This window comes from Streptomyces sp. NPDC023541 (assembly GCF_055559995.1).
The window spans coordinates 225,854-279,913 of sequence record NZ_JBVHJO010000003.1 but is presented as its reverse complement, the minus strand read 5'-3'; the positions used below and the strand labels follow the sequence as shown (position 1 = coordinate 279,913).

The window sequence follows — 54,060 nt, the reverse complement described above, 5'->3', positions numbered from 1 at the left end:
GCGGCTGGCGCGTCTCCCCGCTGCGGACGAGTTCGAGCGCCCAGAACGTGCCGAGGCCGCGGACCTCACCGACCGAGGGGTGGCGCTCGGCGAGCGCGCGCAGGCCGGGGCCGAGGAGTTCGGCGCCGGTGCGCGCGGACTGTTCGACGACGCCCTCCTCCTCCATGACGTTGATCGTGGCGACGGCGGCCGCGCAGGCCAGCACGTGCCCGGAGTACGTCAGCCCGCCCGGGTAGGGCCGGCGGGCGAAGGTCTCGGCGATGGCCGCCGAGATGGCCACGCCGCCGAGCGGCACGTAACCGCTGGTCACGCCCTTGGCGAAGCAGATCAGGTCGGGGGTGACGTCCCAGTGCTCGGAGGCGAACCACTTACCGGTGCGTCCGAAGCCGACCATGATCTCGTCGAGGACGAAGACGATGCCGTAGCGGTCGCAGAGCGCGCGCACCCCGGCCAGGTAGCCGTCGGGGTGCACGAGCACGCCGGGGGCGCCGCCGACGGTCTCCAGGATGATCGCGGCGATGGACTGCGGGCCCTCGAAGACGATGGTGTCCTCCAGGTGGCGCAGGGCCCGCTCGCACTCCTCGGCCTCCGTCGTCGCGTAGAAGGGCGAGCGGTAGGCGAAGGGCCCCCAGAAGTGCACGACGCCGGCGGTCGCGGAGTCGTTGCCGAAGCGGCGGGCGTCGCCGGTCAGGTTGATCGCGGTGGAGGTGGCGCCGTGGTACGACCGGTAGGCGGACAGCACCTTGGGGCGCCCGGTGTGCAGCCGGGCCATGCGGACGGCGTTCTCCACCGCCTCGGCGCCGGCGTTGGTGAAGAAAATCTTGTCGAGGTCGCCCGGGGTGCGCTCGGCGATCAGCCGGGCCGCCTCGGAACGCGCGTCGACGGCGAAGCCGGGCGCGACGGTGCACAGCTTGGCCGCCTGCTCCTGGATGGCCGCGGTGACCTTGGGGTGCTGATAGCCGATGTTGGTGTAGACGAGGGCGCTGGAGAAGTCGAGGTAGCGCTTGCCCTGGTAGTCCCAGAAGTACGAGCCCTCGGCGCCGGCCACGGCGAGCGGATCGATGAGCTCCTGCGCCGACCAGGAGTGGAAGACGTGCTTCCGGTCAGCGTCTTTCACGGTCGTGAGGGCGTCGGCTTCTGCGTTCATGAAACGAGCGTAGTCGTCCAGGATGTGGACACGGCGGGGGTCGCACCCGCACCCCTCCTCCTGCGGGATCAGCCCTCCGAGGCGACCCGCGCGAGCTCCCGTACGGCCTCCAGGGCATCGGCGGCGGACCCCGCGCACCGCTCGCGCTCCGCGGCCTCCGCGCCAGCGGGGCGAGCTCCACCAGCCGGACGCCGTCGGGGAACGTGCCGATGAGCGAGGAGACGTGGGAGAGGTCGTCGTCGCGTCCGACGGAACCAGCCAGTGGGGTCCGCAGGTTGGTGGGCTCGGCCGGGGCCGGCGGGACGTCATTGCGCCCAGATCCCGTCGATCAGCAGCTCGGAGGCGACCACGCGTCGGGTTCGAGCGCCAGCAGGATCAGCAGTGCCGCAGTCGGGTCCATGCGGCCATGGCGCGATGTGACCTTCGGATATTGCCATTTCGTTATGGCGGGGTGCCTGATAGGCCCGAAATGCGGCCAGTTGGTGATGATCTACTGGACGTCGCTTCGGCCTGGTGTGACCGATCAGGGTGAAGTGCACCCACTTTAGCGTCACTTTAGCGCGAGCCGCTTCGGGGACGCAATCGGCGGTGGGTGCATTCAAGCAAGTCGATACGACCCGGGGGAGAACATGTCTTTCGTTTCGAGTAAATCCGTCATGCGCGTGGCCGTGGCCGCGGCCGCGTTGGCGTCCTTCGCCCTGACGGCTCCGCAGGCCTCGGCCGTCGAGTCCGCGCCGGCGGCCAGCGGCGTCCGGATCTCCGCCGCGGCGGACGACGCCACGCGCGCCGTCGCGAAGGCCCAGCCGGCGGCGGCCGCCGCCACGGCGAACCTGTGCGGGGCAGGCTACGAGCTGACCTTCGCCGAGCAGCTCCCGGACTCCCGGCGCTTCGGCACGCTCTTCCTGTACCGCAAGGGCTCCTCGGCGTCCTGTGCCGTCTTCGACAACAACCTGGGCTCCGCCAAGTACATGAAGCTGAAGCTGTGCGAGACCAAGCCGCGTCCCGTGGGCACGCCGCGGGTCTGCAGCACGGACGAGGGCACCTTCAGCCAGTACGCGGGCCCGGTGCGCGTCAACGACGTCTGCGGCGAGGTCACGGCCATCCTGAAGCAGGACGGTGTAGCGATCATCGACCGCGTGCGCCTGGTGCCGCCCTGCAAGTAGCCGGCTGATCCGGGACGGCCTCCGCGCGGGTGCGCGGGGGCCGTCCGAGGTGTGCGGGCAGGGGTGGCGGCTACTTGTCGGAGTAGCTGAAGTCCCCGACGGTCCAGGCGCTGACGTTGTCGAGGGCGATTCGGTACATCCCGCCGGTCTCGGGGATGCCCACCGGGCCCTGGAGGATGCGCGCCACGTGGAAGTGCAGGTGCGAGGGCGGGCCGCCGGGCTGTCCGGCCGTGCTTTCGGGGGCGCTGAACACTTCGGCGAACGGGCCGAGCTGCTCGGAGTCCCGCAGGACCTCCGCCACCCGCTGGCGCCAGACGCGTTCGGGGGCGAGGCGGCCGGTGATGACGGCGCCGTTCACGACGACCGTCAGGGACATCTGATTGGTCTGTTCGGACTCGACCATGGCGGCGAGGTCGCGAAGCAGGTCGTCAGGGATCGACATGGGCAGGCACTCTAGCAAGTCGGCCCGGCCCCGGGCGGTGCTTCCGGTGCGGCGGCGGCCGATTCCCGACGTGCGGGGAAACGGGCCCGCGGCCCGCACGCAGGGGTGCGGGCCGCGGGCCCGTTCGCTTTCGCGTCGACGCCGGCACCCGGGCCGGCGTCGACGGAGGCGTCAGCTTCAGGCGGGAACGATGTTCTCGGCCTGCGGGCCCTTCTGGCCCTGCGTGACGTCGAAGGTGACCTTCTGGCCTTCCTGGAGCTCACGGAAGCCGGACGTGGCGATGTTCGAGTAGTGGGCGAAGACGTCCGCGCCGCCGCCCTCCTGCTCAATGAAGCCGAAACCCTTTTCCGCGTTGAACCACTTCACGGTGCCGGATGCCATGCGCGTTCTCCTTTGGGGCAGTGCCCGGGCCGCACTGTGCGGACCCGGCGTCGACGAGATGATTGCCCCGACCGGAAATCTGAACCGGAAATGAAAAGTGCACCCACCGGAAAATCGGGTGAGAGCACTTGTAAGCTTTTTGGGGACCACAACCGCAACTGGCGTCACCGTAGCACAGGGGAAACGTCTCGGCCGGAAAGTCTTTCCGTTCCGGTATTGCCGCGTCGCGGTATCGGATATCTGTTCCTTTAATCTTATGAACGGCCTCGGCCCCTCAGGCGCCGATGCGGAGCAGCGCGAGCGTGATGTTGTCCGGACCCCCCGCGTCGATCGCGGCCCTCCACAGCTCGAACGCCGCCCTGCCGTCGTCGTGCACCCGCAGCAGCTCCTCGATCGCGCCGTCCGGCACCGGATCGGTCAGTCCGTCGCTGCACACCAGGTAGCGGTCGCCCTCGGCCAGCGGGAAGGTCTCGATGTGCGGGGTGATCGCGCTGTGCCCGCGGCTGCCGCCGAGCACCTGCGTGACGGCGGAGGTGGTGCGGTGCCCGGGCGCCGGGGGCGGGCTGTCGTCCACGCTCACCTGGTGCAGGCCGTCGCGCGCCGCGTGGAAGACCTTGCTGTCGCCGACGTTGAAGGCCAGCAGCGACTCGGCCAGGACGAGGGCGCCCGCGACCGTGGTCCCCATGGCGGTCAGGTCCGGCCGGCCGTCGGCGGCCGAGTACACCGCGTCGTTGCAGAGGTCCAGCGCGCCGGCGACGGCCTCCGCGCAGTCCAGGGAGGGGCCGAGCGCGGACAGCTGGCGCACCACGAGTTCACTGGCCACCTCCCCGGCCGGCTGCCCGCCGAGCCCGTCGGCGACCGCGACGACGAGCGGTCTGCCGAAGGGGAACACCAGCGTCTGGGGGTTCTGGGTCACCGTCCCGCACAGGGTCCACGGCCCGATGACGAGGCTGTCCTCGTTGTGCTCGCGGACCAGCCCGACATGGCTCAGGGCGGTCACAGCTATGTACGTCACTTCGACGTCCCGCCTCTCCGCAACGGCACCGGCAGACGCGTACCTCGCCACCATTGTCGCGCCGCTCCGGCATGCGCGGCGCGGCCTGCCGGAGCACGCTGGTCGTGGAGCTGCCTGTCCCCCGACGGCGGCCCGGTCAGGAAGGACTGCCGTTGATGTTCGCGAGGCTGAGCACCTACCAGGGATCACCCGTCCCCGCGGAGGGAGACCTGGGCGCGCATTCGGAGGAGATCGTCCGGCAGGTGCAGGACGCGCCCGGCTTCCGGGGCGTCTTCTACCTGGTCGACCGGGCCACCGGGGAGGCGAAGTCGCTGACCCTGTGGGAGGACGAGCGGAGCATGCGGGACAGCGAGGAACTCGCGAACCGGATCCGCGAGGAGACCGCACGGCGGGAGGGCCAGCAGGTCGTCACGGTCGAGCACTTCGAGGTGGGCTTCAGCCATCTGGGGCCGTAGGAGCAGCGCCCGGCGCACGCGTCTCGGCGCGGCGTGAGAGCGGGGTACGAAGGACGAGGAGGGATGGTCATGGGCAAGCTCGCGATCGACCAGTTGCGGGAACGGGTGCGCGGGGCGGTCGTCGTCCCCGGCGACGCCGTCTACGAGGAGGCGCGCGCGGTCAACAACGCCATGATCGACCGGCGGCCGGCCGTCGTCGTGCGCTGTGCCAACGCCGGTGACGTCATGGCCGCGGTCGACTTCGCGCGGGAGAACGCTCTGGACCTCGCGGTCCGCGGCGGAGGCCACAGCGTGCCGGGCTTCGGCACCTGCGACGACGGCGTCGTCGCCGACCTGTCGGCGATGCGCGGGGTACGGGTCGACGCCGCACGGCGCACGGCGCGCGCGGAGGGCGGCGCCACCTGGGGCGATCTCAACGCGGCGACCTACGCCTACGGGCTGGCCACCACCGGCGGGATCATCTCCACCACCGGCATCGGCGGGCTCACCCTCGGCGGCGGCATCGGTTACCTGTGCCGCGGACTGGGCCTGAGCTGCGACAACCTGATCTCGGCCGATGTGGTGACGGCGGACGGCCGGCTCCTCGTGGCGAGCGAGGAGGAGAATCCTGACCTCTTCTGGGCCCTTCGCGGCGGCGGCGGGAATTTCGGCGCGGTGACCTCGTTCGAGTACCGGCTCAGCCCGGTCAAGGACATCTACGGCGGCCCGATGCTCTTCGAGCTGGACGACGCGGCCACCGTGCTGCGGTCCTTCGCCGACTACATCGCCGACGCCCCGGAGCAGCTCGGCGGGTTCCCGGCCTTCCAGCTGGCGCCGCCGCTCCCGTTCATCCCGGCGGACCGGCACGGCGATCCGTTCGCCCTGATCGTGGCGTGCTGGGCCGGGCCGCTCGATGAAGGCGAGAAGGCCCTCCAGGCCTTCCACGACTTCGCCCCGGTGGTCGCGGAGCACGTCGGCCCCATGCCGTACCCGGCGCTCAACAGCGCCTTCGACGCGCTCGTGCCGCCCGGTCTCCAGCACTACTGGAAGGCCAACTTCGTGACCGAGCTCAGCGACTCCGCCATCGAGGCGCACCTGGTGCACGGCCCGAAGCTGCCCGCCGTCAACTCGACGGTCCACATCTACCCGATCAACGGCGCCTGCCACCGCGTGGGACCGCAGGAGACGGCCTTCGCCTACCGCGACGCCTCCTTCGCCACCGTCATCGCCGGCATGTGGCCGGACCCCGCGGACAACGAGGCGAACATCGCCTGGGTCCGTGACTACTACGAGGCCACCGCACCGCATTCGGAGGAGGGCGGCTACATCAACTTCATGGCCGAGGACGACCAGAGCCGGATCAGGGCCAACTACAAGGGCAACTACGACCGTCTGGCCGAGGTCAAGCGGACGTACGACCCGGACAACCTCTTCCACCTGAACCAGAACATCCAGCCCGCCGCCTAGAGGGGTGCCCGGCCCGGGGGCCGGTCGCGGGGCGGATCGGCGCGGGTGCGGGATGTGTCCAGGCATGCATATTTTGTCGTAGTACCGGATTGTCCCGTCCGCCCGGTTTGCTCTGATCGAGGAAGGCCCCCTCCATGAAGCGTTTCCCGGTGATCGGTGTGCTCTGCCTGAGCGCGGTGTTCGGTCTCAGCGCGTGCTCCGACGACAGCTCCTCCCCCGCCGAGGAGGCCTCCGAGGCCTCGGCCGACCTGTGCACCGACCTGAACGCACTGAAGGCCGACAACGCCAAGCTGAAGGCCCTGAACCCCGCCGTCGCCACCAAGGACGAGATCAAGGACGCCTACGACGCCGTCCAGCAGGACTGGGAGGACGTCAAGGAGAACGCGAGCAAGCTGAAGGACGCGGAGCGCTCCGCGGTGCAGTCCGCCGCCGAGAACCTGAAGAAGGGGTACGAGGACCTGCCGGGCGACACGACCGGCAAGGACGCGCTCACCCAGCTCCAGCCCCAGATCCAGCAGCTGGACCAGGCCACGACGGCCGCCTCCTCCGGTCTCAAGTGCTGACCGGGTGACCGGTCCCACCCCCTCCCCCCGCTCCGCGCAGCAGACCCCGTCCGGCCCCCCGGGCGGGGTCTTCGCCGCTCAGGGGGCGTCGTCCTCGTCCGCGGACGGCAGCCCCCCGCCGCTCCGTCTGCGCATGGCGATCTTCATCGCGCCGAAGAGCGCCTTGGCGATGACGCCCACCACGACCAGGTCGGCGACCATCTGCACGGTGGTCAGCACGCGCCCGGTCCCGGTGACGGGGACGATGTCGCCGAAGCCCACGGTCGCGAACACGGTGACCGTGAAGTAGAGGGCGTCCGTGCGGTTCAGCGACTCGGAGAAGCTGCCGGGCACGCTCTCGGAGAGCATGTAGTAGGTCGCCGAGAAGACGATGAGGAACAGCGGTACGGCGGTCACCACCGCTTCGAGGGCGGACAGCCGCGGATACTCCGAACGGGCGATGGTGGAGACCTGCCAGGCTGTCAGCAGGCCGAAGGCCAGCAGCCCCAGCACGAGCGTCAGGACCGTCAGGATCCCGAAGCCGCCCTCCAGGGGCGCCACGTAGTACAGCGCCGTGAGCAGGCCCGCAGCGGCCGTGGCGCGCAGGCAGTGGCCCAGCAGGAAGCGCCGGCGGCGACGGGCTGCGTTGCGTTCCATGCCTTCAGGAGAACGGCCCGGACCGCATCCGGCGACCGGAGTGCTGCCGCACGACGCCCCCGTCAGTGCGTGAGGTCGTAGAGGCTCCTGCCGACCAGCCACAGGCCGAGGACGAGACAGGTGAAGACGATCGCCGGGTCCTTGTGGTCGGAGAGCCATGCCCGCATGCCCGTCAGCGCCCGCGCCGCCCGCTCGGGGGCGAACACCATGTACAGCTCCATCGCCAGGAGGGTGGAGGAGGCCAGGACGCAGAAGCCGAACAGGGCCAGGTAGGTGGCGCTGTCGGAGAGGTTCGCCTCAAGGACGGTGGCGGCGGCCGCACCGACCATGCCCCACGGCTGCAGGAGCACCGCGAGTCCGGCGGCGGACCACGCGGACGCCTGGTCCATGCGGGAGGTGAGGGGGTGCCGGTCGTCGGCGGCGGGGCCGGGCCCGAGTCCTTCGGGGTCCGGCGTGCCGTCGGCCCGGGGACGCCGCCGGCGCCGGTACTCGGCGTAGGCGACGAGCCCGATGCCGATGGCCAGCCGGAGCGCGAGGCCGGCGGTGGACGGCGGGGAGCGCGGCGGCGGGGGCTGACCCCCGGTGAGGAGCAGGACGACGGCGATCACGGCGACGAGGCAGCCGAGCCAGGCGAGAATGAAGGCGAGCCCCTTCCACAGACCGCCGGGTGCGGACACCACCAGCACGAAGGCCATGACGGGCAGCGGATAGAGCGTGATGATCAGCCCGATGACGATCAGGTCAAGCACCATCGGCTTTTCCCCGTCGGTGGAATCACCCTTCCCCCGTTACCGGGAAGGGAATGCTCATGCGTCCATGGTTGCCCCGCCCCCCGTACGGGTGCAAATGATCGGAGTCGGGCCTGGACGACTGTCCGAAGCCAGGCGGAATGACCGGGCCAGGCCAGGGCTCATTCGCGGTCCGGGCGGCGCGGGGCCGGACGATCGACCGGGCCGCCGGCGGCGCCCGCTGCGCCGGCGACGCGCCCGGCGGCCGCGAGCAGGGCCAGTACGGCGAGCACCACGAGCAGGATCAGCACCAGCAGCAGGACCGTCAGCACGGTCGGGTGGTTCCACAGCGCGAACACGAGCGCGATGACGAGCAGCACGCCCACGGTCAGCGCGTGCCGGTGGGCCTCCACCCACCGGCCCGCGCCGCCGGCGTGCACCCCGTGTCCGGCGCCCCAGCGGGCCGCGGAGTCGGCCGTACGGTCGGCCCGGCCGCGCACACCGCGCGGCAGCCGGCCGGCACCGGACAGGTAGGCGCCGAGCGCCACGACGATCCCGAGGACCATCGCGGTCCGCAGGCTGACCCGCAGGAACCGCACCAGCGTGTCGAAGACGGCCGCCGCCGCGGCCGGGGACTGGACCTCCGCGGGCAGGTGGTCGAGGTAGTAACGGCGGCCCACGACCAGGGCGATGGCGACCAGCAGGCAGGCGAACGCCGCGCACAGGGCGGTGGTCACCAGGGCCCGGCGCCGGCGCCGGGCCAGCAGCACGCCGGCCGCGCCGAGGAGGACCGTGAGCACGGGCAGCCAGTTGCCGAGGACGTCGAGCAGCCGCACCGCGCCCCTGATCTGCCCCAGCTTGTCGTTCTGGAAGAGCACCATCTGCTTGTCGACCTCGGGGATCTTCTCCGCCGGGGAGACCCCGGCGGAAACGAGCTCTTCCTTGACCTTGTCGACCGCCTCCCCGACGTCGAGGGTGACGGTGCCTCCGTCGACGCCGACCGCACCGCGGCCCTTGCCGGTGAGCGCGTGCACCACGGCGTTGTGGGCGGCGCGGTTGGCCACCGTCCACACCTTCTCGAACCGGTCGCTCTCCACGAACCGGGTCGCCACCTTGGAGACGACCTGGTCGGCGGCCGAGTCCAGCTGCGGACCCAGCGCCTTGACCGCGTTGCCCACGCGCGTCGGCAGCCCCTGCGACTCCAGCCACTCCGCCAGGTCGGCCGTGACCCGGGAGCCGTCCACGTGTACGTCGGCCGCCTTCGTGATGCGGTTCACGGCGGCCTCCTCGATCGCCGGGTTCGAGGCGAGCGGCTCGACCGTCGAGACGTACCGGTCGGTGTCCAGCACGATGTCGTGCACCCAGACGGTGAGCAGGGAGATCGGTACGAGGATGCACGTCAGCGTGATCAGCACCGCCGACACGGCGCTCTTCGCGATCCGCCCGCCCCGGGATCCGCCGCCCTGGCCGGCGGCGGTCGGTCGGGCGGGCGGCGCCGCGCCGGGCGGGCCGCCGGGTGACGGGGACGGCTCGCTCATGGCACTCCCGGGGACGACTGGGCACGACAGGGCGCGGCGGACAGCCGCGCCCTGCCATTGGACCCAGGCCGTCGCCGGACGCGCCTGTTCAGCTGGGCCCTACAGGTGACGCGGCCTCAGCGCCCGCTGCCCGCGGGGTCGCGCAGCGCGTTCTCCCGGGCGAGATGCCCGACGGCGCCGAAGCGGCCGGTCAGCCGCCCGCCGGCCGGATCACCGGGGCGGTGAGCGGCGGCGCCGGCACGGTCAGGGCGGCGACGAGGACACCGCAGGCGAGCATCGCGCCTGGAGGTTCCGGGCCGAGGCGTCCTGGAGCGCATCGCCTCGACCGGTGCGACCTTCGCCGCCTTGGGGGACGGCAAGGGCGGTGCGGCAAGTACCGGAGGTGGCCGACCGTCGCGTACGCGCCCGGGCCGACGAGGCCGACGCCGACCGGTTCCGCGACCGGGCGGAGGCGGACGTGACCATGCGGAGAGCTGATGGGCACGGCGCTGACCAGTGTCCATGCCGGACTGCGCGCCGACATGGGCCCTGGGGCCGATCTGCGCCTCTGCCGAGGGAGAGGGTGAGGGGGCGGAGGAGTAAAGGCAGAAGGATCAGGAGGCAGAAGGATCAGGAGGCAGCCGGATCAGAAGGGAACGGAATCGTCCGGCCCGACGATGCCGAACAGCGCGCCTTCGGGATCGCGCAGGGTGACCTCGTGCGGGCCCGGACCGGAGTCCGCCACGGAGACGGCGCTGCCGCCCAGGCCGGTCGCGGCCTTCACCGCCGTTTCGAGGTCGGGCACCCGGAAGTGGACCTGCCAGCGCGGCCGCAGCTCCGGGTCGGGAGACTGCGCGAGCGTCCCGCCGTGCAGGCGGGCCACCGTACGGCCGTCGTGGCGCAGCAGGATGCGGTTCTCCTCCTCGACGTAGGAGACCTCGCAGCAGCCCGCCTGGGAACAGGCCCATTCCAGGACCTCGCCGTAGAAGATGGCGGCGTCGAAGGCGTTCCTGGTGCGCAGTTCGAGCCAGGCCGGCGCGGCCTCGCCGCCCATACCCCAGTCGGGGATGGCATCGCCCTGCCAGATCCCGAAGACCGCGCCGTCGAGGTCGGAGGCGAGCGCCGCCCGTCCCGTACCGAAGGCGAGGGGGCCGACGGCGACGGTCCCGCTGCGTTCCAGGATGCGTGAGGCCGTCACGTCGGCGTCGTCCACGGCGAAGTACGGGGTCCAGGCGACCGGGACCGTGACGCCGGTGGGCATGGAACCGAGGCCGGCCACCGGGATCCCGTCGCTGAAGCCGACGGCGAATCCTCCGCCGAGGCGGTCGTTCCCGAAGCGCCAGCCGAGGACCGCGCTGTAGAAGGCCTGCGCCGCGCCGACGTCGCGCGCCATGAGGCTTACCCAGCAGGGTGCGCCGAATGTTTCGTGACTCGATGTCGACACGCCTGTCATCCCCATCCGCCGGTGCGGCCCCGGATGCCCCTCCCACGGTACTCGCGGGAGCTCCCGGGAAACGTCGGCCACATCCTCCTGGCGCCGCCGCCCGCGCCCACGCCGACACGGCGACCGGCACCCCGCCCGGCGGAACGTCTCGGCGGCGGCCCGCGAGGGAGGCGCCCGGGGGCCCGCGGTCGCCGGCCGGGTCGCCCCGCCGGGCCGCCCGCCGGTTCAGGCCGCGGCCCGGGCCCGAGCGCGGCTGCGGGTCTCCTGGAGTGCGACACGGCGGCGCCGGGTCGGCATGCCCATGGTCGGGTTGGCCACGCCCCAGGCCGCGCCCTTGCAGATCAGCTCCTTGTAGAAGGCGGCCGTGCGGCCCGTCAGGGCCTTCTCGACCGCCCGGTCGTCGGCGGTGACGAACTGGATCAGGCCCTCCTTGCGGCCGAGGGAGATGCACTGCTGGAAGTAGCGGATCGGGACCTGGGGGACCTTGGCGCCGGCGAGCCGGGCGGCTATGGCGTCGGCGGCCTGCCAGGCCATCGGGACGCCCGAGGCGCAGGACATGCGCAGCGGCTTGTCGCCGGGGCCGATCGCCATCGCCGCGTCGCCCACGGCGTACACGTCCGGGTGGGAGACCGAGCGCATCGTGGCGTCGACCAGGATCCGGCCGTGGTCGGTGACGTCGAGGGCCGTGGCCAGGGCGATGGGGTGGACGGCGAATCCGGTGGTCCAGACAGTGACGTCGGCGGGCAGGGTCCGGCCGTCGGCGGTCGTGACGCGGTCGGCCTGCACGGCGTCGACCGCCGAGTGTTCGTGGACCGTGATGCCGAGCCTGTCCACCGTCCTACGGAGGTGGGCGCGGCCCTTCTCCGAGAGCCAGTCGCCGAGGCCTCCGCGGGCGGCCAGACAGACGTCGAGGTCGGGGCGGGCCTCGGCGATCTCGGTCGCGGCCTCCAGTCCGGTCAGGCCGCCGCCGACGACGAGCACGGGCCGGCCGCCGTCCAGGGCGGCGAGGCGGTCGCGCAGGCGGAGGGCGCCGGGGCGGCTGGAGATCTCGTGGGCGTGTTCGGCGGTGCCGGGGACGCCTCCGTCGTTCCAGCCGCTGCCGAGGGCGTAGACCAGGGTGTCGTACTCCAGTTCCTCCGGCCCGGCGGCGTCCGCGGCGGTGACCGACACCGTCTTGCGGTCCACGTCCACGGCGGTGACCTCGGCGAGCTTCACCGCCACCCCCGTGCCCGCGAACATCCCGGCGAACGGCCGGGGCTTGAGGTCCTGGCCGGCCGCGAGCTGGTGCAGCCGGACGCGCTCGACGAAGTCGGGCTCGGGGTTGACGAGGGTGATGGTGACGTCCTCGCGGCGCAGCCGCTTGGCGAGACGGCCGGCGGCGACGGCACCGGTGTAGCCGGCTCCGAGGACGACGATGCGGTGCTGCATGTCCGTGCTCCTGTCTGGGCGGGGTCAGCCGTTGTCCGGCGTGGTTTCGCCTCTTGAACCGGGCAGCCCCGCATTTCCTGACAGCATTCGGATGTGACCTGCGTCACGTGGCCTCAGAGGGTGTGGAGCGGCCCCTCCGCGTGGTCCGAGGCGGCCCACCGCTGCGTCGCGCGGACGAGCTTGTCGGGGTTGACCTGGCTGCGGACCGCCACGATGCCGTCGGCGGTGACGTCCAGGCAGGTGATCCCGACGAGCCGGCCGTCGACGACGGCGACGACGGCGGGCCCGCCGTTGGCGGTCGTGGCGTAGATCTCGGGCGTGCCGCCGACGATGGCCCGCTTGGCCTTGCCGGGCTTGAACAGGCCGCGCAGGAACGTGGCGACCGCGACCGCTCCCTCGAACGCCTTCGCGCGGGCCGGAACCTTGCCGCCGCCGTCGCCGACCGAGACGGCGTCCTGCGTGAGCAGCCGGAGGAGGGGTTCGGTACGGCCGCTGGTCGCCGCGGCCAGGAACTCCTCGACGATGCGCCGGGCGGCGGCCGCGTCTATCTCGGTGCGCACCTTGCCGTCCGCGACGTGCTTCTTGGCCCGGTGGTAGATCTGCTGGCTGGCGGCTTCGCTGAGGTCCAGGATCTCGGCGATCTCCCGGTGCGGGTAGTCGAAGGCCTCCCGCAGCACGTACACCGCACGCTCGTTGGGCGACAGGCGCTCCAGCAGGACGAGGACGGCGTACGAGACCGACTCGCGCTGCGCGGCGGTGTCGGCGGGGCCGAGCATCGGGTCGCCGTCGAGCAACGGCTCGGGGAGCCAGCGCCCCACATACGTCTCGCGCCGCGCGCGTGCCGAAGTGAGCTGGTTGAGGCAGTAGTTGGTGAGGACCTTCGTCAACCAGGCCTCGGGCACCTCGATCCGCCGGACGTCGGCCGCCTGCCAGCGCAGGAACGTCTCCTGCACGGCGTCCTCCGCCTCGCCCGCCGAGCCGAGCAGCCGGTAGGCAATGGCCTCCAGCCGGGGCCTGGCCGCCTCGAACCGGTCCACGTCACTCATGAGCAGCGCCATGCCCGCGATCCTAGGGGGTGGCCCGGTCCTCGAACAGGCGCAGGAGGCCGGCCTGGCCGACCCGGACGCCGACGCGCGCACGGAGGCGATCACCCTGCTCGCGATGGCGGCGACGACGGGAACGAGCATCCTCGTGGGCCGGCGGAGCCCGGAGTCGGCGATCGCGGTGCTCCGCCACCACCTGTCCGGATCTTCACGACAGCCGCGCGCGCCCCGGCTCACGGCGGCCGATGATGGGAGTACGGCCGAACACGCGGAGCTGCTCATGACGGGTTGGCGCGTCAGGGACTACACCCAGGACGATCTCGAAGCGGTGATCCGCGTCGATGCGGAGAGCGGCACGGCCGAGGAGTCACCCCTCTTTCCGCTCTCGGACGCCGTGGCGGCCCTCCAGGCCCTCCACCCGGCGGTGGTGGCCACGGCGGACGAGGTGGTGGTCGGCGCCGTGGTGAGCAGGGTGGAGGGCGACCGGGCGTGGATCCTGCGCTTCAGCATGGCGCCTGCCTGGCGCCACCAGGGGCTGGGCAGTGACCTGATCACCGCCCTGGAGCACCGGCTGTTCGCCGGTGGGGTCCGCACGGTGCACGCGGTCCTGCCCGACGGTGATACCGGTGCCACCGCCCTGCACAACTGCGGCTTCGGCGCCCGTCCCGGCCTGGTCTTCTTCGAGAAGCGGGGGCGGGTGACCCCTCAGGCGGTCAGCATGCTCGCGTCACTGGGAGCGGAGCTGCCGCCCGGAGGACTGTGGCAGAAGGTCGCGGGCATGCACAGGGAGAAGGAGCTCATCGAGCGGCGCCTGGTCCTGCCCCTGGCCCACCCCGAAATGGCCGCCCAGCACGGGGTGGAGCTGCCGCGGGCGGTGATGCTGTTCGGTCCGCCCGGAACCGGGAAGAGCACCTTCGCGCACGCGATCGCCAGCCGTCTGGGATGGCCGTTCCTCGAACTGTTCCCCGCCCGGCTGGCCGCCGAGTACGGGCTGGCGAGCGGGCTGAACCGGCGGTTCGACGAGATAGCGCGGCTCGATCACGTCCTGGTCTTCATCGACGAGGTGGAGGAGATCGCGGGGACCCGGAGCGGCGCGGACGCGACCGCGGTCGGTGTCGTCAACGAGCTGCTCAAGGCGATCGTCCGGTTCCGGGGCCAGGACGGGCGGCTGCTCGTCTGCGCCACGAACGACGTGACCACGCTCGACTCCGCGTTCCTGCGGCACGGCCGTTTCGACTACGTGCTCCCGATCGGGCCGCCCGACGACCGCGCGAGGACCGCGCTGTGGGAGAGCTATCTGACCAGGGCGGGCGCGGAGGCCGACAGCACGTCGCTGGCGGCCGCCAGCGAGGGGTTCACACCTGCCGACATCGCCCACGTCGCGCGCACCGTCTCCCAGGTCCAGTTCGAGCGCACCTTCGACACCGGGGCCCGAGCCCGCCCCACCACGGACGACTACCTGCGCACGATCGCCGAGACCAGGCCCACGGTCGGCGCGGCCACGGCCCGGGAGTTCGCCCACCAGACCGAGGAGTTCGCGCGCATCTGAGGGGTGCAGCCCGTGACAAGACTGCGGCTCGCCCGCAGCGCCGGGTGTCACGGCCGTAGGCGCCGCGACGCCGCGAAGCGGCAGGGGTCATATGGAACGCGTCTCGTGATGCGAGACGGTTTGGCGCCCGCGAGGTGCACGGGGTGCGCCCATCGGCCTCCGGCCAGGGCAGCCACCGGAGTTGGGGCACGCGGAGGGCACGGCAGGGACAGCCCTTGGGCAACGCAGAAGGCCCAGGTCTGCGACCTGGGCCTTCTGCAAAGTGCGGATGACGGAAATCGAACCCGCGCCGGCCGAACCGGCGACGTGGAACTCGACCACTGGGTACCCACGTGCCGGGCCCTTCACGTGTGCAAGGGCATTCAGCCGTGCTCCTCCTCCTCGGATTCCATGTGTCGGATCCCCTGGTGGGTGAGGGTAACCATCGCCGGGGTGTTGCCGGGGTCCCAGTCGACGGTGATCAGCCCTTCGCCGGCCAGGTAGGTGCAGGCGGCGGCGAGGTCCTGTTCCGGTACGTGGAGGTCGCGCCGCAGCTGCGCTCCGGTGATGCCGAGGAGGCGGTTGCCTTCGACGGCTTCGTACAGGACCCGGAGCACCTGGTCGCGGTAGGTCTTGCGTTCGCGCAGTGTGGCCATGACCGCGTCCTCTCGTGTGCGGGAGTGTGTTTCGGGGCTCTCAGGTCTCGTCGGAGTGTGCGCCGGTGCCGATGGGAGTCCTGCTGGCGGCCAGCCACGAGCGGGCGGGGCCGGCGGATGTCGCCGTGTCCACGGTGAGGTGGAGGCGGGTGTTGCCGTCGAGGGCGGGGTAGCTGCGCTGTTCCGCGCCTGCGAAACAGCCGCGGAGCGCCTCCGCGACCGCGCGGGCGGCTTCGGGCGTGTGCGCGATGATCCGGACCTCGGCGTGCCCGAGCGACGGCAGTGTCTGGGTCTCGATGTACTTCACGTAGGCGTGTTCCCTTTCGGAGTGGGCGGGAAGCCGGCGGGTGGGGGCGCCGTGGCGCCCCGCCCGCTGCCCCCGGTCGGAAGAAGGTCGTCCGGCAGGCCGGGACGTAGCGGCAGGGGGTCGCTGAAGCGGTAGGCCCCGATCCGGGCGTCGTGCCGGACGTCGTGCCGGGCGTTGAGCAGGTGGATCCGGCGTATTCCGATGCCGCTCGCGACAATGATCACCGCGATGAGGACGATGGTCCCCACGGAGCTCACCTCCGGCCGTTTCCGGGCAGCGGCAGGGCGCTGCGATCCATCGGGCTCCCGAAGGGGGACATGCAGGCCCCGCCTTCGCTCTCCCAGCCGGCTTCCTGGCGCTGGGCGTCGCGGAGGCCGCGTCCAATGGCGGCGTCGCTGGTCATCAGCACGCCTGCGGTAAGGACGCTGCCCGGGATCGCGGCGGCGGCCATCAGGCGGGCCGCGGCGGCGGGCTCGGTCTCCGGCGGGATGACGAGGAGGTCCCAGCGCCCCACGGTGTAGGAGAGCAGGATGAGCTTGTCGGGGTCCTGTTCGGTGAACCAGCCCACGTGCAGCACGCGTCCGTCCACGGGCACGGTGTGCGGTACGACGGGCCAGCGGGTGGGGTTCACGGTGACGCGGGTGACGCGTCCCCAGGGTTCCTCCAGGGCGGCCGCGAGTGGCGGGAGCTCCGCTTCGAGATCGCGGGAGTGGGGCCACCAGGCCCCGTCCAGCCGGCCGGCGAGTGTGGTTCTCGGGGTGAGGGACAAGCGTGCCGGAAGCGCTGCGGCGAGGTCCCGGGGCGCGGTCCGGTCGAGGGTGGTGGTCATGATGCGGACCTGCCCCCGAACTGCCCGTCGGCAGTCCGGATTTTAGGCGATCGCCGGAAATGACACCTGCGTGAAAGCCGGTGCGCGAAGTACTTCCGGCCCTTTTAATGTACACCTGATCGATGGGTTATGGCCGCTTTGACCAGGCATTTTCCGGCGGAGGCGCTGTGGAGAGCGGTGGTGCGGACGGCGGGAGTACCGTGAATACGACGGCGGGCTCGCGTACGGCGCAGGTCGGCACCGGTGTCGACCTGCTTGAGGCACGGCCGCACTCCGTAGACGGGCGGACCCACATGACCGACTCCGACACCCCCCGCACACCCCCGCGGCTCCTGCCGAATGCGGTCCACCATGCGATCAAACCGGGCACGGCGCTGCTGCGGCTGGAGACCACGAGGTCCCGGGAGGGGCTCCTGGACGGTGCGTGGTGGCCGCGCACGCGCGACATCGAGACGGAGCTGCCCGCGCTGATCAGCGTGTTGACCGAGCACCTCGGGCCCATCACCCGGGTCGGCGTGGACGCATCCGCCTGGAACGCCCTCCCCACCCGCCTGGTCATCGACGACCAGATCGTGCACTTGGACTCCGACCCGGTCGGCGACGACACCGTCCTCATCACCCGCGGCCACAACGACCACTTCGCCCTGCTGGTGGTCCCCCCGGACACCACCGCCGACGCCGCCCGCGAAGCGATGGCCCGCGCCGTCCGCGCCGACAACATGACCCAGGCCGCTCAGATCCTCATCGCCACCACACCCGACGCAACAGACACGGGTCCTGGACCGGCAGCGACATCCAGCTGAAGGCGCACCGAGACGCACTGAACACCGCGCTTCTGCCGGGTGCTGCCCGTCATTTATTTATTGCAACCGAGAAATATGGTCAGCCGGGTGGGATGCAAAACGAAGTCCGGGTCGCTCTGCCGCCGGCGCGAATCACCGTGCACGACGTGGAGCCAAGGCGGATCCGGCAGCCCTGGCCGTTGAGCCCCGTGCGACAGGGCCCGTCCGGGTGACTGCGGACCGGCGGCCGGGCCCTGGAAGTGTGCGAGTGGGGTTGTGGTCAGAGGTGCTCGTCGTGCAGGTCCTCTTCGCGCAGCAGGTCGTCCTCGCGGCGGCGCGAGGTGTCCTTCTGGCTCTGCTTCCGGCCCTGCTCGCGGGATGACTTGCCCGGCTGGGGGTGAGCGGGGTCTCCGGAGCGATGGTGCTCCTGCGCCTCGCTGCCCTTGCCCGGTTCCTTGGGCTTGTCCTGCGTACCGCCCATGACGGTGACTCCTCTTGTTGCGTGGGGTGCGGATTCCTCTCGAACGACGCTGACATGCACCGTTACGGTCCGCATCATTTCCCCTGCGAAGCGAGGCAGGTGGGTGACGACCGCCCCCGATGGGCGGTGCCGGGATGCGGGCCGGCCGGTCGGTGCCGAGGATGGGCTCGATTCCCACCCGCTTCTGCTGTCGGGAGCGCGTTTCATGTGTGGTCCGCGTGGCTGCTCAGCTCTGCTCGGACGCGAGCCCGGCGGCCATCGTGGTGTCCTTCGGTGCAGGAACGGCTCGGTGCTTGGTGCCGGGTACGCGGGCCCTGGCCTGTGGAGGTACGGTGCCGGATCCCGCCGCTCGGCCGGGTGCCGGCCGGCGCATCCCTGTGCGCCGTGCTGCGCGTCGCCACAGGTGCGGCAGGAAGGCGTAGAAGCGGTCGGGAAGGAACACCGCGTCCGCAACGATCATCGCGCCGGAGAAGAGGGGCAGCCCCAGGAGCACTGCGATGCCGACGTGCATGCCCAGCAGCACGGTCAGAACGGGGTACTTGAGCCTGCCGAAGAGTACGAAGGGGAAGGCGACCTGCAGGAGCACGGTCACGTAGCCGGCGATCGCGATCACCATCGGGTACTCGTCCACGAGGTGGGAGAGTGCGGGCCAAGGCTGGAAGAGTTCGAGGTTCAGGGCGTAGTGGAGAGCGGTGCCGCCGCCCCAGGTGGGGCCTTGGATCTTGTAGAGGCCGGCTGATCCGTAGAGGAAGCACACCTGTGCCGCGATGACGAGGATGCCGCAGTTGTGCACCACCGTGGTCAAGGTGGTGCGCGCGGCCCGGAGTTGTTGGGCGTACAGGCTCCGCACGGGTGCCGGCGCGTGGCCCGCGCGGGCTGTCTTGAGCCGCTCTCGGCGTGCGTCCAGCGACCAGCGCCGACCGCACGCGGTGAGGACGAGGTAGAGGGCCATCAGCAGGATCAGGTTGTCACCCCCGTCCGTCATGAAGATCGACCTGGCATGGAAGGAGGTCACCACGACGGCGAAGAGAACGGACATGGCGCGGGTACGCCAGCCCAGCATGAAAAGCGCGGACGTGATGAGGGCCGTCACGTAGCAGAGCTCGAAGTAGGCGCGGCTGTCCGACAGGAGCAGGATGCTGTTCCAGCCCGTCTGGTCGAAGAGCTGTTGTGCCAGCGCGGGTGTCCAGGGGGAGCCGGGGCCCCAGATCTCGTCACGGTGCGGGAACTCGCGCAGCAGGAATACCAGGTAGAGCAGCCCGTAGCCGATGCGCAGAACCGACGCTGCGTACAGGGAGATCGGCCGGTCGGTGAGAAGCGCCCACAGATCGCCGATCCGGTCGAGGAGCCAGCGGTGGGCCGTGCCGGCCAACGGGGCCTCCTGGGCCGCGGGTCCGTGCGGCGTGGCTGCTGTGGAGGGGAACTGGGGAATCTGTTCATTTCCCATGGGAGGTCACCTTCCACCAGGGCAGGAGCCGGTCCTCGGTGGGTGCCGGCGGGCGATTGCCGGCCGGTGTGCCGGGCGCGGCGACGGGCAGTGTGACGACCCGGAGCTGAATGAAGTCGAAAGCGCCGCCGTCGTTGTGGGCGGCGAGGCGGTCCGCGGCGATGTTGCGCAGGTACGTCTGCAACATCACGGCCCGTTCCGAGCGTGCCGTGTCGCTTCCTCCGTGTGTCTCGACGTAGGAGGTCCAGGCGCGGCGCAAAAGGTTCTGGGACGTGTGGCTGGGAAATGCATTGTGGTCGACTGCGGAATGGTCCACGGCAGCCAGGTCGAACCAGGGGGTCACCTGCACCGATCCTCTGGAGTCGGTGTATGCGGTTCTCGACAGGATCTTTCGGTTGAAGGAGTCGGGGTCCGGGGCGAAGAGCCGCCAGTTCTGTTCGAAGAGCGGGAACACCCATCCGTTGACCTGCGAGCTGTACCGCTTCGATACGGGGTTGGAGGGGGCCACATGAAGGAACACCAGGACGACGTGGACCAGAGCCGTCACCAGGCAGAGGGCTACGGTGGTGTGCAGCCCTGCCTTCAGCGTACGAACGCCCATGGGTGGCTTGTCCGGTCTGACCGCTTCGTCATGACGCTGCGGGGGGACCGTATCGGAATCGGACTGATGGAGTTCCTTCACGTCCGCAGATTCAATTCCGCTCGACACCGCCCACCCGGTCTTTCTCATGTCTGCTGTTCGCCTGAGGTCTTTGCGACTCTCACCGGCGGCGCGCGGCGGATTCGATGAGGATTCCGCCGCGCGCCGTCGTTCGATGAACGGGCTTCGTGCAGCCTGCTGCCTAGCCCCTGTGGGCCGCGGGCTTGTTGCCGTAGCCGTAGTGGTCGCCGGGCTTTCCGTCGTGGCCGTGGTCGTGGCCCGGCTTACCGGGTCCCTCGTCCTGCCCGTTGTCCGGTCCGCCGTGCTCCGGCCCGTGGTGCTCCAGGCCGCCGTGGTCCGCACCGTCATGGCCCGGACCGTCATGGCCCAGTCCGCCGTGGTCCGGTCCGCCGGGCTGACCGCCGTGCCCGCCGGTGATGTTTCCGCCGGTGATCGTTCCGCCGGTCGTGTTGCCGCCCGTCGTGTTGCCACCGGTGCTGTTGCCGGCCGTGTTACCCGAAGTGTTTCCGGAGGTGTTGCCGGCGATGTTCCCCGAGGTGCCGCCCGACACGAGGTCGACGATCGGTCCGCCCAGGAGACCACCACCGATCAGACCCACGGTCGTGCCGGTCGTCGTACCGGCGGTCGGCGTTCCCGCCGTCGTGCCGGTGGTCGTACCGGCGGTCGGCGTTCCCGCCGTCGTGCCGGTGGTCGTGCCGGTGGTCGTTCCGGTCGTGGTGCCGGTGGTGGTGCCGGTAGTCGTTCCGCCGGTGGCGCAGCCGCCGAGGAAGATCCTGTTGTTGTTGAGGGTCACCTCGCCTTCACGAGCCAGCGCCCGGCCCTCGATGTTGGCCCCCTGATTCACGAAGATGGAGGTCAGAGCCATGATGGTGCCGACGAAGGTGGAGGTGGTGCCGAGGGTCGCCGAACTCCCGATCTGCCAGAACACGTTGCACGGCGAAGCGCCGTTCGTCAGGAGGATCCGGCTGCTGGATGCCGTGGTCAGGGCTTCGGGAATCTGGAACACCCAGACGGAGTTCGGGTTTCCTCCGGCATTCAGGACCAGGTCGCCGGTGAGTCCGACACCGGACGTGGCCCTGTGCACGCCGGGAAGCAGCTCCTGACCTCCGCCGATGCCTGCCGCAAGCGCGAAGTCAGGTGCCTGGCCGCCCAATTGGCCGGCCGCTTGGTTGTACGCCACGATCAGATCGCTCTTGGCCTGAGCAGCCGCAGCGTCCGCGGCGTGCACTGCGCCGAGCACCAGTCCTGGCGGGAACCCGGTGATCGCCGGGTTCGGGTGTGTTCCGAGGTCGTGGTCGAGCACCGAGGGTCCTGTGTTCGTGACTCCTTGACCTGCCAGGACGGAGTAGCTGGCAGTGGTGCCCAGCGGTACGGGTGTCGCGATGGCCATTGCCTGCGTCGGCAATCCGGCGACCATGACGGCGGCAACCGTGACGGCGACGGCCGAGGACAGCCAGCCGGACAGAGTGCGGCGCCGAGCCGCCTGGGTTTTCAGCTTCATCAAGAGGCCATTTCCTGTGGGGGCCGTGGCGTACCGGGCCCTACCGTTTGCCCGGGATGCCCTGGTGTGTCGCTGCCGCATATTACGCAGGAAATTTCGCGCACCAGCAATGAGTAAGGGGTGGAGGGGGGATTAATATAAGCGCATTGCGTAGCTTCAATTGCGCCGAAAATAATCAGACTCACATTGTCGATCATCCGACATTGCCCCCGAATGGGCAGAACTCGGTTAACTCATAAGAGGCAGCGCCGCACACCTGCCCAAATAGATCCAACCGGCGCACACGGAGGTGTACCGCCGGGCAGGTGAACTCGCGAACCCGCAGCGGCGGGCGTGGCGGCCGGTTCGTCGTCGATTCACTCGGCTCTGGCGGCGCTGTCGGGTGCCCTCGCTTCGGACTGGCCAAGACAACAAGAAGCGCCACCCCGGCCTGGTCCGACCCTGCTGGGGGCACTTACAGTTCAGCGGTTCTGACGGCGGCCTGGCACCTGTTCGTCCCCACTTCCCAGTCCACCTGTGCACACGCAGCGGCGTCCCGTCGGCCCGCAGTCATGGCTGTCGTGGGTGCGGGATCAGTCAGCGGCCCTGGCCGGCGCGGACGGCGCCGGGGCAAGCGGTGGCGTCGGCCTCCTTTTCCTGGCGGCTGCCGCCGGTGGCAGCCGCCAGGTAGCACAAAGGGCTCGTCCTCGGCTCCTCGGCTCCTCGGCTCCTCGGCGGCTGTGCCGTGTGGGTGAGTGCCAAGAGGCGTCAGACACCCGTCCATGCGTCGAAGAAGGCTTTCCGCTCGGCCGGATCGGCTGGCTTGTGGTCCGCGTGCAGGACGCGCCAGGCGGTGAGTTCGAGGTCGCGGAGCCACAGCTCCCCGATGACCTGCGTTTTCAGGTCGGGCAGGCGGTCGGATTCGGCGAGTGCCTGACCGATGACCTCGCCTGCTGCGACACGCTGGGACGGGGTCATCTCGTCGACAGCCGAGAGGATCTGCCCGGCCAGGCCGGTACCTTCGCCGGCGAGGGAACTCAGCACACACGCCTTGATGTTGGACGGCAGCAGATAGAGAGAACCCGAGGACCTCCAGAGGTCCGACCAGAAGCTCTCTCCGGCCGCGGTCGGAGCGGGGAGGGCGGCGAGCAGTCCGAGGAGGTGTGCGGTGGCCGCGTATCCGTCGGAGTGGGCCGATGCCACGACGGCGATGTCCGCGACACGCTCCACGTCGATTCGGCCGGCTTCGAGGCGCGGGTCCAACCCCAGTCGCTGTACCAGCTGATGGGAAAGGGGGGCGGATGCGTGGGAGTGGAACTCGGGAAGCATCGGCGGTCCTTGAACGTAGGAGAGCGGAGAGGCCCGTTCGGAAGCTCTGATCGTTCCCGTGGCCCACCGAAATACACGACTTCCCCGGCTCCATTTGCCGACACGCCTCCCCGGCCGGAACCATGAGGCGGCTGACCAGGCACGTCCGGCGACGCCGGGCCGACAGTCCGCGGCAGCCCTCCAGGAAGGCTGCGGGCAGGCTCCTAGCATGACCGCATGGTTGCGAGCGATGCCCAGCAGTCCGAGTCAGGATGGGAAGCAGTGTCCCGAGACGAAGTCGAATCCGGCGGTGCTTCCTCCACAGCGGCGGTTGGCGGACACGAGCGCCACCATCCGGTTGCCGACCTGGTCGAGCGGGCGGCCGATATGGTCGAGCCGATCAAGCCGAAGCTGCGAGGCTGGCTTCACGCAGGAATGGTCCCCGCTTCGCTGGCCGCCGGTATCGTCCTCATCTGCCTGGCCGGGACACCATCGGCCGTCCTGGCCTGCACCGTGTACTCCGTCTCCGCCTGGCTGCTGTTCGGTACGAGCGCCGTCTACCACCTCGGCACCTGGGGACCACTCGGTGAGGCCGTTCTGCGTCGCCTCGACCATGCGAACATCTTCCTGATCATCGCCGGGACCTGCACCCCGCTCGCCGTGCTCCTTCTTCCCCCCGGCCGGCGATCCGCCCTCCTGTGGATCGTGTGGACGGGCGCCCTCGCGGGCATCGCCTTCCGCGTCCTGTGGGTCGGAGCGCCCCGCTGGCTGTACACCCCCTGCTACCTGGCCCTGGGCTGGGCACCGGTGCGCTACCTGCCCGACTTCCTGCACAGCGGCGGGGCGGCCGTACTCGCCTTGGTCGTGACCGGCGGGCTCCTCTACAGCGCGGGCGCGGTCGTCTACGCCCTCCAGCGCCCGGACCCCTCACCGCGCTGGTTCGGTTACCACGAGGTCTTCCACGCCCTGACCGTGGCAGCGTTCACCGCTCACTACACCGCCATCTCCCTCGCCGCCTACTGACCACGACGTGGATCGGTGCGTACCAGCTCAACGGTGCCGGGCCGGCAATCGGCCCTTCGCGTCAGGGCGCGAGCGGGCGCCGAAGGGCGACGTAGTAGTCCCCGACCGCGGAGAGGTAATCGTCGTCGGCCGTCTCGCTGTCGGTGGTGAACCGAGGTGCTGCCTTGATCTCTTCCCGCGTGCTCGACACCTTCACCGTCCGCGCCTCGGGGTCGATGCCGGTGACGGCGCCGGCCGGGATCAGGACGCTCCTGCCGAACACCCACACGCCGGTGTCGACCACCAGGTGCTGCCTGCCGGGCTGGTCCTGCTGGCGGTCCACGTGCCCGATGGCACCGTCAGTGGCCTCCACGGTGAAACCCACCAGGGACTGCCGTGATGTGTAACCGCTGTCCTGCGCGTACGTCCACACACCGCCCACAGAGCCGTCTCCTCGTCCTCGGCAACCGCCCCGGGGCCTCGCGGGCACCCCGGCTCGTATCGTGCCCTTCGCATGCCCCGGCGCTTGCCGCGCAACCTCGCGCCCCGAAATGCCGGGAGGCCGAACCATGCCGTTGGCCGTGTGGCATCGAGCGAGGCCGAGCGGGCACGGGAGGCGTGCCTGCTGTTCGGGTGATGCCGGGGGCGTGCGGGCCGCCGATGCCGGCGGGCACTCTCAATCTGAGGCCGAGGACGGCGGCGCGGACGATTCGGCGGCGCGGCGGTATTCGGCGTTGATCCGCTGGGCTTCTTCGAGCTGGTCCTCGAGGATGATGATGCGGCAGGCCGCCTCGATCGGGGTGCCCTGGTCGACGAGTTCCCGGGCGCGGGCGGCGATGCGCAGCTGGTAGCGGGAGTAGCGGCGGTGTCCGCCCGCGGAGCGGAGCGGGGTGATGAGGCGGGCTTCGCCGATGGCCCGCAGGAAGCCCTGGGTCGTGCCGAGCAGCTCGGCGGCCCGGCCCATGGTGTAAGCGGGATAGTCGTCGTCTTCGAGACGGCCGAACGAGTCGTCTGCTGTCATGAAACCTCTCTCGTGGAACACGCGGAGGGGCCCTGGTGCCGTACGGCACCAGGGCCCCGAAGGAACTACTACACCATCTGTCGGCCCTGATACTGCGCCGACCCTGTGTTTCCGCCGACCCGGCCGACACGCTGCCGGGAGTGCGGGGATCGCGGTTGCTTGACCGGAGACCACCTCACTATCGATGTCCTGCGGTACCCGGGCTCAGACTTCCGCCCGGGCGATCCTGATGGCGCCAGGCTCCTCCGCTCTTCCCTCGGTTATCAGTTGCTTACTGCTGGTACTGCTCTACTGCGTACTGCTGATGGCCTGAACCAGCGCCACTCTTCGGCAGCCAGCCCCGTCGCCCATCGTGCGTCTGCTCTGGCTTAGAACCCCACTGCCGAACTTCCCGGCGCGCGCGTCCGCAGCCGACGCCTTCACCGAGGTGCTGCTCACTGACTTCACTGCTGGGTACTGCCACTGCGTCAACTGCGGTACTGCTGACGGCGGCCCCTGATCACTGCGGGCCACCCGGTCCGGTCGTCAGTCCCGTCGCCATCCTGCAACAACCCTGGCTTCGACACTCCACCACCGCACCGCCCTGCGGGTAATGCTGCCCGGCAGTTCGTCTCTGCCGGGCCCTGCTGTCTCTCTGGGCTACGAGAGAAACCATAACCACGCCAGCGCCCAATGTCTACTTCGGCCATCATAGATTTTCATGCTCGTCGGCGAGAGCTCCGGGGCGGCTGTTGCGAGCATCGAGGTGGCCGTCCACGACTCCAGCCCCACGCGGCGCGTATGCGCGCCCCCGGCCTGCACGGCGGCACCCGTGGATTCGGCCGGCCCATGGCCCACCGTCTCGCCCGAGCGGCTGCGGTCATCCGTCGGGCCTGCGGCGGGAAGACGGCCAGTGCTCCTCGACCGGTGTGCTACCGGTCGAACGGACGGGACGGCCGGTGCATAAAATCGGCTCTCATGTCGAAGCCTGACGAGCTGCTCGTTGACGTCGCCACCCTGGTGGAGTCCGGGCAGAGCAATCAGATGTCCCTGACCGTGGTCACCGGTGGCGCTGTCATCACCGGTCGGCTGGCTCCCGAAGCCGCGTGGAGGCAGCGGGTGTCGGAGGTCCTGACGGACTCGGCCCGTCTGGGCGAGTTCGCCGCCGTCTTCACCGCCACGACACCCCGGGAGGGGCCGCCCACCCATCTGCACTTCCACGTGGCCCGCATCCTGCAGGGCACGGTGGGGATCCCGGAGACGGGTGGGATGTACCGCGTCTCGATCGCGGATGTCAGCGCCTGGACCATGGGCGACTTCAGCTACTCCGACCACTGACCCGGCGTCCTGTAGGAAACCCCGGGTACGCGGGAGGGCCCGACCGGCGCGCTTGCCGGTCGGGCCCTCTTCGCTGTTCGGGTGTCGGCTCGCGCCGGCCCTGTCCGTCAGACGGCAACCGGGGTGCCGAGCATCGCGGAAGCCTGCTGGAGCGGGCTGAGGACATGCGTGGGTACGGCGGCCCGGGGGAGGCCGCGGCACGTGAACCCGAGCTGGGTCATGGCCCGGAGGACTTCACCGGCGCTGAAGTCACGCCGGTCCTGGCGGGTGATGACCTGGCCGACCTGTTTGACGGGGTAGGTACGGCGCCCGATGATCACGGACTCGCCGGTGACCTGCTCGGGCTTGACGCCCTTCATCGACTCCAGGACACCGCTTTTGGTCAGGTCGAACGGGAAACGGGCGATGACACAGCGCATGTTGCCTCACAGAAAGACGTAGGGGGGGACGGTCGTGCGGCGGTTCAGCGGGCAAGGGCGAGGACGCCCAGAGCGCTGCCCTGCTCGTCGACGACCGGCAGGGCATCGAGCCTGCGGCGGCGCATCGCGTGCTCGGCTTCGGCCATCGTGGTCAAGGGAGAGGTGACCGGCCCGCGGTCTCCCAGGAGGTCGCGGAGTCGGACCCGGTCCGTGTACGCCGCGCTGTCGCGGACGGTGGCGAGCCTGGCCAGGGTGACCAGCCCGGTGCACAGGCCGTCCTCGTCGCAGACGAGCAGATGACCCGCGCGGGCACTGGCCATGACAGCCAGGGCCACCTCGACCGTCATGTCGTCACAGACCTGCGGACCGGCCGCCTCCATCGCGTCGTCCTCCGTCCGGTGCACAGGGTTGGCGTTCGTCGAGCGGGACTGCATCCGGACCAGCGTCACAACGTGCCTCCTGCAGAGATGGGTCAGTGTCCTGATCACGTGGTGCTCAGGCCGCCGCATCGAAGGCGGACTGCCGCACGCTCACACGTCGGACCGTCGAAGCGGGCCGTCGCCTGCCGCGGGAGGCCGGGCTGCGCTTGGCGCGTTCGACGACCGGTGCGGTGATGACGACGGGGATGCCGGAGGGTGCCTGGGCGCCGGTGATGCGGTTCAGGGCCTCTTCGCCCGAGCGGACCTGGGTGGTCAGCGGGGTGATCCCGGCGGCCTGCATGAGGCGGGTCATGTCGCGGCGCTGGTTGGGGGTGACCAGGGTGACGACGCTGCCGGACTCGCCGGCGCGGGCGGTGCGGCCGCCCCGGTGGAGGTAGTCCTTGGGGTCGGTCGGCGGGTCGACGTTCACGACGAGGTCGAGGTTGTCGACGTGGATGCCGCGCGCCGCCACGTTCGTCGCGACCAGCACGGTCACGTGGCCGGTCTTGAACTGGGCGAGGGTGCGGGTGCGCTGCGGCTGCGACTTCCCGCCGTGCAGGGCGGCGGCACGGACACCGCTGTTCAGCAGGTCCTGGGTCAGCCGGTCGACGGCGTGCTTGGTGTCCAGGAACATCATCACGCGGCCCTCGCGCGCCGCGATCTCCGTCGTGGTGCGGTGCTTGTCGCCGCCGTGGACGTGCAGCACGTGGTGCTCCATCGTGGTGACCGCGCCCTGCGAGGGATCCACGGAGTGGACGACGGGGTCGGTCAGGTAGCGGCGGACCAGCAGGTCGACATTGCGGTCCAGGGTGGCGGAGAACAGCATCCGCTGGCCGCCGGGGCGGACCTGGTCCAGGAGGGCGGTGACCTGCGGCATGAAGCCCATGTCGGCCATCTGGTCGGCTTCGTCCAGGACGGTGATCGCGACCTGGTTCAGGTGGCAGTCGCCGCGGTCGATGAGGTCCTTCAACCGCCCGGGCGTGGCTACGACGACCTCCGTGCCTCCGCGCAGCGCTCCGGCCTGCTTGCCGATCGACATGCCGCCGACGACGGTGGTCAGGCGCAGCTTCACGGCGCGGGCGTACGGCGTGAGGGCGTCGGTCACCTGCTGCGCCAGCTCGCGGGTCGGGACGAGGACCAGGGCGAGCGGCTGGCGCGGCTCTGCGCGCTGCCCGGCGGTACGGGCCAACACGGCCAGGCCGAAGGCCAGGGTCTTGCCGGAGCCGGTACGTCCTCGGCCGAGCACGTCACGGCCCGCGAGGGAGTTGGGCAGGGTGGCGCCCTGGATCGGGAACGGCACGGTCACGCCCTGCGCGCCGAGGGCGGCCAACAGCTCGGCCGGCATGGCGAGATCGGCGAAGGCCTCGACGGCGGGCAGCGCGGGAGTGATGGTCTTCGGCAGGGCGAACTCGCCCTGAACCGCGGCGGGTCGGCGGCCGTAGCCGCCCGAGCGGCTCGGACCTCCGGAACGGCTCGGGGAGGACGATCCGAAGCGGCTGCCCCGTTCCGAACCGGCGGTAGCGCCGAATGCGGGGCCGCCGGTGCGGCTGCGGGCGCGGGAGGAACGGTCATTCGTACGAGTGCGGTTCATTCAGAACCTTCCTTGATGCGGCACGTATCAAGGAATTCCCGCAGCGGAAACGCAGCGCAGGGAATCACAAGAACGGGCCGAATGGAATGCGAAAGCGACTCTGGACTACAGAGATTCTGTACGGTCGCAGGTGCTGAGACGGGGTGGCGTCAGGTGGACGCGACATGCAGGAAAGGCGAGTGGGGTTGTAGCTCCGAGGAGGCTGTAACCCCGAGTGCTTCGTTCCGCAGGTGACACCACTGCGGGAAATGCGTGCAGCTGGGTCCCGCACCCCGAGGGATGCGGGCCCCAGCTACGAAATGCGCGTCAGCGTCAGGCGGGAACGATGTTCTCGGCCGTCGGGCCCTTCTGGCCCCGCGCGATGTCGAAGGTGACCTTCTGGCCTTCCAGCAGCTCGCGGAAGCCCTGGGCTGCGATGTTCGAGAAGTGGGCGAAGACATCGTCGCCGCCACCGTCCTGCTCGATGAAGCCGAAGCCCTTTGCAGCGTTGAACCACTTCACGGTGCCAGATGCCACGTAATATCTCCTTTGGGGCAGTACGCTGGCGTCCGCACTGTACGGACACCGTGTCGCCGCGATGATGCCCCGCCGGAAAATGACCGGAAATATGAAGCGCTCGGCCGTGGTGGAAGCCCACTGGGGCGCTTGAAGTTTTTGGGTACCAAAACTGCAACCGAGATCGACAGTAGCACGCCGCAGCTGTTTGTGTGCGTGAAATATCTCCATCGGGTGCGGCGCGGAAAACTCTCCCTGCGGGGTCCATTGAATTCTCTGACGGCGGGGACAGATATTGATTCCCCCCGAGCGCAGCGTTTCGGGAGCAAGGGTGTCCCCAAGTTGCGACGTGCAGTCCATCGGTACCGACGGTGGCGGCCGTCTCGGCGGGAAGGCGTGTGCCGGCTCTCCGAGCAGGCCACTCCCGTCAGTTGGGGCACGTGGAGGGCGCGGAGGAGTCGTACAGGCCTGGACAACGACGAAGGCCCAGGTCGCTGACCTGGGCCTTCGTGCAAGAGCGGATGACGGGAATCGAACCCGCGCTATAAGCTTGGGAAGCTCATGTTCTACCATTAAACTACATCCGCGCAGCGGGCCAGTCGCCTGGACCCCTACCGTTGGACACTCTACCCCATGATCGACCCCCGGTGTATTTGCCGCGGAGTCGTCGTTGTCTGTCGTGTGCACGGAGGCGTGTGGGTACGGGAGTTGGGGCGTACCGTGTCGTGCGGAGCGCGGCGGCTGGAGCGAGTGCGGATCATCCCCTAATGTGGCGATTCGTCGCAGATTGGCTCGTTGGGGAAAGGGACTCGATGGAGCACACCGTCGTCCGTTGTGCCGAAGGGCACGTTTTCAGTACTGCCTCCTTCCCGCTGCAGCACCTCGGTGCCGGCCGGATCGGACCAGGGCGGCTGCTGCGGTGTCCGCGGTGCGCGCGCCTGCGGCAGGCCGTGCCCGTTGGCGGTGCGCCCAAGCGCTGAGCGCCGGGTGTGAGACGTACGGCCGGGCGCGCGGGCGTTCCCTCTCGATTGGGGGTGGCCCGCGCGCTCTGCGTATCCTCGGCACGTGCTTCTCTCTGACAAAGACATCCGGGCCGAGCTCGACAGCGGACGGGTTCGCATCGACCCGTTCGACGAGGCGATGGTGCAGCCCTCCAGCATCGATGTGCGTCTCGACCGGTTCTTCCGGGTGTTCGAGAATCACCGCTACGCCCACATCGACCCCGCGGTCGAGCAGCCGGACCTGACGCGGATGGTCGAGCCCGAAGGGGACGAGGCGTTCATCCTGCATCCCGGTGAGTTCGTCCTCGCGTCGACCTACGAGGTCATCTCGCTGCCCGACGACATCGCCTCCCGGCTGGAGGGGAAGTCCAGCCTGGGCCGTCTCGGCCTCGTGACGCACTCGACCGCCGGGTTCATCGACCCCGGGTTCTCGGGTCACGTGACCCTCGAGCTGTCGAACCTGGCGACGCTGCCGATCAAGCTCTGGCCGGGCATGAAGATCGGGCAGCTGTGCATGTTCCGGCTCAGCTCGCCCGCGGAGTTCCCGTACGGCAGCGAACGGTACGGCTCCAGGTACCAGGGGCAGCGCGGGCCGACCGCCTCGCGCTCCTTCCAGAACTTCCACCGCACCCAGGTGAGGCACGAGGCATGAGCGACGCAGTACGCGAGAACCTGACCTACGAGGGCTTCGGCGCCGCCGTGCGCGAGCTGGCGCAGACCATCGCCGACGACGGCTACGAGCCCGACATCATCCTGAGCATCGCCCGCGGCGGCGTGTTCGTCGCCGGCGGCCTGGCCTACGCCCTGGACTGCAAGAACATCCACCTGGTGAACGTGGAGTTCTACACCGGCGTCGGCACCACGCTGGAGATGCCGGTCATGCTGGCGCCCGTGCCCGAGGCGATCGACTTCACCGACAAGAAGGTCCTCATCGCCGACGACGTCGCCGACACCGGCAAGACGCTCAAGCTGGTGCACGACTTCTGCCTGGGCCACGTCGCCGAGGTGCGCTCCGCCGTCATCTACGAGAAGTCCCACTCGCTCGTGAAGTGCGAGTACGTGTGGAAGAAGACCGACGAGTGGATCAACTTCCCCTGGTCGGTCGAGCCGCCGGTCGTCAAGCGTGAGGGCCAGGTCCTCGACGCCTGAGACGCCTGATCCGATCCACCGCGGTCCGACCGGACATGCGCGAGGGGCCCCCGGCCGTTGCCGGGGGCCCCTCGCGCATGGGCGTGCCTGCCGGATCTAGATGGTGCCCAGCTTGATGATCGACAGCAGGGCGATCAGCTGGATCGCGGAGGCGCCCAGCGCCTTCGGCCACGGCAGGTCGTGCGACTTGCTGACCAGCGAGGTGAAGAGCGCGCCCGCGGCGACCCAGGTGGCCCAGCCCAGTACCTGGACGATCATGTTGTCGCCGCCGAGGAACACGGCGAACAGCAGGCGCGGGGCGTCCGTGATGGACATGACCAGCATCGACAGGCCCACGGTGGGCTGCCAGCTGCCGTCGCCGCCCATCTGCCGGGCCAGGGTGTGCGTGACCGCGCCCAGCAGCAGACCGCAGATGACGAAGGCCGCGCCGGCGGACAGCACGATCGGGACGGCCTTCGACAGGGTCGCGTTGATCACGTCCTGGCGGGCGTCGTCGAGGCCGAAGACCGCCAGGAGACCGTAGAGGAAGGTCACGACCAGCGCCGGACCCCAGACGGGGTAGTCGCGCATCTGGAGGAAGGTCTGCCCCGGCCGCGTCACGATGCCGCGGAGCAGCTCCTTCCACGGCAGCCGCGGCCCGGACGGCGCCGCCGCGGCGCCCGCGTGGTAGGTCGCACCCTGGCTGTACGGGTCCTCGCCGACGGCGAAGACCTGCGTGTGCCCGGGGTTGTCGTTGTTGTAGTTGCCGCCGCCTCCGTGGCCGTACGGGGGCTGCTGCGCGTGTGGGTGCTGCTGCCCGTACGGGTCGAAGTACTCCGGCTCGCCGTGGCCCCCGGCGTTCGGCTGCGGCCACTGCTGCTGCGGTGGCGGCCCGCCGACGGGAGGGTAGGGCGGCTGGCCGTACGGCGGCGGTTGCTGCTGACCGTACGACTGCTGCTGCTGCGGGGGTTGTTGGGGAGCGCGGTTGTTGTCCCGGCCGCGTCCGATCCTGAATCCAGCCACGTGATCGAACGTACCTGGTCCGGCGGCCTCCGGTGGCCGGGCAGCCGGAACAGGCACCCTTTGCGGCTGACCTGTGACATCCCTTAGGGGATCCCCGGGGGGTTGGCCCTACCCCCGGAGAGCGCCGACCAGGTGTCTGGTTTACGCAGTTGCGTAGCGTTCTGCGGCTCTTCGTTGCTTTGTCGATGGAATACCCGCATACATGCGCAGCACCCGCCGAACCCCCCGCCGAACCACTCTCCGTACCGCCGCGGTCGTCGTCGGCGCGGCGACCGTCCTGGCGCTCCCGGGTCGGGTCCGCCGGCAGTGGCAGTGGCAGTGGCAGCGGTGTCGTGGCGTCGGCGGGTGCCGCGGGGCTCGGCTTCGCCGTTCTGACGGGCCGCGAGCCGGGTGGCGGCCGGGGCTGACCGGAACGCCGGAACGGCCGGTCCCCGAGCGGGGACCGGCCGTTCCGTTGCGTGCCCTGTGCCTGGCGGCTGCCTACTTGGCGTCCTCGGCCTTCGCGTCGCCCTGCGTCGGCGCCTCGGCTCCCGCCCGGGGCTCGGCCTCGGCCGTCGTGCCGCCCTGCGGCGCCGCCTCGGCTTCCGGCTTCGCCTCGGCTTCCGCCTTGCCCTTGGGCTCGGCTTCCGGCTTGGGCGCGGACTCCGGCTCGGTCTCGGCTTCTGCCTTCGGCTCAGTTTTCGCCGTGGGCTCGGCCGTGGCGTCGGCCTCCGGCGCCCCTTCCGACTTCGCGTCCGCCTCGGCCTTCGCATCGGCTTCGGCCTTGGCCTTCGCCTCCGCCTCCGCCTCCGCCTTGGCCTTCGCTTCGGCTTCGGCCTTTGCCTTGGCTTCCTCGGCCGCCTTCGCCTTGGCCGCCGCTTCCGCCTCCGCCGCAGCGGTCGCCGCTGCCGCTTCCGCCTCGGCCTCCGCCGCCAGGGCGGCCAGTTCCGCCTCCGTCGGGCCCGGGGCCTTGACCGACTCCAGCAGCAGCTGGGCCACGTCCAGGACCTGCACGGACTCCTTCGCCTGGCCGTCGTTCTTCTTGCCGTTGACCGAGTCGGTCAGCATGACCAGGCAGAACGGGCAGGCGGTCGAGACGATGTCGGGGTTGAGGGACAGGGCCTCGTCGACGCGCTCGTTGTTGATGCGCTTGCCGATCCGCTCCTCCATCCACATCCGCGCGCCACCGGCGCCGCAGCAGAAGCCCCGCTCCTTGTGGCGGTGCATCTCCTGCTGACGCAGACCCGGCACGGCCGACATGATCTCGCGCGGCGGCGTGTAGACCTTGTTGTGCCGGCCCAGGTAGCACGGGTCGTGGTATGTGATCAGACCGTCGACCGGCGTCACCGGCGTCAGCCGGCCCTCGTCGATCAGGTGCTGGAGCAGCTGCGTGTGGTGGATGACCTCGTACTCGCCGCCCAGCTGCGGGTACTCGTTCGCGATGGTGTTGAAGCAGTGCGGGCAGGTCGAGACGATCCGCTTCGCCGACTTCGGCTTCTTCGTCTCCGGGGCGTCGTCGTCCTCGCCGAAGGCCATGTTCAGCATGGCCACGTTCTCCTGGCCCAGCTGCTGGAACAGCGGCTCGTTGCCCAGGCGGCGCGGCGAGTCACCGGTGCACTTTTCGTCGCCGCCCATGATCGCGAACTTGACGCCCGCGATGTTCAGCAGCTCCGCGAAGGCCTTCGTGGTCTTCTTGGCCCGGTCCTCCAGGGCGCCGGCGCAGCCGACCCAGTAGAGGTAGTCGAACTCGGAGAGGTCCTCCGCGTCCTTGCCGATGATCGGGACCTCGAAGTCCACCTCCTTCGTCCACTCGACGCGCTGCTTCTTCGCCAGGCCCCAGGGGTTGCCCTTCTTCTCCAGGTTCTTGAGCATCGTGCCCGCCTCGGACGGGAACGCGGACTCGATCATCACCTGGTAGCGGCGCATGTCGACGATGTGGTCGATGTGCTCGATGTCGACCGGGCACTGCTCCACGCACGCACCGCAGGTCGTGCAGGACCACAGCACGTCCGGGTCGATGACGCCGTTCTCCTCGACCGTGCCGATCAGCGGGCGCTCGGCCTCGGCCAGCGCCGTGGCCGGGACACCGGCGAGCTGCTCCACCGTGGCCTTCTCGTTGCCCTCCATGTCCTTGCCGCCACCGGCCAGCAGGTACGGGGCCTTGGCGTGCGCGTGGTCGCGCAGCGACATGATCAGGAGCTTGGGGGAGAGCGGCTTGCCCGTGTTCCAGGCGGGGCACTGCGACTGGCAGCGGCCGCACTCGGTGCACGTGGAGAAGTCGAGGATGCCCTTCCAGGAGAACTGCTCGACCTGGGAGACGCCGAAGTTGTCGTCCTCGCCCGGGTCCTCGAAGTCGATCTCCTTGCCGCCGCTGGTCATCGGCTGGAGCGCGCCCAGCGCGGTCGCGCCGTCGGCGTTCCGCTTGAACCAGATGTTCGGGAAGCCGAGGAAGCGGTGCCAGGCGACACCCATGTTGGTGTTCAGGGAGACCACGATCATCCAGATCAGCGAGGTGCCGATCTTGATCATCGCGGTGAAGTAGATGGCGTTCTGCAGAGTGCTCGCCGACAGCCCGTCGAAGGCCATGACCAGCGGGTACGAGATGGCGTACGCCGGCTCCCAGCCGTCCACGTGGTGGATCGCGCCCTCGAGGCCGCGCAGGCACAGGATCGCGAGGCCGATGGTGAGGATGATGTACTCGACGAAGTACGCCTGCCAGGCCTTCGAGCCGGCGAAGCGAGACTTGCGGCCGGCCCGGGAGGGCAGGCTGAGCAGGCGGATCGCGATCAGGACCAGGATGCCGACGACCGTCATCAGGCCGATGAACTCGATGTAGAGCTCGAACGGCAGGAAGCCGCCCAGGACCGGAAGGGTCCAGTCGGCCTGGAAGAGCTGACCGTAGGCCTGGGCCAGGGTCGGCGGGAGCGTCAGGAAGCCGATCGCGACGAACCAGTGCGCGAAGCCGACGATGCCCCAGCGGTTCATGCGGCTGTGGCCGAGGAACTCCCGGACGAGGGTCAGCGTTCGGGCCTTCGGGTCGTCCGTGCGGCTGCCGGCCGGCACGGGCTGACCGATCTTCACGAAGCGGTAGATCTGCGCCACGGCTCGTGCGAGCAGCGCGACGCCGACCACGGTCAGGACCAGCGACACGATGATCGCGGCGAGTTGCATGGGAGGGCTCCTCGGGCGGCACTTACTAAGCGGTAACTTATGAAGTCAAGGCTTGAGGTTACCCATTCCCGACGCCGCAATGTAGCTGAGCGTGCGGTGATCTGTGTCGCTCAGGCGAGCCTTTGTCGGTAGGCCGCCCGCGGGGTTCGCGCCAGGATCGCCAGGTCCATCCCGAGCCAGTGGTTCTCCACATAATGCCGGTCGAGCAGCGTCATCTCCTCCCAGGGGAGGTCGGAGCGTGTGCTCACCTGCCACAAACCGGTCATTCCGGGGCGTACGAGGAGCCGGTCGGGGCGGTCCGTACGGGCCTCCGGGCGCGGGCCGACCAGCGACATCTCGCCGCGGATCACGTTGAGCAGCTGAGGGAGGCCGTCGAGGGCACACCGCTCCACGAGTGCGCCCGCCCGCCCCGCCGCGGCCGTGTCGAAGCGCCAGGTCCGCAGCGGCCGCCCGGCGAGGCCGGCGGCGGCCTCCCGTGCGAAGGGGTGCCCGCCGGTGGCCGCGTACAGCAGCGCGGCGACCGCGGCCAGGGCCGGCGCGAGCAGGACCAGCAGGATGGCCGCCCCGACGAGGTCGAGCACCCGCTTCGCCGGCGGGGCCGCGGGTACCCGCACCCGCCGGGGGGCGGTGGGTGTGAGGGGCATACCGGCACGCTGCCGTACGGGTGTCGCGGGCCCGGCGCGCCGCGCGGCGCAGGTCCCTCGTCCGGCGGCGCCGGCCCGGGGAAAACGCAGGGTTGCGCGTAAGCGGCAGCTAAAGGTTGAGTCGACTCGACTCAGTTCTGTTGACGCGGGCGCGGCGTTGCGGCATGGTTGAGCCTGTTCCACTCAAGTCAGCTGGAGGAATCGAAATGGCACGTGCGGTCGGCATCGACCTGGGCACCACTAACTCCGTCGTCAGCGTTCTGGAAGGCGGCGAGCCCACCGTCATCACCAACGCCGAGGGCGCCAGGACCACGCCGTCCGTCGTCGCCTTCGCCAAGAACGGCGAGGTCCTCGTCGGCGAGGTGGCCAAGCGCCAGGCGGTCACGAACGTTGACCGGACCATCCGCTCCGTCAAGCGCCACATGGGCACTGACTGGAAGATCAACCTGGATGGCAAGGACTTCAACCCGCAGCAGATGAGCGCCTTCATCCTGCAGAAGCTGAAGCGCGACGCCGAGGCGTACCTGGGCGAGAAGGTCACGGACGCGGTCATCACCGTCCCGGCCTACTTCAACGACTCCGAGCGCCAGGCGACCAAGGAGGCCGGTGAGATCGCGGGCCTCAACGTCCTGCGCATCGTCAACGAGCCGACGGCCGCCGCCCTGGCCTACGGTCTCGACAAGGACGACCAGACGATCCTCGTCTTCGACCTCGGTGGCGGCACCTTCGACGTGTCGCTCCTGGAGATCGGTGACGGTGTCGTCGAGGTCAAGGCCACCAACGGTGACAACCACCTCGGTGGTGACGACTGGGACCAGCGCGTCGTCGACTACCTGGTGAAGCAGTTCGCCAACGGCCACGGCGTCGACCTGTCCAAGGACAAGATGGCGCTCCAGCGTCTGCGCGAGGCCGCCGAGAAGGCGAAGATCGAGCTGTCCTCCTCCACGGAGACCACGATCAACCTGCCGTACATCACGGCGTCCGCCGAGGGCCCGCTGCACCTGGACGAGAAGCTCACGCGCGCCCAGTTCCAGCAGCTGACCGCGGACCTGCTCGACCGCTGCAAGACCCCGTTCCACAACGTCATCAAGGACGCCGGCATCCAGCTGTCCGAGATCGACCACGTGGTCCTGGTCGGCGGCTCCACCCGCATGCCGGCCGTCGCCGAGCTGGTGAAGGAGCTGACCGGCGGTCAGGACGCCAACAAGGGCGTCAACCCGGACGAGGTCGTCGCCATCGGCGCCACCCTCCAGGCCGGTGTCCTCAAGGGTGAGGTCAAGGACGTCCTGCTCCTCGACGTGACCCCGCTGTCCCTCGGCATCGAGACCAAGGGCGGCATCATGACCAAGCTCATCGAGCGCAACACCACGATCCCGACCAAGCGGTCCGAGATCTTCACGACGGCCGAGGACAACCAGCCGTCCGTGCAGATCCAGGTCTACCAGGGCGAGCGCGAGATCGCGGCGTACAACAAGAAGCTCGGCATGTTCGAGCTGACCGGCCTGCCCCCGGCCCCGCGTGGCGTCCCGCAGATCGAGGTCTCCTTCGACATCGACGCGAACGGCATCATGCACGTCACGGCCAAGGACCTCGGCACGGGCAAGGAGCAGAAGATGACCGTCACCGGCGGCTCCTCGCTCGGCAAGGACGAGGTCGACCGCATGCGCCAGGAGGCGGAGCAGTACGCGGACGAGGACCTGCGCCGCAAGGAGGCCGCCGAGTCCCGCAACCAGGGCGAGCAGCTCGTCTACCAGACGGAGAAGTTCGTCAAGGACAACGAGGACAAGGTCCCGGCCGAGGTCAAGACCGAGGTCGAGTCCGCCGTCGCCGAGCTGAAGGAGAAGCTCAAGGGCGAGGACACCGGCGAGATCCGCAGCGCGACCGAGAAGCTCGCCGCGGTCAGCCAGAAGCTCGGCCAGGCGATCTACGCCGACGCGCAGGCCGCCCAGGGCGCCGCAGGTGCCGCCGCCGGTGACGCGGGTCAGGCCAAGGCCGACGACGACGTCGTCGACGCCGAGATCGTCGACGACGAGAAGCCGAAGGGTGGCGCTGCCTGATGTCGGAGGAGACCCCGGGCTTCGACGAGAAGCCCGAAGTCCCCGCCGACGCCGCTCAGGACGACGCCGAGCCGAAGGCCGCCGACTCCGCCGACACGGCGGAGGGGGCGGCCCCGGCCGGGGACAGCGCACAGGATGTGGCCCTGCTGGCGCAGCTGGACCAGGCCCGTACCGCGCTCGGTGAGCGCACCGCGGACCTCCAGCGGCTCCAGGCGGAGTACCAGAACTACCGCCGCCGGGTGGAGCGGGACCGGATCACCGTCAAGGAGATCGCGGTCGCGTCCCTTCTGACGGAGCTCCTGCCGACGCTCGACGACATCGGCCGGGCGCGGGAGCACGGCGAGCTGGTCGGCGGCTTCAAGTCGGTGGCCGAATCGCTGGAGACGGTCGCCGCGAAGATGGGCCTGCAGCAGTTCGGCAAGGAGGGCGAGCCCTTCGACCCGACGGTCCACGAGGCCCTGATGCACTCGTACGCGCCGGACGTCACGGAGACGACCTGCGTGGCGATCCTGCAGCCGGGGTACCGGATCGGCGAGCGTACGATCCGTCCCGCACGGGTCGCGGTGGCCGAGCCCCAGCCGGGCGCGGCCCCCAAGTCCGAGTCCGCGGAGGGCGACCAGCCGTCCGGCGAGGACGCGGATGCAGCCGATCAGGGCTGACGCAGTACACGTAGAGGCACGGGAGGAGGGACACCGGGGATGAGCACGAAGGACTTCGTCGAGAAGGACTACTACAAGGTCCTCGGTGTCCCGAAGGACGCCACCGAGGCCGAGATCAAGAAGGCGTACCGGAAGCTCGCGCGCGAGTTCCACCCGGACGCCAACAAGGGCGACGCATCGGCCGAGGCGCGCTTCAAGGAGATCTCCGAGGCGAACGACATCCTCGGGGACGCCAAGAAGCGCAAGGAGTACGACGAGGCGCGCGCGCTGTTCGGCAACGGCGGCTTCCGCCCCGGGCCGGGCGGCGGCGGCTCGTTCAACTTCGACCTCGGCGACCTCTTCGGGGGCACCCAGCAGGGCGGTCAGGCCGGCGGCTTCGGCGGCGGCCTGGGCGACGTCTTCGGCGGCCTCTTCAACCGCGGCGCCGGCCCGGGGGCGGGCACCCGTACCCAGCCGCGCCGCGGCCAGGACATCGAGTCGGAGGTCACCCTCTCCTTCACGGAGGCGGTGGACGGGGCCACGGTCCCGCTCCGGATGTCCTCGCAGGCGCCCTGCAAGGCCTGTTCGGGCACCGGCGACAAGAACGGCACGCCCCGGGTGTGCCCGACCTGCGTCGGCACCGGCCAGGTCTCGCGGGGCAGCGGCGGCGGCTTCTCGCTGACCGACCCCTGCGCGGACTGCAAGGGCCGCGGTCTGATCGCCGAGACCCCCTGCGAGGTCTGCAAGGGCAGCGGTCGTGCCCGCAGCTCCCGCACCATGCAGGTCCGGATCCCGGCGGGCGTCTCCGACGGCCAGCGGATCCGGCTGCGCGGCAAGGGCGCCCCGGGCGAGCGGGGCGGCCCCGGCGGCGACCTCTACGTGGTGGTGCACGTCGGGACCCACCCGGTGTTCGGCCGCAAGGACGACAATCTGACAGTGACCGTTCCGGTGACGTTCGCGGAGGCGGCTCTGGGCGCCGACATCAAGGTCCCGACCCTGAACGGACCGTCGGTCACGCTGAAACTGCCCCCGGGCACCCCGAACGGGCGTACGATGCGGGCCCGCGGCAAGGGGGCGGTCCGCAAGGACGGCACCCGCGGGGACCTGCTGGTCACCGTGGAGGTCGCGGTTCCGACCGAGCTGTCCGACAAGGCACGCGAGGCGCTGGAGATGTACCGCGAGGCGACGGAGTCGCAGGACCCGCGCTCCGCGCTGTTCGAGTCCGCGAAGGGAGCATGACATGGACGGCCGCCGACGACAGTCCCGTCTGGGAAGCGGTGCCTACCAACTCACCGACGAGACCCCGGTCTACGTGATCTCGGTGGCCGCCCAGCTCTCGGGCCTGCATCCGCAGACCCTCCGCCAGTACGACCGTCTCGGCCTGGTCTCCCCGGACCGCACGGCGGGCCGAGGCCGGCGCTATTCGGCCCGGGACATCGAACTGCTCCGCACGGTGCAGGCACTGTCCCAGGACGAGGGCATCAACCTGGCGGGCATCAAGCGGATCATCGAGCTGGAGAACCAGGTGGCGGCGCTCCAGCAGCGCGTCGCCGAGCTCTCGGCGGCGGTGGACGGCGCGGCCGCCACGCTGCGGGCCCGGGAGGCCCAGGTGCACGCCTCGTACCGGCGCGACCTGGTCCCGTACCAGCCGCCGCAGCCGGGCAGCGCCCTGGTGGTCTGGCGGCCGAGCCCCAAGCGCCCGCTGGACTGACCGGCAGGCCGTCCCGGCCCCCGGAAGCACCCCCACCGGCTCCGCCCCTCCCAGGGCGGGGCCTGACGGCTTTCTAGACGCTTTCCCGGGTCGCGCCGTGGTCGCGCTCTCCACCGGGGCCCGGGTGTTCGCACTCCTCGTGGGCCGAAGGGCGGCCCAGGATGCCGGACTGGGCGATGAGGTAGCCGAGCTGGGCCCGGCTGCCGCTGCCCAGGGTGCTGGCGAGCTTGGCGATGTGGGCGCGGCAGGTCCGCACGTTCATGCCGAGGCGGCGGGCGATGGCCTCGTCCACGTGCCCTTCGATGAGGAGCTGGGCGATGGTGCGCTGCACGCCGGTGACGCCGCCGGGGGTGCTGCGGTACGTCACCTCCTCCGTGAGCGGTACGGCGCGGTGCCACAGCTGCTCGAACACCTTGATGAGGTAGTCGACGAGGCCGGGGTGGCGCAGCTCCAGCGCGACCCGGCGGTCGTCGCTCACCGGGATGAAGGCGACGGTGCGGTCGAAGATGATCAGGCGCTCTATCAGCTCTTCGAGCGTGCGGATCTCGACCTTGCCCATGGAGATGCGGTCCACGTAGGCGAGGGTGCCCTGGCTGTGCCGCGCGGTGTGCTGGTAGAGGGTCCGTATGCTGACCCCGCGGTCGATCAGCGGCTGGTCGCGCTCCAGGGCCTGTGTGAGGGCCTCGGAGGGCCGTGCGCCGCCCGGCTGGACCGTCAGCACCTCGGTGTGGCATTCGGCCGTCGCGAGGTTCAGTGCGGCGTTGATCCGCTCGAAACCCTCCAGCACCGTGATGGCGTGGGTGTTGGCCGGGCTCTGTGCGCTGATGGCCAGGAAAGGCTCGAAAGTGTCGGTGAGATCTACAGCGCTGCGTCGGCGATCCTGGATCTCGCGTTCAATCGGATGGAGCCGTTGAGCCAAAGCCACGGACGGGGGAACCGGGCGGAGCTGGTTGGCGTCATCCGGGTCGGGCTGTAGAAGGGCGAGTTCCAGCAGGCAGGGGGCGTTCTGGATCTCTCCCCGGGCTATCCGGCCGGTGCTCAGGGCAGCCGCGTAGAGCCGCGTTCCCTCGGCGCACATGGACGTGACGGGGTGGGGATGTGTCGCCTTTGTCTCATTTCGCGTCAAATCTCCACCCCCCAGGGTCCTGAACATGCAAGAACATGATGCATCGTCCCTGTGGCATTGACGTGCCTGAATGAGCCATCGTCTGACACGCGGGGGAGAGGATTCCATCAAGTGAGGACGAAGCCGACCATGTACAAGAGAATGCTTCGCTCGGTGCTTGCCATAGGTTTCTCCGCCGTTGCGGTTATTGGGGCAGTCAGCGCCGTCGAAAGTGACGCGGGGAGCGCTAGGGACGGTCAGGGCACGAGCCTGACGAGCACGGAGTTCGACACCGGCTGGACCACCGCGCCCGTGGGCAAGTACGCGGACACCGGCTGGACCGCCGCCGAGCTGGGCGGCAAGGACGACACGGGCTGGACCGAGGCTCCTGCGACGGTGTCCGCATGACCCCCGACGACCGCGGCTTCCGCCGCGAGATGGCGTCGGCCTACCGCTCGGGCTGGCAGTTCATCGACCTCGCCACGGCCATCCCCCACCCCGGCGACTCGTTGATGGTCACCCTGTTCGGCCAGCCCATCGTCATCGTGCGCGAGGAGGACGAGGACGTACGTGCCTACCGGTGCCTGCGCCGCCCGCGCGGCGCGCCGCAGCCCGTGCGCTGCGAGGTGCGCTACGGAATGGTCTTCGTCAATCTCGACCAGCGGGACCACCAGCTCTTCGAACCCGACATCACCACCGCCACCCCCCGCAGTGCCTGAAGCGATTCCCCCGTCGTTCCAGATCGCTCAGGTGCTACCCCCACACAACGGCGCCATCGTGGACCTGACCACGATGGCGCCGTTGTGATGCCCGCGTCCAGTGCGTGAACCGGACAGGACGAAGGATCAACGGCTCATGCGCGGCCCATGGCCCGGTCCAGAGTGATCTCCATGACCACGCGGTCCGGATTGGGCGACGGCGTCCGCCCGTACCGCTCCGCGTAGCGCGCCACGGCGTCGGCGACCGACGCCTCGTCCGTGCGGATCACCGCCCGGCCCTCCAGCGTGGCCCAGCGCCGCCCCGCCATCTGGCAGACCGCCACCCGGGCCCCGCCGCCCTGTACGCCCTGGGCGTCCTGCGCGTCCTGAGCGGCCAGGACGTTGCGGACCTTCTTGCTGTGCCTGTTGCTGATCACCCGCGCCAGGCCGGCCTCAGGGTCGTACGTCACGCCCACCGGCACCACGTGCGGGGTCCCGTCGGGGCGCGGGGTGGTCAGGGTGCAGACGTGCCGCTCCCGCCAGAAGGCGAGGTACTCGGGCGTCGGGTTGAGGACGTCATGGGACATGGGCCGAAGGGTACGGGCAAGCGGTCCCCTCAGTTGCCTTGAGTGGAATAGACTCAACTTTGCATACGCTGACTCTGTCAGAGCACGCCCGGACCCCGGGCAGGCCTGGTTGTGCATCTCTTGGAGAGGAGAAGGCGCTGTGGACGCCGAGCTGACCAACAAGAGCCGCGACGCGCTGAACGCGGCCACCGGCAGGGCCGTCAAGGACGGCCACGCGGACCTGACCCCCGCACACCTGTTGCTGGCCCTGCTCGCCGGCGAGGACAACGAGAACGTGATCGACCTGCTGATCGCCACGGACGCCGACCAGGCCGCCGTGCGCAGCGGCGCCGAACGCCTGCTCGCCGCGCTGCCCAGCGTCACCGGCTCCACGGTCGCGCCCCCGCAGCCCACCCGCGAGCTGCTCGCCGTGCTCGCCGAGGCCGACAGCGAGGCCGGCAAGCTCGGCGACGAGTACCTCTCCACCGAACACCTGCTCATCGCCGTCGCCGCCAAGGGCGGCGCGGCCGGTGAGGTCCTTTCCACGCAGGGCGCGACGGCGAAGAAGCTGCTGGACGCCTTCCAGAACGCACGAGGAGCACGGAGGGTGACCACTCCCGACCCCGAGGGCCAGTACAAGGCCCTGGAGAAGTTCGGCACCGACTTCACGGCGGCCGCCCGCGACGGCAAGCTGGACCCGGTCATCGGCCGCGACCACGAGATCCGGCGCGTCGTGCAGGTCCTGTCGCGCCGTACGAAGAACAATCCGGTGCTCATCGGCGAGCCCGGCGTCGGCAAGACGGCCGTCGTCGAGGGCCTGGCCCAGCGCATCGTCAAGGGCGACGTGCCCGAGTCCCTGAAGAACAAGCGGCTCGTCGCCCTCGACCTGGGCGCCATGGTCGCCGGCGCCAAGTACCGCGGCGAGTTCGAGGAGCGGCTGAAGACCGTCCTCGCGGAGATCAAGTCCAGCGAGGGCCAGATCATCACCTTCATCGACGAGCTGCACACGGTCGTCGGCGCGGGCGCCGGCGGCGATTCCGCGATGGACGCCGGCAACATGCTCAAGCCCATGCTGGCCCGCGGCGAGCTCCGCATGGTCGGCGCGACCACGCTCGACGAGTACCGCGAGCGCATCGAGAAGGACCCGGCGCTGGAGCGGCGCTTCCAGCAGGTGCTGGTCGCCGAGCCGTCCGTCGAGGACACGATCGCGATCCTGCGGGGGCTCAAGGGCCGTTACGAGGCCCACCACAAGGTGGTCATCAACGACAGTGCGCTGGTCGCCGCCGCGACCCTCTCCGACCGGTACATCACCTCCCGCTTCCTGCCGGACAAGGCCATCGACCTCGTCGACGAGGCCGCGTCCCGGCTGCGCATGGAGATCGACTCCTCGCCCGTCGAGATCGACGAGCTGCAGCGCTCGGTGGACCGCCTGCGGATGGAGGAGCTGGCGCTGAACAACGAGTCCGACCCGGCCTCGCGCGAGCGCCTCGACAAGATCCGCAAGGACCTTGCCGACAAGGAGGAGGAACTGCGCGGCCTGACCGCCCGCTGGGAGAAGGAGAAGCAGTCCCTCAACCGGGTCGGCGAGCTCAAGGAGCGCCTGGACGACCTGCGCGGCCAGGCCGAGCGCGCCCAGCGCGACGGCGACTTCGACACCGCCTCCAAGCTCCTCTACGGGGAGATCCCGCAGCTGGAGCGCGAGCTGGCCGAGGCCACCGAGGAGGAGGCCGCGGCCGAGACGTCCAAGGACTCCATGGTCAAGGACGAGGTCGGGCCCGACGACATCGCGGACGTGGTGGGCGCCTGGACCGGCATCCCCGCCGGCCGGCTGCTCGAAGGGGAGACCCAGAAGCTGCTGCGCATGGAGGACGGCCTGGGCCGCCGCCTGATCGGCCAGACCGAGGCCGTACGGGCCGTCTCCGACGCCGTGCGCCGCACCCGCGCCGGCATCGCCGACCCGGACCGGCCGACCGGCTCCTTCCTCTTCCTCGGCCCGACGGGCGTGGGCAAGACGGAGCTGGCCAAGGCACTCGCCGACTTCCTCTTCGACGACGAGCGGGCCATGGTCCGCATCGACATGTCGGAGTACTCCGAGAAGCACAGCGTGGCCCGGCTCGTCGGCGCCCCGCCCGGCTACGTCGGCTACGAGGAGGGCGGGCAGCTCACCGAGGCCGTCCGCCGCCGCCCGTACAGCGTGGTGCTCCTCGACGAGGTGGAGAAGGCCCACCCCGAGGTCTTCGACATCCTGCTCCAGGTCCTGGACGACGGCCGGCTCACCGACGGCCAGGGCCGGACGGTCGACTTCCGCAACACCATCCTGATCCTGACCTCGAACCTGGGCAGCCAGTTCCTGATGGACCCGGCCACCTCGGCCGACCAGAAGAAGCAGCAGGTCCTTGACGTGGTCCGGGCGAGCTTCAAGCCGGAGTTCCTCAACCGCCTGGACGACCTGGTGGTCTTCTCCGCGCTGAGCCGGGAGGAGCTGGCGCACATCGCCGAGCTGCAGATCGGCCGCCTCGCCAAGCGCCTGGCCGACCGGCGGCTGACCCTGGACGTCACCCCCGAGGCCCTGGCCTGGGTGGCGGACAAGGGCAACGACCCGGCGTACGGCGCCCGGCCGCTGCGCCGCCTGATCCAGACGGCGATCGGCGACCGCCTCGCGAAGGAGATCCTCTCCGGAGAGGTGCGCGACGGCGACACCGTGCGCGTCGACGTGGCCGGCGAGGACCTGCTGGTGGGCAAGGCACCCTGACCCCGCACCCCGCGTACAGGAACGTGCGCGGGGTGCACTCCTGTCCGCCCGCAGCGGATACGCGGCCGTCGGGCTGGACATGGGGTGGGCGGGATGGGGGAGGATGCAAGTATCCGCACGAAGGGAAGTACACGGTGAGCATCGACCCGGCCTCGATTCCGAACTTCGGAGGGCAGCAGCCCGATCCGCAGGCCACAGGACCGGCGGGCCCCGTCGTCCCCGACCAGGATCTGGTCAAGCAGCTGCTGGAGCAGATGGAGCTCAAGTACGTCGTCGACGACGAGGGTGACCTCGCGGCGCCGTGGGAGGAGTTCCGTACGTACTTCATGTTCCGCGGCGAAGCGGAGCAGCAGGTCTTCTCGGTGCGGACCTTCTACGACCGTCCGCACAAGATCGACGAGAAGCCGCAGCTCCTCGAGTCGATCGACGACTGGAACCGTCGCACCCTGTGGCCGAAGGTCTACAGCCACACGCACGACGACGGCTCCGTCCGCCTGATCGGCGAGGCGCAGATGCTGATCGGCACCGGCGTCAACCTGGAGCACTTCGTGTCCTCCACGGTCAGCTGGGTCCGTGCGTCCATCGAGTTCGACAAGTGGCTCACGGAGCAGCTCGGACTGGAGAAGGACATCGACTCCACCGACGGCGAGGAAGAGGACGGCGGGGACAACTGATCCCCCGCCCCGTCCCTCAAGGGGGCATCTTGGCGAACACCAGGAGGTAGACCCCGTAGGCGTAACTGAGCCCGGCCAGCCCCGCGGTCACCACGACCGCGGAGCGCGGCCGGGCTCGCGCCATCACGGCGGCCAGCGGCAGCAGCAGCGGGAACGCCGGCAGCAGGAACCGCGGCTTGGACTCGAAGTAGCCGGCCCCGCCCAAGGTGATCACCAGCAGGACCGCGGTGTAGACGAGCAGTGGCAGCGGCGGCCGGTTGACCAGCAGCAGCGCCGCCAGGAGCAGGGCCGCTCCCAGCAGCATTGCGGTGACGCCGGTGGCGAGTGCCACGGGGCCGCCGCTCAGCACCCGCCACAGGGCGGACAGCACGTAACCGCCCCCGTCGAAGCGGGAGCCCCACTGGCGCTGCACGGTGAAGTACCCGGCCGCGTCGTGCCGGCGGACCCCGACGGCCGCCACGTACGCCAGCCAGCCCGCCGGCGCCAGCAGCCCGGCCGCCCACACCTCGGGCGCCCGGGGTCTTCGTACGAGCAGCGCGTGCGCGGCCGTGACGGACACGGCCGCGGCGACGGCGACCCCGGTCGGCCGGGTCAGCCCCGCCAGGAGTGCCAGCGACGCGGCGAGCAGCCAGCGCTCGCGCAGCAGCGCGTACAGCGACCAGGCGGCGAGGGCGACCAGCAGCGGCTCGGTGTAGGCGAGGGTGAGCACCACCGCGTGCGGGACCACCGCCCACAGGGCGACCAGCAGCAGCGCGACGCGCCGCCCGGCCACCAGCTCCCCGACCCGGTACACGCCTACGGAGGCCACGGCGGCGGCGGTCCAGGCGACGAGCAGCGCCCCCCACTCGCCGCCGCCGGACAGCCGCACCAGCACCGGGTACAGCGGGAAGAAGGCGTAGTCGCTCTGCACGAGCCCGGTGACGGGCCACATCTGGGTGCGGCCGTAGCCGTGCCGGGCGATGGCGAGGTACCAGACGGAGTCCCAGGAGTGCCCCAGCACCCGGACGGGGCTGCGCCCGGCCCACCACGCGGCGAAGGCCAGCACGGCGGCTCCGGCCACGCGGACCGCGGCGAACACGCCGAGCGCGAGCGCGGCGGTGGGCACGCCGACGGCCCTGACGTCCCTCGGCCGCACGAAAACCGACGTACTGCCCGTCGCCGTCATCTACCCCGACTTCCTGCGCTGCGTGAGGACGCCCATCCGGACCAGGAGGAGCCTCGGGCACCTTAAGCGGACCCGCCTCCCACCGGGCGTGAATGGCCCCGGAAGCTCCGGTGAAATCGGGCTCCCCCGGGGTGCCGAGCCGAAGCCCGCGGCGGGCTTCGGTCACCGGGCTGCGGCTCAGAGGCGCCGCAGCCGGTCCACGGCCTCTTCGAGGACGTGGGTCTTCTTGCAGAACGCCCAGCGGACCTGCGTGGCGCCGGCGGACTTGTCGTCGTAGAAGACCTGGTTCGGGATGGCGACGACCCCGCAGCGCTCGGGCAGGGCGCGGCAGAAGGCGAGGCCGTCCTTCTCGCCGAGGGGGGTGATGTCGGTGGTGATGAAGTAAGTGCCCTGCGGGCGGAAGACCTCGAAGCCGGCCGACGCGAGGCCGTCGGCGAGGATGTCGCGCTTGGCGGCGAGGTCGGCGCGGAAGGCCTCGTAGTAGGTGTCCGGGAGCTGCAGGGCCTCCGCGATGGCGTACTGGAAGGGGCCGGAGGAGACGTAGGTGAGGAACTGCTTCGCCGAGCGGACCGCGGAAACGAGCTCCGGCGGGGCCGTCAGCCAGCCGACCTTCCAGCCGGTGAACGAGAACGTCTTGCCCGCGCTGCTGATGGTGACCGTGCGCCCGCGCATCCCGGGGAAGCCCGCCAGGGGGGTGTGGGAGCCCTCGAAGACCAGGTGCTCGTACACCTCGTCCGTGACGACCAGCAGATCGCGTTCGACCGCGAGCGCGGCGATGGCCGTGAGCTCGTCCGGGGTGAGGACGGTGCCCGTCGGGTTGTGCGGGGTGTTCAGCAGGAGCAGCCGGGTGCGCGGGGTGACGGCGGCGCGCAGCTCGTCCAGGTCGAGGGCGAAGGTCCCGCCGTGCGGGCGCAGGGTGACCGGGACGCGGGTGGCGCCGGCCATCGCGATGCAGGCCGCGTAGGAGTCGTAGAACGGTTCGAGGGCGATGACCTCGTCACCCGGCTCCAGGAGGGCGAGGAGGGAGGCGGCGATGGCCTCCGTGGCGCCCGCGGTGACCAGGACCTCGGTGTCGGGGTCGTAGCCGAGGCCGTAGAAGCGCTGCTGGTGCGCTGTGATCGCGGTGCGCAGCTCGGGGACGCCGGGCCCGGGCGGGTACTGGTTGCCGAGCCCGGTGAGGACCGCGCGGGAGGCCGCCTCGGCGATCTGTGCCGGGCCGTCGGTGTCGGGGAAGCCCTGGCCGAGGTTGATCGACCCGGTGCGTGCGGCCAGCGCCGACATCTCCGCGAAGATCGTCGTGCCGAAGGGTGCCAGGCGGCGGTTGAGGAAGGGGCGGTCGCTGCTCACGGGTGCGCTCATGGGCGTCATCCTGCGGGCAACCTCTGGACTTGCTCAAGTGTGCTTTGGGCCGTGCGGGCCGTGGGAATTCCCCCTTCACGCGGGACGCGGGGATCCCGCTCCCCGGGAGGACCGGGGCGTGAGAGAGGGGCGGACATGCAGTTCGTCTTCGTAGTGCTCGGTATCTGCGCGTTGTTCGTCTTCCTCATGAGCCGGGTCGTCCGGAAGCTGGTGGGGCACGGTTCCCGACCGCACCGGCCGCGCCGCGGCAGGGGCAGCTGGTGGGCGGGGGACGGGGGCTCGTCGGGCTGCGGCTCGTCGTCCTCGTGCGGGTCGTCCTCCTCCTGCGGTTCGTCCTCGTCATGCGGGGGCGGGGGGTGTGGCGGCGGCAGCTGACACGGGGCAGCCGGCGCCGTCCTGACGCGGGCGTCCGACGGTCCGTTTCCCGTCGGGCGCCCGCGCGTTGTCCATGCATCTCGACGCGCGGGACGCAACCTGTTGAACACGTGAACTGCCGAGCCCCCGGGGGGATGTAAACCCCGTCAAGTTGGGTAAAAACGCTGTGAGTGCCGTGCCTTTCATGATTCCCTCGGTTGAGTAGACCAGTCCTCGGACCTCCCTGGACTTCCTGTGGACCCGTGCCGGTGTCCCCCCACCCGTGCTTGCTACCGCTGGCGGGCCCCGGCCCATCTCCCTCGCGCGTTTGCGGAGCCGACTCATGCTCACGACCCTCCAGACCTCATACACCGACACGCGTGCCGCCGATCTCGCCTGGGCCCTGGGTCGGGACCGGCTGCCCGCCCTGGCCGTGCTGAACCTCGAACTTTCGGGCGCGAAGGTCGAGTTGCGCCTGCTCGGGGCCTCCCATCAGGTTCTGCTGGAGGAGAAGGACGTGCTCTGTTCGGAGACGGTCGCCTGCATGCCCGGCAGCAGTACGCCGCTGCCGCTCGGCGTGGCGAAGCGGGTGGGCGACTGGGAGTACGAGTTCGCCGCGCGGGTCGAGACCCTGTCCCGGGGGTCCTTCGCGGGGCGGGCCCAGGAGCTGCTCGCACTGGTGGCGGACCACCCGAACGGGCTAGCGGGGACGTTCCCCGGAAGTCCGCACGCCTTCACCGCCCTGCTCGCCCAGCGCTACGAGGGCCAGGTGCGGTGGCGCACCTGGCACGCGTACCCGCAGGAAGGGCAGTTGGTGGCCACTCGGACGCGGGTCGGGGTCCGGATGGGCGCCCCGGCGCCGGCCGTGGAATCGCCCGCCCTGCTGTAGGCCGTACGGGCGAGGGGCCCTTGCGGCTGGAGTGCGGCCGCCCGGGCGCGCCGCGTGGCGGGGTGTGATGTGGTTACGCCAACTGGCCGGACCGGTGCACCACTTGCACCCATGTGGGTGACCGGATGGGGCTGGGCGGTGACGTACGGTTCGCTGCATGATCGACCGTTCCGTCCCGCGCCGGGTCCTTCCGGCTCCGGAGCCGGGAGGCGCCGAGACCGTCGCGGCCGCCCTGCCCGTACGGCCCCGGACCGGCCGACTCCTGGTCCTGGCCACCGTGTTCGTATGCGCCGCCTGCGGGCTCGTGTACGAGCTGGAGCTGCTCGCCCTGGGGACCTACCTCATCGGCGACTCCGTCACCCAGGCGTCGGTCGTGCTGTCCGTCATGGTCTTCGCCATGGGCGTCGGCTCCCTGCTCGCCAAACGCTTCCGGCACCGGCCCGCCCTCGGCTTCGGCGTCATCGAGGCCGGGCTCGCCCTCCTCGGCGGTCTCTCCGCCATAGCGCTGTACGCGAGTTTCGCCTGGCTGGGGGAGTCCCGGCCGGCGCTCGTCGCCTTCTCCTTCGCCATCGGCATGCTCATCGGCGCCGAGATCCCGCTGCTGATGGTCCTCATCCAGCGCATCCGCAGACAGGACGCGGGCGGCGCCGTTGCCGACCTGTTCGCCGCCGACTACGTGGGCGCCCTCGTCGGCGGCCTCGCCTTCCCGTTCCTGCTGCTGCCGATGCTCGGCCAGCTCACCGGCGCCATGCTCACCGGCACCGTCAACGCCGTCGCCGGCGGCGGCCTGGTCCTGTGGCTCTTCCGCCACGACCTGAGCCGGCGCTGCCGCTGGCTGCTCATCGCCGCGAACCTGACCGTCCTCGTCGTGCTCGCCTCCGCGACCGTCCTCGCCGACGACTTCGAGCGGGTCGCCCGGCGCGCCGTCTACGGTTCCGAGGTGCGGGTCGCCGTCCAGACCGGGGTGCAGGAGCTGGTGCTCACCGGCCCCGCGACCGGCTCCCCGCGCTCCCTCGACCTGTACCTGGACGGACGGCTGCGGGTCAGCGGTTACGACGAGTACCGCTACCACGAGGCCCTGGTCCACCCCGCGATGACCGGCCCGCACGCCCGGGTCCTCGTCCTCGGCGGCGGCGACGGCCTCGCCGCCCGCGAGGTGCTCCGCTACCAGGACGTCGCCTCCGTCACCGTCGTCGAGATCGACCCCGGCGTCGTCCGGCTCGCCCGCACCGACCCGATGCTCTCCGCGCTCAACGCCGGGGTGTACGCCGACCCGCGCCTGGCCGTCGTCACCCAGGACGCCTTCCGCTGGCTGCGCGGACCCGCCGCGAACGACCGCTTCGACGTGATCGTCTCCGACCTCCCCGACCCGGGCATCACCCCCAGCACGAAGCTGTACTCGCAGGAGTTCTACGGTCTGGCGGTGCGGGCCCTGGCCCCCGGCGGCCGGATGGCCGTGCACGCCGGGCCGCTGACCACGCGCCCCCGTACGTACTGGACCGTCGACTCCACCCTCCGTGCGGCCGGCCTGCGCACCGCCGCCTACAGCGCGGGCGGCCGTCTCACCGGATTCGCCGCCGGACCCGACCGCACGCCCCTCGGGGGGACCGGCGCGCCGCCGCAGGACTGGGGGTTCGTCCTGGCCGCCCGCGACCAGGAACCCGCGTTGCGCGTGGACCGCGAAACCCCCGCGCTGCGCTCGCTGTCGACCGGTTCCCTCCAGGACGCGGCGCGCGACGCCGAACGCACCCGGGTGAGCGGACTTCCACCGTCGACGCTGCCGCATCCGCGGTATTCGTGACCCGGTGCGGTCCAGGCCGTAGGCTCGACCGCATGGAGCATCAGGTGTTCGTCCCGGTACCGGCAGACGACCTCCGCGCCGTGCTGCGCGACCCCGCCCGGGTGGCCCGGTGCGTACCGGGACTCCAGCAGGACGCCGACACGGGCGTCGGACCCCTCTCCGGGCGGCTGAGGGTGCGGGCCGGCGGGAGCACCGTGACCTATCGGGGGTCCGCGGCCGTCACCGAGCAGGATCCCGACCACTTCACCTTTGAGGGTGAGGGCACCGAGGTGCGCGGCACCGGCACCGTGAAGTTCTCCCTCGGCCTTCGGCTGAGCCCGGCCGCCGACGGGACCCGGCTGGACTTCACCGCCCGCGCCACCGCCGACGGACGCGCCGCCTCCTTCGCCCCCGACGCCGCGGCCACCGCGCTGCGCAGGCTCCTGGACCGGGCCGCCCGCCAGCTGGCCGCCGGGTCCGCGATCAGCGACCCCGTCGCCGAGGCCGAAGCCGCGGAGGCCGACTCTCCGGCGGAGCCCGGTGACGACGTCACCGAGGTCAGCGCCACCGTCTTCGAGACCGAGGTGCCGCCCCCGTCCCTGGACCCGTTCCTGGCCGGCGGGTTCGAGGACCTCGACGCGAACGGAGCCCCGCGGCCCCCGGCCGAGGCCGCCCACGCCCGCCGCACCATGATCGGCCGCAGCGCCGAGGAGGTGGACCACGCGCCTCCCCGCGGCCGGTACGCGCCGGTACCCGCGCCGGCCGCCACCGCCACCGGCGACAGCCTGCGCTGGATCGCCCCGGCCGCGGCGATCGCGCTCGCCTCGGCCGTCGTGATCGGCCGCGCCCTGCGCCGCCGCCGCTGACCTGCGGCCTCAAGCCCCTGGACTCCGGCGACACCCCCTAGGGTCGACCGCATGAGTACGCAACTGAGCGCCGGCGGCACCGAGGTGACTGTCGACCAGGAGAACGGCTGCCGGATCAGCAGTCTGCGCATCGACGGGACCGAGTTGCTGCGCCAGGGGCCGCGGTACGGAGCCTTCCCGATGGTCCCGTGGTGCGGCCGCATGAAGGACGGCCGGTTCCACGACGGTGCGACCGTGCACCAGATGCCCCTCGACCATCCGCCGCACGCCCTCCACGGCTTCGGCCGTGACGCGCGGTGGCGGCCGGCCGGCGCCACCGCCACCGAGGCCGCCTTCACCTACGACCTGGTCGACCCGTGGCCGACGCCCGGCCGGGTCACCCAGGTCGTCACGCTCGCCGAGGACTCGCTGACCCTCACCATGGGCGTCGAGACGTACGGGGACTCCTTCCCGGCCCAGGCCGGCTGGCACCCCTGGTTCCGGCGCAACCTCGGCGGCCGGGACGTGGAGCTCTCCTTCGACCCCGCCTGGCAGGAGGAGCGCGGCGCCGACCACCTCCCCACCGGCAACCGCATCGACCGGAGGCCCGGCCCCTGGGACGACTGCTTCGGCATGCCCGACGGCGTCGACGTCACCCTCACCTGGCCCGGCACCCTGGAGCTGCGCGTCACCAGCAGGTCCGAATGGGTGGTCGTCTACGACGAGGAGGCCGAGGCCGTCTGCGTCGAGCCGCAGTCCGGCCCGCCGAACGGGATCAACACCGCTCCGCGCCTGGTCACCCCCGTGGACCCGCTGGAGGTCTCCACGACCTGGACCTGGCGGCGGCTGGCGTAGGCCGCAACTAAGCTCGTCGGCATGAGTGACGTACGCGATGCGCTTCTGCAGCAGATCAAGGACAAGGCCGTCGTGCACGGCAAGGTGACCCTCTCCTCCGGCCGGGAGGCCGACTACTACATCGATCTCCGCCGGATCACCCTCGACGGCGAGTCGGCCCCGCTGGTCGGCCAGGTCATGCTCGACCTCACCGCCGAGCTCGACTTCGACTGCGTCGGGGGTCTGACCCTCGGTGCCGACCCGGTCGCCACCTCGATGCTGCACGCCTCCGCCGCGCGCGGTCAGCGCCTGGACGCCTTCGTCGTCCGCAAGGCGCAGAAGGCGCACGGCATGCAGCGCCGCATCGAGGGCACCGAGGTGAAGGGCAAGCGCTGCCTGGTCGTCGAGGACACCTCGACCACCGGCGGGTCCCCGCTGACCGCTGTCGAGGCCGTCCGCGAGGCCGGCGGCGAGGTCGTCGCCGTCGCCACGATCGTCGACCGCGGCGCGGCCGACGCGATCGCCGAGGCGGGCCT

At 70.6% G+C, this 54,060-nt stretch carries 54 protein-coding genes, 1 tRNA gene and 1 pseudogene (2 of these 56 only partly in view); 23 read left to right on the top strand and 33 right to left on the bottom strand.

From position 1 onward, the window contains the following. A protein-coding gene (locus ACZ3X1_RS08805) for an aspartate aminotransferase family protein (RefSeq protein WP_356815889.1) crosses the window boundary here: on the bottom strand, nt 1-1,147 show its 5' portion. The gene continues 203 nt to the left of window position 1, outside the view; only the first 1,147 of its 1,350 coding nucleotides appear in the window; its start codon is at nt 1,145-1,147; its stop codon lies off the left edge, out of view. 656 nt (nt 1,148-1,803) lie between these two features. Here ACZ3X1_RS08805 and ACZ3X1_RS08800 point away from each other — a divergent pair. Next, nucleotides 1,804-2,310: a hypothetical protein gene (locus tag ACZ3X1_RS08800; RefSeq protein ID WP_467278008.1), complete on the top strand. Its 507-nt coding sequence runs from the start codon at nt 1,804-1,806 to the stop codon at nt 2,308-2,310. A 70-nt stretch (nt 2,311-2,380) separates the two neighbouring features. Here ACZ3X1_RS08800 and ACZ3X1_RS08795 read toward each other — a convergent pair whose 3' ends face one another. The 3 genes from ACZ3X1_RS08795 to ACZ3X1_RS08785 form a co-directional block, all read right to left on the bottom strand. Continuing rightward, nucleotides 2,381-2,752: a hypothetical protein gene (locus ACZ3X1_RS08795; RefSeq protein WP_356815887.1), complete on the bottom strand. Its 372-nt coding sequence runs from the start codon at nt 2,750-2,752 to the stop codon at nt 2,381-2,383. A gap of 177 nt (nt 2,753-2,929) precedes the next feature. Further along, nucleotides 2,930-3,133: a cold-shock protein gene (locus ACZ3X1_RS08790; RefSeq protein ID WP_030030412.1), complete on the bottom strand. Its 204-nt coding sequence runs from the start codon at nt 3,131-3,133 to the stop codon at nt 2,930-2,932. 274 nt (nt 3,134-3,407) lie between these two features. Beyond that, a complete protein-coding gene (locus ACZ3X1_RS08785) occupies nt 3,408-4,148 on the bottom strand; it encodes a PP2C family protein-serine/threonine phosphatase (RefSeq protein WP_356815941.1) in 741 nt (246 codons plus the stop codon). A 155-nt stretch (nt 4,149-4,303) separates the two neighbouring features. Between ACZ3X1_RS08785 and ACZ3X1_RS08780 the strand changes: the two genes are divergently transcribed. From ACZ3X1_RS08780 to ACZ3X1_RS08770, 3 genes are all read left to right on the top strand, one after another. Next, nucleotides 4,304-4,603, top strand: a complete 300-nt coding sequence (locus ACZ3X1_RS08780; RefSeq protein WP_356815940.1) for a hypothetical protein — start codon at nt 4,304-4,306, stop codon at nt 4,601-4,603. Between the two features lie 69 nt (nt 4,604-4,672). Then, nucleotides 4,673-6,049, top strand: coding sequence for an FAD-binding oxidoreductase (locus tag ACZ3X1_RS08775; protein WP_362633264.1), 1,377 nt, complete (start codon nt 4,673-4,675; stop codon nt 6,047-6,049). 134 nt (nt 6,050-6,183) lie between these two features. Continuing rightward, entirely contained in the window at nt 6,184-6,612 is a 429-nt protein-coding gene (locus ACZ3X1_RS08770; RefSeq protein WP_467278000.1) for a hypothetical protein, read from the top strand. 78 nt (nt 6,613-6,690) lie between these two features. Here the strand turns inward: ACZ3X1_RS08770 and ACZ3X1_RS08765 are convergent, their stop codons facing one another. The 6 genes from ACZ3X1_RS08765 to ACZ3X1_RS08740 form a co-directional block, all read right to left on the bottom strand. Beyond that, entirely contained in the window at nt 6,691-7,248 is a 558-nt protein-coding gene (locus ACZ3X1_RS08765) for a potassium channel family protein (RefSeq protein WP_362633257.1), read from the bottom strand. A 62-nt stretch (nt 7,249-7,310) separates the two neighbouring features. After that, nucleotides 7,311-8,000, bottom strand: coding sequence for a GAP family protein (locus ACZ3X1_RS08760; protein WP_356815936.1), 690 nt, complete (start codon nt 7,998-8,000; stop codon nt 7,311-7,313). Nucleotides 8,001-8,158: 158 nt separating this feature from the next. Then, nucleotides 8,159-9,514 (bottom strand): hypothetical protein, encoded by a 1,356-nt coding sequence (locus ACZ3X1_RS08755; RefSeq protein WP_467277993.1) that lies wholly within the window; start codon nt 9,512-9,514, stop codon nt 8,159-8,161. A 625-nt stretch (nt 9,515-10,139) separates the two neighbouring features. Then, on the bottom strand, nt 10,140-10,886 hold the full coding sequence (locus tag ACZ3X1_RS08750; protein ID WP_356811574.1) for a VOC family protein: 747 nt from the start codon (nt 10,884-10,886) through the stop codon (nt 10,140-10,142). Nucleotides 10,887-11,162: 276 nt separating this feature from the next. Beyond that, nucleotides 11,163-12,365 (bottom strand): NAD(P)/FAD-dependent oxidoreductase, encoded by a 1,203-nt coding sequence (locus ACZ3X1_RS08745; RefSeq protein WP_467277990.1) that lies wholly within the window; start codon nt 12,363-12,365, stop codon nt 11,163-11,165. 113 nt (nt 12,366-12,478) lie between these two features. Next, nucleotides 12,479-13,423 carry an RNA polymerase sigma-70 factor gene (locus ACZ3X1_RS08740; protein WP_356811576.1) on the bottom strand — a complete coding sequence of 315 codons (945 nt, stop codon included), beginning with the start codon at nt 13,421-13,423 and terminating at the stop codon, nt 12,479-12,481. Between the two features lie 265 nt (nt 13,424-13,688). Between ACZ3X1_RS08740 and ACZ3X1_RS08735 the strand changes: the two genes are divergently transcribed. Then, the gene (locus ACZ3X1_RS08735; RefSeq protein ID WP_467278554.1) at nt 13,689-14,957 is read left to right on the top strand and encodes an ATP-binding protein; all 1,269 of its coding nucleotides are present in this window, start codon (nt 13,689-13,691) and stop codon (nt 14,955-14,957) included. A gap of 362 nt (nt 14,958-15,319) precedes the next feature. Here the strand turns inward: ACZ3X1_RS08735 and ACZ3X1_RS08730 are convergent, their stop codons facing one another. Genes ACZ3X1_RS08730 through ACZ3X1_RS08715 form a run of 4 tightly spaced genes read right to left on the bottom strand, consistent with a single transcriptional unit; the run spans nt 15,320 to nt 16,728 of the window. Then, a complete protein-coding gene (locus tag ACZ3X1_RS08730; protein WP_356811577.1) occupies nt 15,320-15,592 on the bottom strand; it encodes a hypothetical protein in 273 nt (90 codons plus the stop codon). Between the two features lie 40 nt (nt 15,593-15,632). After that, entirely contained in the window at nt 15,633-15,899 is a 267-nt protein-coding gene (locus tag ACZ3X1_RS08725; protein WP_467277985.1) for a hypothetical protein, read from the bottom strand. Beyond that, nucleotides 15,896-16,147, bottom strand: coding sequence for a hypothetical protein (locus ACZ3X1_RS08720; protein WP_467277982.1), 252 nt, complete (start codon nt 16,145-16,147; stop codon nt 15,896-15,898). The genes ACZ3X1_RS08725 and ACZ3X1_RS08720 overlap by 4 nt, the downstream gene beginning before the upstream one ends. Before the next feature lie 5 nt (nt 16,148-16,152). After that, nucleotides 16,153-16,728: a DUF5994 family protein gene (locus ACZ3X1_RS08715; protein WP_467277980.1), complete on the bottom strand. Its 576-nt coding sequence runs from the start codon at nt 16,726-16,728 to the stop codon at nt 16,153-16,155. Between the two features lie 293 nt (nt 16,729-17,021). Between ACZ3X1_RS08715 and ACZ3X1_RS08710 the strand changes: the two genes are divergently transcribed. Next, nucleotides 17,022-17,531, top strand: a complete 510-nt coding sequence (locus tag ACZ3X1_RS08710; protein ID WP_467278552.1) for a DUF5994 family protein — start codon at nt 17,022-17,024, stop codon at nt 17,529-17,531. A gap of 259 nt (nt 17,532-17,790) precedes the next feature. Here the strand turns inward: ACZ3X1_RS08710 and ACZ3X1_RS08705 are convergent, their stop codons facing one another. The 5 genes from ACZ3X1_RS08705 to ACZ3X1_RS08685 all read right to left on the bottom strand — a co-directional run bounded on the left by ACZ3X1_RS08705 (nt 17,791) and on the right by ACZ3X1_RS08685 (nt 22,908). After that, a complete protein-coding gene (locus tag ACZ3X1_RS08705; RefSeq protein WP_356811581.1) occupies nt 17,791-17,991 on the bottom strand; it encodes a hypothetical protein in 201 nt (66 codons plus the stop codon). Between the two features lie 226 nt (nt 17,992-18,217). Then, nucleotides 18,218-19,438 carry an HTTM domain-containing protein gene (locus tag ACZ3X1_RS08700; RefSeq protein WP_467277976.1) on the bottom strand — a complete coding sequence of 407 codons (1,221 nt, stop codon included), beginning with the start codon at nt 19,436-19,438 and terminating at the stop codon, nt 18,218-18,220. Then, nucleotides 19,428-20,168, bottom strand: a complete 741-nt coding sequence (locus tag ACZ3X1_RS08695; RefSeq protein WP_467277973.1) for a DUF5819 family protein — start codon at nt 20,166-20,168, stop codon at nt 19,428-19,430. The genes ACZ3X1_RS08700 and ACZ3X1_RS08695 overlap by 11 nt, the downstream gene beginning before the upstream one ends. Nucleotides 20,169-20,280: 112 nt before the next feature. Next, a complete protein-coding gene (locus ACZ3X1_RS08690) occupies nt 20,281-21,600 on the bottom strand; it encodes an ice-binding family protein (protein ID WP_467277970.1) in 1,320 nt (439 codons plus the stop codon). A 747-nt stretch (nt 21,601-22,347) separates the two neighbouring features. After that, nucleotides 22,348-22,908, bottom strand: a complete 561-nt coding sequence (locus ACZ3X1_RS08685; protein ID WP_467277968.1) for a hypothetical protein — start codon at nt 22,906-22,908, stop codon at nt 22,348-22,350. A gap of 261 nt (nt 22,909-23,169) precedes the next feature. Between ACZ3X1_RS08685 and trhA the strand changes: the two genes are divergently transcribed. Continuing rightward, nucleotides 23,170-23,910 carry a PAQR family membrane homeostasis protein TrhA gene (gene trhA, locus ACZ3X1_RS08680; protein ID WP_467277965.1) on the top strand — a complete coding sequence of 247 codons (741 nt, stop codon included), beginning with the start codon at nt 23,170-23,172 and terminating at the stop codon, nt 23,908-23,910. A 61-nt stretch (nt 23,911-23,971) separates the two neighbouring features. Here the strand turns inward: trhA and ACZ3X1_RS08675 are convergent, their stop codons facing one another. Then, the gene (locus ACZ3X1_RS08675; protein ID WP_356811586.1) at nt 23,972-24,331 is read right to left on the bottom strand and encodes a PRC-barrel domain containing protein; all 360 of its coding nucleotides are present in this window, start codon (nt 24,329-24,331) and stop codon (nt 23,972-23,974) included. A 234-nt stretch (nt 24,332-24,565) separates the two neighbouring features. Next, complete coding sequence (locus ACZ3X1_RS08670) at nt 24,566-24,910, bottom strand: MerR family transcriptional regulator (protein WP_356811587.1); 345 nt, start codon at nt 24,908-24,910, stop codon at nt 24,566-24,568. A 957-nt stretch (nt 24,911-25,867) separates the two neighbouring features. On the opposite strand from ACZ3X1_RS08670, the gene ACZ3X1_RS08665 reads away from it, so the two are divergent. Then, nucleotides 25,868-26,227, top strand: a complete 360-nt coding sequence (locus tag ACZ3X1_RS08665) for a hypothetical protein (protein ID WP_356811588.1) — start codon at nt 25,868-25,870, stop codon at nt 26,225-26,227. Between the two features lie 107 nt (nt 26,228-26,334). Here the strand turns inward: ACZ3X1_RS08665 and ACZ3X1_RS08660 are convergent, their stop codons facing one another. From ACZ3X1_RS08660 to ACZ3X1_RS08640, 5 genes are all read right to left on the bottom strand, one after another. Continuing rightward, nucleotides 26,335-26,646 (bottom strand): SCO5918 family protein, encoded by a 312-nt coding sequence (locus ACZ3X1_RS08660; RefSeq protein ID WP_356811589.1) that lies wholly within the window; start codon nt 26,644-26,646, stop codon nt 26,335-26,337. Nucleotides 26,647-26,690: 44 nt separating this feature from the next. Then, a complete protein-coding gene (locus ACZ3X1_RS08655; RefSeq protein ID WP_356811590.1) occupies nt 26,691-27,095 on the bottom strand; it encodes a CBS domain-containing protein in 405 nt (134 codons plus the stop codon). 46 nt (nt 27,096-27,141) lie between these two features. Beyond that, nucleotides 27,142-28,656: a DEAD/DEAH box helicase gene (locus tag ACZ3X1_RS08650; protein WP_467277955.1), complete on the bottom strand. Its 1,515-nt coding sequence runs from the start codon at nt 28,654-28,656 to the stop codon at nt 27,142-27,144. A 312-nt stretch (nt 28,657-28,968) separates the two neighbouring features. Continuing rightward, a complete protein-coding gene (locus ACZ3X1_RS08645; RefSeq protein WP_356811592.1) occupies nt 28,969-29,172 on the bottom strand; it encodes a cold-shock protein in 204 nt (67 codons plus the stop codon). A 495-nt stretch (nt 29,173-29,667) separates the two neighbouring features. Beyond that, a tRNA-Gly gene (locus ACZ3X1_RS08640) sits at nt 29,668-29,738 on the bottom strand. Between the two features lie 180 nt (nt 29,739-29,918). On the opposite strand from ACZ3X1_RS08640, the gene ACZ3X1_RS08635 reads away from it, so the two are divergent. From ACZ3X1_RS08635 to ACZ3X1_RS08625, 3 genes are all read left to right on the top strand, one after another. Further along, nucleotides 29,919-30,131, top strand: a complete 213-nt coding sequence (locus ACZ3X1_RS08635; RefSeq protein ID WP_356811593.1) for a hypothetical protein — start codon at nt 29,919-29,921, stop codon at nt 30,129-30,131. An 85-nt stretch (nt 30,132-30,216) separates the two neighbouring features. Then, nucleotides 30,217-30,804 carry a dCTP deaminase gene (dcd, locus tag ACZ3X1_RS08630; protein ID WP_030647898.1) on the top strand — a complete coding sequence of 196 codons (588 nt, stop codon included), beginning with the start codon at nt 30,217-30,219 and terminating at the stop codon, nt 30,802-30,804. Continuing rightward, nucleotides 30,801-31,301, top strand: coding sequence for a phosphoribosyltransferase (locus tag ACZ3X1_RS08625; RefSeq protein WP_030647900.1), 501 nt, complete (start codon nt 30,801-30,803; stop codon nt 31,299-31,301). Before dcd ends, ACZ3X1_RS08625 begins: the two co-directional genes overlap by 4 nt. A 96-nt stretch (nt 31,302-31,397) precedes the next feature. On the opposite strand, the gene ACZ3X1_RS08620 is transcribed toward ACZ3X1_RS08625, so the two are convergent. From ACZ3X1_RS08620 to ACZ3X1_RS08610, 3 genes and pseudogenes are all read right to left on the bottom strand, one after another. Beyond that, nucleotides 31,398-32,303 carry a Yip1 family protein gene (locus ACZ3X1_RS08620; RefSeq protein ID WP_390075480.1) on the bottom strand — a complete coding sequence of 302 codons (906 nt, stop codon included), beginning with the start codon at nt 32,301-32,303 and terminating at the stop codon, nt 31,398-31,400. 942 nt (nt 32,304-33,245) lie between these two features. Then, nucleotides 33,246-35,453 (bottom strand): annotated as a pseudogene (locus ACZ3X1_RS08615) ((Fe-S)-binding protein); the annotation flags it as partial. 110 nt (nt 35,454-35,563) lie between these two features. Further along, nucleotides 35,564-36,097, bottom strand: a complete 534-nt coding sequence (locus ACZ3X1_RS08610) for a sugar transferase (RefSeq protein WP_356811595.1) — start codon at nt 36,095-36,097, stop codon at nt 35,564-35,566. Between the two features lie 206 nt (nt 36,098-36,303). Between ACZ3X1_RS08610 and dnaK the strand changes: the two genes are divergently transcribed. Genes dnaK through ACZ3X1_RS08590 form a run of 4 tightly spaced genes read left to right on the top strand, consistent with a single transcriptional unit; the run spans nt 36,304 to nt 40,503 of the window. Beyond that, the gene (gene dnaK / locus ACZ3X1_RS08605) at nt 36,304-38,154 is read left to right on the top strand and encodes a molecular chaperone DnaK (RefSeq protein WP_356811596.1); all 1,851 of its coding nucleotides are present in this window, start codon (nt 36,304-36,306) and stop codon (nt 38,152-38,154) included. Beyond that, on the top strand, nt 38,154-38,813 hold the full coding sequence (gene grpE, locus ACZ3X1_RS08600) for a nucleotide exchange factor GrpE (protein ID WP_356811597.1): 660 nt from the start codon (nt 38,154-38,156) through the stop codon (nt 38,811-38,813). The genes dnaK and grpE overlap by 1 nt, the downstream gene beginning before the upstream one ends. A 39-nt stretch (nt 38,814-38,852) precedes the next feature. Further along, on the top strand, nt 38,853-40,031 hold the full coding sequence (gene dnaJ / locus ACZ3X1_RS08595; protein ID WP_356811598.1) for a molecular chaperone DnaJ: 1,179 nt from the start codon (nt 38,853-38,855) through the stop codon (nt 40,029-40,031). A 1-nt stretch (nt 40,032) separates the two neighbouring features. Continuing rightward, nucleotides 40,033-40,503 carry a heat shock protein transcriptional repressor HspR gene (locus ACZ3X1_RS08590; protein ID WP_356811599.1) on the top strand — a complete coding sequence of 157 codons (471 nt, stop codon included), beginning with the start codon at nt 40,033-40,035 and terminating at the stop codon, nt 40,501-40,503. Between the two features lie 73 nt (nt 40,504-40,576). Here the strand turns inward: ACZ3X1_RS08590 and ACZ3X1_RS08585 are convergent, their stop codons facing one another. Next, nucleotides 40,577-41,656: a helix-turn-helix transcriptional regulator gene (locus ACZ3X1_RS08585; RefSeq protein WP_356811600.1), complete on the bottom strand. Its 1,080-nt coding sequence runs from the start codon at nt 41,654-41,656 to the stop codon at nt 40,577-40,579. Nucleotides 41,657-42,012: 356 nt separating this feature from the next. Between ACZ3X1_RS08585 and ACZ3X1_RS08580 the strand changes: the two genes are divergently transcribed. Beyond that, the gene (locus ACZ3X1_RS08580; RefSeq protein ID WP_030026718.1) at nt 42,013-42,327 is read left to right on the top strand and encodes a Rieske (2Fe-2S) protein; all 315 of its coding nucleotides are present in this window, start codon (nt 42,013-42,015) and stop codon (nt 42,325-42,327) included. Between the two features lie 134 nt (nt 42,328-42,461). Here ACZ3X1_RS08580 and ACZ3X1_RS08575 read toward each other — a convergent pair whose 3' ends face one another. Further along, nucleotides 42,462-42,893, bottom strand: coding sequence for a pyridoxamine 5'-phosphate oxidase family protein (locus ACZ3X1_RS08575; RefSeq protein WP_390075488.1), 432 nt, complete (start codon nt 42,891-42,893; stop codon nt 42,462-42,464). A 139-nt stretch (nt 42,894-43,032) separates the two neighbouring features. Between ACZ3X1_RS08575 and clpB the strand changes: the two genes are divergently transcribed. Then, nucleotides 43,033-45,624 carry an ATP-dependent chaperone ClpB gene (gene clpB, locus ACZ3X1_RS08570; protein WP_390075489.1) on the top strand — a complete coding sequence of 864 codons (2,592 nt, stop codon included), beginning with the start codon at nt 43,033-43,035 and terminating at the stop codon, nt 45,622-45,624. A gap of 134 nt (nt 45,625-45,758) precedes the next feature. Beyond that, entirely contained in the window at nt 45,759-46,298 is a 540-nt protein-coding gene (locus tag ACZ3X1_RS08565; RefSeq protein ID WP_356811603.1) for a YbjN domain-containing protein, read from the top strand. Nucleotides 46,299-46,314: 16 nt separating this feature from the next. Here ACZ3X1_RS08565 and ACZ3X1_RS08560 read toward each other — a convergent pair whose 3' ends face one another. Together ACZ3X1_RS08560 and ACZ3X1_RS08555 are read right to left on the bottom strand one after the other, a co-directional pair. Further along, nucleotides 46,315-47,433, bottom strand: coding sequence for a glycosyltransferase family 39 protein (locus ACZ3X1_RS08560; protein WP_467277941.1), 1,119 nt, complete (start codon nt 47,431-47,433; stop codon nt 46,315-46,317). Between the two features lie 207 nt (nt 47,434-47,640). Then, the gene (locus ACZ3X1_RS08555; protein ID WP_390075492.1) at nt 47,641-48,831 is read right to left on the bottom strand and encodes a pyridoxal phosphate-dependent aminotransferase; all 1,191 of its coding nucleotides are present in this window, start codon (nt 48,829-48,831) and stop codon (nt 47,641-47,643) included. A gap of 688 nt (nt 48,832-49,519) precedes the next feature. Between ACZ3X1_RS08555 and ACZ3X1_RS08550 the strand changes: the two genes are divergently transcribed. From ACZ3X1_RS08550 to pyrE, 5 genes are all read left to right on the top strand, one after another. Next, the gene (locus ACZ3X1_RS08550; protein ID WP_356811606.1) at nt 49,520-50,065 is read left to right on the top strand and encodes a DUF2617 family protein; all 546 of its coding nucleotides are present in this window, start codon (nt 49,520-49,522) and stop codon (nt 50,063-50,065) included. A 157-nt stretch (nt 50,066-50,222) separates the two neighbouring features. Continuing rightward, entirely contained in the window at nt 50,223-51,866 is a 1,644-nt protein-coding gene (locus ACZ3X1_RS08545; protein WP_356811607.1) for a polyamine aminopropyltransferase, read from the top strand. Nucleotides 51,867-51,898: 32 nt separating this feature from the next. Further along, nucleotides 51,899-52,711, top strand: coding sequence for an SRPBCC family protein (locus ACZ3X1_RS08540; RefSeq protein WP_467277936.1), 813 nt, complete (start codon nt 51,899-51,901; stop codon nt 52,709-52,711). 51 nt (nt 52,712-52,762) lie between these two features. Next, nucleotides 52,763-53,545: an aldose epimerase family protein gene (locus ACZ3X1_RS08535; protein ID WP_467277933.1), complete on the top strand. Its 783-nt coding sequence runs from the start codon at nt 52,763-52,765 to the stop codon at nt 53,543-53,545. A 21-nt stretch (nt 53,546-53,566) separates the two neighbouring features. Then, a protein-coding gene (gene pyrE / locus ACZ3X1_RS08530; protein ID WP_467277931.1) for an orotate phosphoribosyltransferase crosses the window boundary here: on the top strand, nt 53,567-54,060 show its 5' portion. The gene runs 46 nt beyond the window's last position; the window shows 494 of its 540 coding nt (coding positions 1-494); it begins with the start codon at nt 53,567-53,569; the stop codon falls past the right edge of the window.

Coding starts and splice junctions, on each gene's coding strand:
- ACZ3X1_RS08800 (WP_467278008.1), top strand. CDS start 1,804: ATGCGCGTGGCCGTGGCCGCGGCCGCGTTGGCGTCCTTCGCCCTGACG.
- ACZ3X1_RS08795 (WP_356815887.1), bottom strand. CDS start 2,752: ATGTCGATCCCTGACGACCTGCTTCGCGACCTCGCCGCCATGGTCGAG.
- ACZ3X1_RS08790 (WP_030030412.1), bottom strand. CDS start 3,133: ATGGCATCCGGCACCGTGAAGTGGTTCAACGCGGAAAAGGGTTTCGGC.
- ACZ3X1_RS08780 (WP_356815940.1), top strand. CDS start 4,304: ATGTTCGCGAGGCTGAGCACCTACCAGGGATCACCCGTCCCCGCGGAG.
- ACZ3X1_RS08775 (WP_362633264.1), top strand. CDS start 4,673: ATGGGCAAGCTCGCGATCGACCAGTTGCGGGAACGGGTGCGCGGGGCG.
- ACZ3X1_RS08770 (WP_467278000.1), top strand. CDS start 6,184: ATGAAGCGTTTCCCGGTGATCGGTGTGCTCTGCCTGAGCGCGGTGTTC.
- ACZ3X1_RS08765 (WP_362633257.1), bottom strand. CDS start 7,248: ATGGAACGCAACGCAGCCCGTCGCCGCCGGCGCTTCCTGCTGGGCCAC.
- ACZ3X1_RS08760 (WP_356815936.1), bottom strand. CDS start 8,000: ATGGTGCTTGACCTGATCGTCATCGGGCTGATCATCACGCTCTATCCG.
- ACZ3X1_RS08755 (WP_467277993.1), bottom strand. CDS start 9,514: ATGAGCGAGCCGTCCCCGTCACCCGGCGGCCCGCCCGGCGCGGCGCCG.
- ACZ3X1_RS08750 (WP_356811574.1), bottom strand. CDS start 10,886: ATGGCGCGCGACGTCGGCGCGGCGCAGGCCTTCTACAGCGCGGTCCTC.
- ACZ3X1_RS08745 (WP_467277990.1), bottom strand. CDS start 12,365: ATGCAGCACCGCATCGTCGTCCTCGGAGCCGGCTACACCGGTGCCGTC.
- ACZ3X1_RS08740 (WP_356811576.1), bottom strand. CDS start 13,423: ATGGCGCTGCTCATGAGTGACGTGGACCGGTTCGAGGCGGCCAGGCCC.
- ACZ3X1_RS08735 (WP_467278554.1), top strand. CDS start 13,689: ATGACGGGTTGGCGCGTCAGGGACTACACCCAGGACGATCTCGAAGCG.
- ACZ3X1_RS08730 (WP_356811577.1), bottom strand. CDS start 15,592: ATGGCCACACTGCGCGAACGCAAGACCTACCGCGACCAGGTGCTCCGG.
- ACZ3X1_RS08715 (WP_467277980.1), bottom strand. CDS start 16,728: ATGACCACCACCCTCGACCGGACCGCGCCCCGGGACCTCGCCGCAGCG.
- ACZ3X1_RS08710 (WP_467278552.1), top strand. CDS start 17,022: ATGACCGACTCCGACACCCCCCGCACACCCCCGCGGCTCCTGCCGAAT.
- ACZ3X1_RS08705 (WP_356811581.1), bottom strand. CDS start 17,991: ATGGGCGGTACGCAGGACAAGCCCAAGGAACCGGGCAAGGGCAGCGAG.
- ACZ3X1_RS08700 (WP_467277976.1), bottom strand. CDS start 19,438: ATGGGAAATGAACAGATTCCCCAGTTCCCCTCCACAGCAGCCACGCCG.
- ACZ3X1_RS08695 (WP_467277973.1), bottom strand. CDS start 20,168: ATGAGAAAGACCGGGTGGGCGGTGTCGAGCGGAATTGAATCTGCGGAC.
- ACZ3X1_RS08690 (WP_467277970.1), bottom strand. CDS start 21,600: ATGAAGCTGAAAACCCAGGCGGCTCGGCGCCGCACTCTGTCCGGCTGG.
- ACZ3X1_RS08685 (WP_467277968.1), bottom strand. CDS start 22,908: ATGCTTCCCGAGTTCCACTCCCACGCATCCGCCCCCCTTTCCCATCAG.
- ACZ3X1_RS08670 (WP_356811587.1), bottom strand. CDS start 24,910: ATGACAGCAGACGACTCGTTCGGCCGTCTCGAAGACGACGACTATCCC.
- ACZ3X1_RS08665 (WP_356811588.1), top strand. CDS start 25,868: ATGTCGAAGCCTGACGAGCTGCTCGTTGACGTCGCCACCCTGGTGGAG.
- ACZ3X1_RS08660 (WP_356811589.1), bottom strand. CDS start 26,646: ATGCGCTGTGTCATCGCCCGTTTCCCGTTCGACCTGACCAAAAGCGGT.
- ACZ3X1_RS08650 (WP_467277955.1), bottom strand. CDS start 28,656: ATGAACCGCACTCGTACGAATGACCGTTCCTCCCGCGCCCGCAGCCGC.
- ACZ3X1_RS08635 (WP_356811593.1), top strand. CDS start 29,919: ATGTGGCGATTCGTCGCAGATTGGCTCGTTGGGGAAAGGGACTCGATG.
- ACZ3X1_RS08625 (WP_030647900.1), top strand. CDS start 30,801: ATGAGCGACGCAGTACGCGAGAACCTGACCTACGAGGGCTTCGGCGCC.
- ACZ3X1_RS08610 (WP_356811595.1), bottom strand. CDS start 36,097: ATGCCCCTCACACCCACCGCCCCCCGGCGGGTGCGGGTACCCGCGGCC.
- dnaK (WP_356811596.1), top strand. CDS start 36,304: ATGGCACGTGCGGTCGGCATCGACCTGGGCACCACTAACTCCGTCGTC.
- grpE (WP_356811597.1), top strand. CDS start 38,154: ATGTCGGAGGAGACCCCGGGCTTCGACGAGAAGCCCGAAGTCCCCGCC.
- dnaJ (WP_356811598.1), top strand. CDS start 38,853: ATGAGCACGAAGGACTTCGTCGAGAAGGACTACTACAAGGTCCTCGGT.
- ACZ3X1_RS08590 (WP_356811599.1), top strand. CDS start 40,033: ATGGACGGCCGCCGACGACAGTCCCGTCTGGGAAGCGGTGCCTACCAA.
- ACZ3X1_RS08585 (WP_356811600.1), bottom strand. CDS start 41,656: ATGTTCAGGACCCTGGGGGGTGGAGATTTGACGCGAAATGAGACAAAG.
- ACZ3X1_RS08580 (WP_030026718.1), top strand. CDS start 42,013: ATGACCCCCGACGACCGCGGCTTCCGCCGCGAGATGGCGTCGGCCTAC.
- ACZ3X1_RS08575 (WP_390075488.1), bottom strand. CDS start 42,893: ATGTCCCATGACGTCCTCAACCCGACGCCCGAGTACCTCGCCTTCTGG.
- ACZ3X1_RS08555 (WP_390075492.1), bottom strand. CDS start 48,831: ATGACGCCCATGAGCGCACCCGTGAGCAGCGACCGCCCCTTCCTCAAC.
- ACZ3X1_RS08550 (WP_356811606.1), top strand. CDS start 49,520: ATGCTCACGACCCTCCAGACCTCATACACCGACACGCGTGCCGCCGAT.
- ACZ3X1_RS08545 (WP_356811607.1), top strand. CDS start 50,223: ATGATCGACCGTTCCGTCCCGCGCCGGGTCCTTCCGGCTCCGGAGCCG.
- ACZ3X1_RS08540 (WP_467277936.1), top strand. CDS start 51,899: ATGGAGCATCAGGTGTTCGTCCCGGTACCGGCAGACGACCTCCGCGCC.
- ACZ3X1_RS08535 (WP_467277933.1), top strand. CDS start 52,763: ATGAGTACGCAACTGAGCGCCGGCGGCACCGAGGTGACTGTCGACCAG.